The sequence below is a fragment of the Streptomyces sp. NPDC059957 genome (assembly GCF_042730015.1).
GTDB lineage: Bacteria > Actinomycetota > Actinomycetes > Streptomycetales > Streptomycetaceae > Streptomyces.
In genome coordinates this window covers 64,625-118,600 of sequence record NZ_JBHWMB010000001.1, presented here as the reverse complement: position 1 = coordinate 118,600, position 53,976 = coordinate 64,625, and the positions used below count along the sequence as shown (strand labels likewise).

At 72.1% G+C, this 53,976-nt stretch carries 56 protein-coding genes, 1 pseudogene and 1 riboswitch (1 of these 58 running past the window's edge); of the genes and pseudogenes, 35 read left to right on the top strand and 22 right to left on the bottom strand.

Annotated elements, in window-relative coordinates; translation table 11 throughout:
* Nucleotides 1-718 carry the 3' portion of a sensor histidine kinase gene (locus ACFWBW_RS00600; protein ID WP_385367220.1) on the top strand. 455 nt of this gene lie to the left of the window's left edge, so 718 of the gene's 1,173 nt are visible here — the last part of the coding sequence; its start codon lies beyond the left edge, outside the window; it ends in the stop codon at nt 716-718.
* On the top strand, nt 715-1,407 hold the full coding sequence (locus ACFWBW_RS00595) for a response regulator (RefSeq protein WP_385367218.1): 693 nt from the start codon (nt 715-717) through the stop codon (nt 1,405-1,407). Before ACFWBW_RS00600 ends, ACFWBW_RS00595 begins: the two co-directional genes overlap by 4 nt.
* 71 nt (nt 1,408-1,478) lie before the next feature.
* Here ACFWBW_RS00595 and ACFWBW_RS00590 read toward each other — a convergent pair whose 3' ends face one another.
* Nucleotides 1,479-1,883, bottom strand: a complete 405-nt coding sequence (locus tag ACFWBW_RS00590) for a hypothetical protein (protein WP_385367216.1) — start codon at nt 1,881-1,883, stop codon at nt 1,479-1,481.
* Nucleotides 1,884-2,054: 171 nt separating this feature from the next.
* Here ACFWBW_RS00590 and sigJ point away from each other — a divergent pair, with 171 nt between their 5' ends.
* On the top strand, nt 2,055-3,020 hold the full coding sequence (gene sigJ, locus ACFWBW_RS00585) for an RNA polymerase sigma factor SigJ (RefSeq protein ID WP_385367214.1): 966 nt from the start codon (nt 2,055-2,057) through the stop codon (nt 3,018-3,020).
* A gap of 164 nt (nt 3,021-3,184) precedes the next feature.
* Here sigJ and ACFWBW_RS00580 read toward each other — a convergent pair whose 3' ends face one another.
* Nucleotides 3,185-3,904 carry a DUF4232 domain-containing protein gene (locus tag ACFWBW_RS00580; RefSeq protein WP_385367212.1) on the bottom strand — a complete coding sequence of 240 codons (720 nt, stop codon included), beginning with the start codon at nt 3,902-3,904 and terminating at the stop codon, nt 3,185-3,187.
* 350 nt (nt 3,905-4,254) lie between these two features.
* Between ACFWBW_RS00580 and ACFWBW_RS00575 the strand changes: the two genes are divergently transcribed.
* Together ACFWBW_RS00575 and ACFWBW_RS00570 are read left to right on the top strand one after the other, a co-directional pair.
* Nucleotides 4,255-5,808 (top strand): helix-turn-helix domain-containing protein, encoded by a 1,554-nt coding sequence (locus ACFWBW_RS00575; protein ID WP_385367210.1) that lies wholly within the window; start codon nt 4,255-4,257, stop codon nt 5,806-5,808.
* Between the two features lie 769 nt (nt 5,809-6,577).
* Nucleotides 6,578-6,760, top strand: coding sequence for a hypothetical protein (locus tag ACFWBW_RS00570; protein ID WP_385367208.1), 183 nt, complete (start codon nt 6,578-6,580; stop codon nt 6,758-6,760).
* A 7-nt stretch (nt 6,761-6,767) separates the two neighbouring features.
* Here the strand turns inward: ACFWBW_RS00570 and ACFWBW_RS00565 are convergent, their stop codons facing one another.
* The gene (locus ACFWBW_RS00565) at nt 6,768-7,154 is read right to left on the bottom strand and encodes a hypothetical protein (protein WP_385367206.1); all 387 of its coding nucleotides are present in this window, start codon (nt 7,152-7,154) and stop codon (nt 6,768-6,770) included.
* A 24-nt stretch (nt 7,155-7,178) separates the two neighbouring features.
* Nucleotides 7,179-8,738, bottom strand: coding sequence for a carboxylesterase/lipase family protein (locus ACFWBW_RS00560; protein WP_385367204.1), 1,560 nt, complete (start codon nt 8,736-8,738; stop codon nt 7,179-7,181).
* A gap of 233 nt (nt 8,739-8,971) precedes the next feature.
* On the opposite strand from ACFWBW_RS00560, the gene ACFWBW_RS00555 reads away from it, so the two are divergent.
* The 7 genes from ACFWBW_RS00555 (at nt 8,972) to ACFWBW_RS00525 (ending at nt 14,793) form a co-directional block, all read left to right on the top strand.
* Nucleotides 8,972-9,157, top strand: coding sequence for a hypothetical protein (locus ACFWBW_RS00555; protein ID WP_385367203.1), 186 nt, complete (start codon nt 8,972-8,974; stop codon nt 9,155-9,157).
* A 358-nt stretch (nt 9,158-9,515) separates the two neighbouring features.
* Nucleotides 9,516-9,719, top strand: a complete 204-nt coding sequence (locus ACFWBW_RS00550) for a cold-shock protein (RefSeq protein WP_385367201.1) — start codon at nt 9,516-9,518, stop codon at nt 9,717-9,719.
* Nucleotides 9,720-10,022: 303 nt separating this feature from the next.
* On the top strand, nt 10,023-11,558 hold the full coding sequence (locus ACFWBW_RS00545) for a DEAD/DEAH box helicase (RefSeq protein WP_385367199.1): 1,536 nt from the start codon (nt 10,023-10,025) through the stop codon (nt 11,556-11,558).
* Between the two features lie 46 nt (nt 11,559-11,604).
* The gene (locus ACFWBW_RS00540) at nt 11,605-11,754 is read left to right on the top strand and encodes a hypothetical protein (protein ID WP_385367197.1); all 150 of its coding nucleotides are present in this window, start codon (nt 11,605-11,607) and stop codon (nt 11,752-11,754) included.
* A 58-nt stretch (nt 11,755-11,812) separates the two neighbouring features.
* Nucleotides 11,813-12,124 carry an SCO5918 family protein gene (locus ACFWBW_RS00535; RefSeq protein ID WP_385367195.1) on the top strand — a complete coding sequence of 104 codons (312 nt, stop codon included), beginning with the start codon at nt 11,813-11,815 and terminating at the stop codon, nt 12,122-12,124.
* A gap of 290 nt (nt 12,125-12,414) precedes the next feature.
* Nucleotides 12,415-13,569, top strand: a complete 1,155-nt coding sequence (locus ACFWBW_RS00530; RefSeq protein ID WP_385367193.1) for a N(5)-(carboxyethyl)ornithine synthase — start codon at nt 12,415-12,417, stop codon at nt 13,567-13,569.
* Between the two features lie 885 nt (nt 13,570-14,454).
* A complete protein-coding gene (locus tag ACFWBW_RS00525; protein WP_385367191.1) occupies nt 14,455-14,793 on the top strand; it encodes a MerR family transcriptional regulator in 339 nt (112 codons plus the stop codon).
* A gap of 158 nt (nt 14,794-14,951) precedes the next feature.
* Here ACFWBW_RS00525 and ACFWBW_RS00520 read toward each other — a convergent pair whose 3' ends face one another.
* Entirely contained in the window at nt 14,952-16,193 is a 1,242-nt protein-coding gene (locus ACFWBW_RS00520) for a PP2C family protein-serine/threonine phosphatase (protein WP_385367456.1), read from the bottom strand.
* 405 nt (nt 16,194-16,598) lie between these two features.
* On the opposite strand from ACFWBW_RS00520, the gene ACFWBW_RS00515 reads away from it, so the two are divergent.
* From ACFWBW_RS00515 to ACFWBW_RS00505, 3 genes are all read left to right on the top strand, one after another.
* Nucleotides 16,599-16,982 carry a PRC-barrel domain containing protein gene (locus ACFWBW_RS00515; protein WP_385367189.1) on the top strand — a complete coding sequence of 128 codons (384 nt, stop codon included), beginning with the start codon at nt 16,599-16,601 and terminating at the stop codon, nt 16,980-16,982.
* Nucleotides 16,983-17,113: 131 nt separating this feature from the next.
* Entirely contained in the window at nt 17,114-17,326 is a 213-nt protein-coding gene (locus tag ACFWBW_RS00510; RefSeq protein ID WP_385367187.1) for a hypothetical protein, read from the top strand.
* Nucleotides 17,327-17,582: 256 nt separating this feature from the next.
* A complete protein-coding gene (locus tag ACFWBW_RS00505) occupies nt 17,583-18,044 on the top strand; it encodes a hypothetical protein (RefSeq protein WP_385367185.1) in 462 nt (153 codons plus the stop codon).
* Nucleotides 18,045-18,162: 118 nt separating this feature from the next.
* Here ACFWBW_RS00505 and ACFWBW_RS00500 read toward each other — a convergent pair whose 3' ends face one another.
* Together ACFWBW_RS00500 and ACFWBW_RS00495 are read right to left on the bottom strand one after the other, a co-directional pair.
* Nucleotides 18,163-19,119, bottom strand: coding sequence for a sigma-70 family RNA polymerase sigma factor (locus ACFWBW_RS00500; RefSeq protein ID WP_385367183.1), 957 nt, complete (start codon nt 19,117-19,119; stop codon nt 18,163-18,165).
* 5 nt (nt 19,120-19,124) lie between these two features.
* Nucleotides 19,125-20,321 (bottom strand): NAD(P)/FAD-dependent oxidoreductase, encoded by a 1,197-nt coding sequence (locus ACFWBW_RS00495; protein ID WP_385367181.1) that lies wholly within the window; start codon nt 20,319-20,321, stop codon nt 19,125-19,127.
* Nucleotides 20,322-20,596: 275 nt separating this feature from the next.
* On the opposite strand from ACFWBW_RS00495, the gene ACFWBW_RS00490 reads away from it, so the two are divergent.
* On the top strand, nt 20,597-21,148 hold the full coding sequence (locus ACFWBW_RS00490; protein WP_385367179.1) for a hypothetical protein: 552 nt from the start codon (nt 20,597-20,599) through the stop codon (nt 21,146-21,148).
* Nucleotides 21,149-21,601: 453 nt separating this feature from the next.
* Here the strand turns inward: ACFWBW_RS00490 and ACFWBW_RS00485 are convergent, their stop codons facing one another.
* Nucleotides 21,602-22,174 (bottom strand): GNAT family N-acetyltransferase, encoded by a 573-nt coding sequence (locus tag ACFWBW_RS00485; RefSeq protein ID WP_385367177.1) that lies wholly within the window; start codon nt 22,172-22,174, stop codon nt 21,602-21,604.
* A 12-nt stretch (nt 22,175-22,186) separates the two neighbouring features.
* Nucleotides 22,187-22,813: a TetR/AcrR family transcriptional regulator gene (locus ACFWBW_RS00480; protein WP_385367175.1), complete on the bottom strand. Its 627-nt coding sequence runs from the start codon at nt 22,811-22,813 to the stop codon at nt 22,187-22,189.
* A gap of 217 nt (nt 22,814-23,030) precedes the next feature.
* Between ACFWBW_RS00480 and ACFWBW_RS00475 the strand changes: the two genes are divergently transcribed.
* Nucleotides 23,031-24,017, top strand: coding sequence for a GlxA family transcriptional regulator (locus ACFWBW_RS00475; RefSeq protein WP_385367455.1), 987 nt, complete (start codon nt 23,031-23,033; stop codon nt 24,015-24,017).
* 33 nt (nt 24,018-24,050) lie between these two features.
* On the opposite strand, the gene ACFWBW_RS00470 is transcribed toward ACFWBW_RS00475, so the two are convergent.
* Nucleotides 24,051-25,007 (bottom strand): alpha/beta fold hydrolase, encoded by a 957-nt coding sequence (locus tag ACFWBW_RS00470; protein ID WP_385367173.1) that lies wholly within the window; start codon nt 25,005-25,007, stop codon nt 24,051-24,053.
* Between the two features lie 132 nt (nt 25,008-25,139).
* Here ACFWBW_RS00470 and ACFWBW_RS00465 point away from each other — a divergent pair, with 132 nt between their 5' ends.
* On the top strand, nt 25,140-25,790 hold the full coding sequence (locus tag ACFWBW_RS00465) for a TetR/AcrR family transcriptional regulator (protein ID WP_385367171.1): 651 nt from the start codon (nt 25,140-25,142) through the stop codon (nt 25,788-25,790).
* Here ACFWBW_RS00465 and ACFWBW_RS00460 read toward each other — a convergent pair.
* From ACFWBW_RS00460 to ACFWBW_RS00440, 5 genes are all read right to left on the bottom strand, one after another.
* Nucleotides 25,732-27,264, bottom strand: coding sequence for an alpha/beta hydrolase (locus tag ACFWBW_RS00460; protein WP_385367169.1), 1,533 nt, complete (start codon nt 27,262-27,264; stop codon nt 25,732-25,734). The genes ACFWBW_RS00465 and ACFWBW_RS00460 overlap by 59 nt on opposite strands.
* Before the next feature lie 87 nt (nt 27,265-27,351).
* Nucleotides 27,352-27,585 carry a hypothetical protein gene (locus ACFWBW_RS00455; protein WP_385367167.1) on the bottom strand — a complete coding sequence of 78 codons (234 nt, stop codon included), beginning with the start codon at nt 27,583-27,585 and terminating at the stop codon, nt 27,352-27,354.
* 178 nt (nt 27,586-27,763) lie between these two features.
* Nucleotides 27,764-28,513, bottom strand: a complete 750-nt coding sequence (locus ACFWBW_RS00450; RefSeq protein ID WP_385367165.1) for a CbtA family protein — start codon at nt 28,511-28,513, stop codon at nt 27,764-27,766.
* A 30-nt stretch (nt 28,514-28,543) separates the two neighbouring features.
* Entirely contained in the window at nt 28,544-28,762 is a 219-nt protein-coding gene (locus ACFWBW_RS00445) for a CbtB-domain containing protein (RefSeq protein WP_385367164.1), read from the bottom strand.
* 38 nt (nt 28,763-28,800) lie between these two features.
* A riboswitch (cobalamin riboswitch) is annotated at nt 28,801-28,937 on the bottom strand.
* A gap of 127 nt (nt 28,938-29,064) precedes the next feature.
* Entirely contained in the window at nt 29,065-30,351 is a 1,287-nt protein-coding gene (locus tag ACFWBW_RS00440) for a phytase (protein WP_385367162.1), read from the bottom strand.
* Between the two features lie 121 nt (nt 30,352-30,472).
* Here ACFWBW_RS00440 and ACFWBW_RS00435 point away from each other — a divergent pair, with 121 nt between their 5' ends.
* Nucleotides 30,473-30,985, top strand: a complete 513-nt coding sequence (locus ACFWBW_RS00435) for a histidine phosphatase family protein (RefSeq protein WP_385367160.1) — start codon at nt 30,473-30,475, stop codon at nt 30,983-30,985.
* Between the two features lie 65 nt (nt 30,986-31,050).
* On the opposite strand, the gene pucL is transcribed toward ACFWBW_RS00435, so the two are convergent.
* The 3 genes from pucL to ACFWBW_RS00420 all read right to left on the bottom strand — a co-directional run bounded on the left by pucL (nt 31,051) and on the right by ACFWBW_RS00420 (nt 34,455).
* On the bottom strand, nt 31,051-31,968 hold the full coding sequence (gene pucL / locus ACFWBW_RS00430; protein ID WP_243330865.1) for a factor-independent urate hydroxylase: 918 nt from the start codon (nt 31,966-31,968) through the stop codon (nt 31,051-31,053).
* Nucleotides 31,969-32,223: 255 nt separating this feature from the next.
* A complete protein-coding gene (locus ACFWBW_RS00425; RefSeq protein WP_385367158.1) occupies nt 32,224-33,603 on the bottom strand; it encodes an aspartate aminotransferase family protein in 1,380 nt (459 codons plus the stop codon).
* Nucleotides 33,604-33,678: 75 nt separating this feature from the next.
* On the bottom strand, nt 33,679-34,455 hold the full coding sequence (locus ACFWBW_RS00420; RefSeq protein ID WP_385367156.1) for an SDR family NAD(P)-dependent oxidoreductase: 777 nt from the start codon (nt 34,453-34,455) through the stop codon (nt 33,679-33,681).
* 64 nt (nt 34,456-34,519) lie between these two features.
* Here ACFWBW_RS00420 and ACFWBW_RS00415 point away from each other — a divergent pair, with 64 nt between their 5' ends.
* From ACFWBW_RS00415 to ACFWBW_RS00390, 6 genes are all read left to right on the top strand, one after another.
* Nucleotides 34,520-34,777, top strand: a complete 258-nt coding sequence (locus ACFWBW_RS00415; protein ID WP_385367154.1) for a hypothetical protein — start codon at nt 34,520-34,522, stop codon at nt 34,775-34,777.
* Nucleotides 34,774-34,863: a K(+)-transporting ATPase subunit F gene (gene kdpF / locus ACFWBW_RS00410; protein ID WP_215024204.1), complete on the top strand. Its 90-nt coding sequence runs from the start codon at nt 34,774-34,776 to the stop codon at nt 34,861-34,863. Before ACFWBW_RS00415 ends, kdpF begins: the two co-directional genes overlap by 4 nt.
* Nucleotides 34,864-34,868: 5 nt before the next feature.
* Entirely contained in the window at nt 34,869-36,548 is a 1,680-nt protein-coding gene (gene kdpA / locus ACFWBW_RS00405) for a potassium-transporting ATPase subunit KdpA (protein ID WP_385367152.1), read from the top strand.
* Nucleotides 36,545-38,644, top strand: coding sequence for a potassium-transporting ATPase subunit KdpB (kdpB, locus tag ACFWBW_RS00400; protein WP_385367150.1), 2,100 nt, complete (start codon nt 36,545-36,547; stop codon nt 38,642-38,644). The genes kdpA and kdpB overlap by 4 nt, the downstream gene beginning before the upstream one ends.
* A gap of 53 nt (nt 38,645-38,697) precedes the next feature.
* The gene (kdpC, locus tag ACFWBW_RS00395; RefSeq protein WP_385367148.1) at nt 38,698-39,330 is read left to right on the top strand and encodes a potassium-transporting ATPase subunit KdpC; all 633 of its coding nucleotides are present in this window, start codon (nt 38,698-38,700) and stop codon (nt 39,328-39,330) included.
* Between the two features lie 138 nt (nt 39,331-39,468).
* Nucleotides 39,469-39,816: a hypothetical protein gene (locus ACFWBW_RS00390; RefSeq protein WP_385367146.1), complete on the top strand. Its 348-nt coding sequence runs from the start codon at nt 39,469-39,471 to the stop codon at nt 39,814-39,816.
* Between the two features lie 204 nt (nt 39,817-40,020).
* On the opposite strand, the gene ACFWBW_RS00385 is transcribed toward ACFWBW_RS00390, so the two are convergent.
* On the bottom strand, nt 40,021-40,404 hold the full coding sequence (locus ACFWBW_RS00385; protein ID WP_385367144.1) for a Ser-Thr-rich GPI-anchored membrane family protein: 384 nt from the start codon (nt 40,402-40,404) through the stop codon (nt 40,021-40,023).
* Between the two features lie 314 nt (nt 40,405-40,718).
* Here ACFWBW_RS00385 and ACFWBW_RS00380 point away from each other — a divergent pair, with 314 nt between their 5' ends.
* Nucleotides 40,719-41,270 (top strand): GNAT family N-acetyltransferase, encoded by a 552-nt coding sequence (locus ACFWBW_RS00380; protein ID WP_385367142.1) that lies wholly within the window; start codon nt 40,719-40,721, stop codon nt 41,268-41,270.
* A 36-nt stretch (nt 41,271-41,306) separates the two neighbouring features.
* On the opposite strand, the gene ACFWBW_RS00375 is transcribed toward ACFWBW_RS00380, so the two are convergent.
* On the bottom strand, nt 41,307-42,851 hold the full coding sequence (locus ACFWBW_RS00375) for a hypothetical protein (RefSeq protein ID WP_385367140.1): 1,545 nt from the start codon (nt 42,849-42,851) through the stop codon (nt 41,307-41,309).
* Between the two features lie 128 nt (nt 42,852-42,979).
* On the opposite strand from ACFWBW_RS00375, the gene ACFWBW_RS00370 reads away from it, so the two are divergent.
* The 5 genes from ACFWBW_RS00370 (at nt 42,980) to ACFWBW_RS00350 (ending at nt 47,116) form a co-directional block, all read left to right on the top strand.
* Nucleotides 42,980-44,227, top strand: a complete 1,248-nt coding sequence (locus tag ACFWBW_RS00370; protein ID WP_385367138.1) for a 3-oxoacyl-[acyl-carrier-protein] synthase III C-terminal domain-containing protein — start codon at nt 42,980-42,982, stop codon at nt 44,225-44,227.
* Between the two features lie 35 nt (nt 44,228-44,262).
* Complete coding sequence (locus ACFWBW_RS00365) at nt 44,263-45,150, top strand: hypothetical protein (RefSeq protein WP_385367136.1); 888 nt, start codon at nt 44,263-44,265, stop codon at nt 45,148-45,150.
* A gap of 474 nt (nt 45,151-45,624) precedes the next feature.
* On the top strand, nt 45,625-46,293 hold the full coding sequence (locus tag ACFWBW_RS00360; protein ID WP_385367134.1) for a hypothetical protein: 669 nt from the start codon (nt 45,625-45,627) through the stop codon (nt 46,291-46,293).
* 132 nt (nt 46,294-46,425) lie between these two features.
* Nucleotides 46,426-46,806 (top strand): hypothetical protein, encoded by a 381-nt coding sequence (locus ACFWBW_RS00355; protein ID WP_385367132.1) that lies wholly within the window; start codon nt 46,426-46,428, stop codon nt 46,804-46,806.
* 151 nt (nt 46,807-46,957) lie between these two features.
* The gene (locus tag ACFWBW_RS00350) at nt 46,958-47,116 is read left to right on the top strand and encodes a hypothetical protein (protein WP_385367130.1); all 159 of its coding nucleotides are present in this window, start codon (nt 46,958-46,960) and stop codon (nt 47,114-47,116) included.
* A gap of 279 nt (nt 47,117-47,395) precedes the next feature.
* Here ACFWBW_RS00350 and ACFWBW_RS00345 read toward each other — a convergent pair whose 3' ends face one another.
* A complete protein-coding gene (locus ACFWBW_RS00345; RefSeq protein WP_243330887.1) occupies nt 47,396-47,809 on the bottom strand; it encodes a hypothetical protein in 414 nt (137 codons plus the stop codon).
* A gap of 119 nt (nt 47,810-47,928) precedes the next feature.
* Nucleotides 47,929-48,054 (bottom strand): annotated as a pseudogene (locus tag ACFWBW_RS00340) (RidA family protein); the annotation flags it as partial.
* Between the two features lie 94 nt (nt 48,055-48,148).
* Here ACFWBW_RS00340 and ACFWBW_RS00335 point away from each other — a divergent pair.
* From ACFWBW_RS00335 to ACFWBW_RS00320, 4 genes are all read left to right on the top strand, one after another.
* Nucleotides 48,149-48,976, top strand: a complete 828-nt coding sequence (locus ACFWBW_RS00335) for a hypothetical protein (protein ID WP_385367128.1) — start codon at nt 48,149-48,151, stop codon at nt 48,974-48,976.
* A 216-nt stretch (nt 48,977-49,192) separates the two neighbouring features.
* Entirely contained in the window at nt 49,193-51,151 is a 1,959-nt protein-coding gene (locus tag ACFWBW_RS00330) for an FUSC family protein (protein WP_385367454.1), read from the top strand.
* A gap of 675 nt (nt 51,152-51,826) precedes the next feature.
* A complete protein-coding gene (locus ACFWBW_RS00325; RefSeq protein ID WP_385367126.1) occupies nt 51,827-52,594 on the top strand; it encodes a hypothetical protein in 768 nt (255 codons plus the stop codon).
* Nucleotides 52,595-52,610: 16 nt separating this feature from the next.
* Nucleotides 52,611-53,867, top strand: coding sequence for a sensor histidine kinase (locus tag ACFWBW_RS00320; RefSeq protein ID WP_385367124.1), 1,257 nt, complete (start codon nt 52,611-52,613; stop codon nt 53,865-53,867).
* Nucleotides 53,868-53,976: the final 109 nt, after the last annotated feature.

The following is a 53,976-nucleotide window of genomic DNA, read 5'->3' as shown; positions in this document are numbered from 1 at the left end:
CGGCGGCGGATGGGCTGCGGGCTTCGCTGTACGCGGCCGCCGGGTCCGGGTGGCAGACCGCGCCGCCCGCCGTACCGAACGTGCCATCGTCGAAGAACGGCTCAGGATCGCGCGAGAGTTGCACGACGTCGTGTCGCACAGCCTCAGCCTGATCGCCGTGAAGGCCGGCGTCGCCGGGCATGTCGCCGGACAACGGCCCGAGGAAGCCGTGGACGCGCTTCGCGTCATCGAGCAGACCAGCCGGGCCGCCATGACCGAGATGCGGCGCGCCCTCGGCGTGCTGCGCACCGAGGCGCCGCTGGGTCCGGCACCGGGCATCGAGGCCCTCCCCCAACTGGCGGACCAGGCCCGAAGGGCCGGCGTGGACGTCGACCTCACGGTCCGGGTCCCGGACGGAGGTCTGCCGGCGGGAGTCGCCCTGGCCGTTCACCGCATCGTCCAGGAGTCCCTCACCAACACGGTGAGGCACGCGGCCCCCGCACGCTGCCGGGTGACGGTCGAGGCGGACTCGCGCGAGGTGAGGATCGATGTCACCGACGACGGCGGAGGCACCGGCGGCCCGGCCGGGGCCCGTGGGTTGACCGGAGGGCACGGCCTGGTCGGCATGCGGGAGCGAGCGATGATGTTGGGCGGAACGTTCAGCGCGGCCTCGCGACCCGAAGGGGGCTTCGTGGTCTCCGCACGCCTGCCGCAGGACGGCACGAGGAGGAGCGAATGACCGGCGCAACCCGCGTACTCGTCGTCGACGACCAGGTGCTGCTGCGGGGCTCCTTCCGGATCCTCGTCGAGAACGAGCCCGGTCTCACCGCCGTCGGCGAAGCCGGCGACGGAGCGGAAGCCGTGGAAATGACGCGCCTGCACCGGCCCGATGTGGTCCTGATGGACGTCCGGATGCCCGTCATGGACGGCATCGAGGCGACCCGGCGGATCTGCGGCTCCCCGGAGACCGCCGGGGCGCGGGTGCTGATCCTGACCACCTTCGACCTCGACGAGTACGTCTACGCGGCCCTGCGGGCGGGCGCGGCAGGGTTCCTCCTCAAGGACGCCCCGCCTGCGGAGGTGCTGTCCGCGATCCGGGTCGTCGCCGCGGGCAACTCCCTGCTGGCCCCGTCAGTGACCCGCCGCCTGATCGAGGAGTTCAGCCGCCGCCCGGCACCGCACCCCGGCCGGGGCCAGGCCCCGATGACGGGGGTTACCGGTCGGGAACGCGAGGTATGGGAGTTGATCGCGCGTGGCCTGTCGAACGACGAGATCACGGCACGTCTACACCTGAGCATGGGCACGGTGAAAACCCATATCGGCCGTCTCCTGGCCAAGCTCTCCGCCCGGGACCGGGCCCAGCTGGTGATCGCGGCGTACGAGTCGGGGGTCGTATCGGCCTCCGACGCCGCCGTGAGGAGACCCTAGGCGGCCATTTTGCAGGTCAGAAGCCATATGGGTGCCTTGCGCGCGCCGAGCAGGCCTGGGGCGCGCGCAGGCTACGACCGGGTGCCGGTGCGCTCCGACAAGCGGGTGGACAGAACCTGGCCCAGCGCCAACACACTGAGGCCGAACATCAGGATGCCCAGGGGGACATGGAGGGCCGGCATGTGCGCGATGCCGAGCACCACCTGCACCGAAGCGAGTACGAGGAAGCCGGACGCGTACAGGATGGGGCGGGGTGACCCGCCGCCCGGCCGCCACGCCAGGATCGCGGCGAGCACGTACAGCATCGACGCGCCGTACATCACCCTCGATCCGGCGTCGTGCAGTACAAGGCCGTGGGACGAGGACAGCAGCATTCCGGCGGTGACCGCCTGGAAGAAGAGGGCCAACGTCTGCAGGGCTATCGCGACCTGCGGGAACGTGACTCTGCCCCGTACTGCCGTCGTCTGTGTGGCCATGACGCGGTCCCCTCTTCTGCCTCGCGGCGGTGGATCAGTAGTGTCTCGGTGGTCCGACGACACAGCTCCTCGAAATGTGAGGCGAGGCGCCGGCCTCACACTCCGGTGCGGTGTTTCGTCGAAGTGTCGAGAGCGGAATCGGACGAGAAGAACCAGGGAGCGGTCGCGACCATGAGCACCCCAACCGAGCCAGGGCATGAGCGGTCCGAGCCGGGTCTGAGCGCTGTCGTCGACGAGCGGCGACAGCTGATCAATCTCGCCTACCGGCTGCTCGGTTCACTGGCCGAGGCCGAGGACGCCGTGCAGGAGACCTACACCCGCTGGTACGCGATGTCGCGCCAACGGCAGGAGGCCATCGAGTCTCCCGGTGCCTGGCTGACGACGGTGGCCAGCCGCATCTGCCTGGACATGCTCGGCTCGGCTCGGGCCCGTCGCGAGCGCTACGTCGGCGCATGGATACCCGAGCCGCTGCCCGACCGTACGGAGTGGTTCAGCGGCCCGGCGGGCGGCGGCGGGACCGAGCCGGCCGACCCCGCCGACCGGGTCACCCTGGACGAGTCGGTGAACATGGCCTTCCTCGTCGTGCTGGAGTCGATGACGCCGGCCGAACGCGTGGCGTTCATCCTGCACGACGTCTTCCGGTACCCCTTCGCCGAGGTCGCCGAGATCGTCGGCCGGACGCCCGCGGCCTGCCGTCAGCTGGCGTCCTCGGCCCGTCGGCGTATTGGCGCCGCGCAGGCTCCGGCGGCTGCGACGACCGGGCAGGCCGGTCTGGTGCGGGGTTTCAAGGAGGCGTGGGAGGCCAAGGACATCAAGGCCCTCGTCGGCCTTCTCGACCCCAGCGCCACAATGACCGCCGACGGCGGCGGCCTGGTCGGCACCGTCCTGCGCCCGGTCGAGGGCAGTGAGCGCATCGCTCAGTACCTGATCCACATCTCCGACAAGGCCCCTGGGCTGACGCTCCTGGAGCGGACGGTCAACGGCCGACCCGGCCTGGTCGCCCAACAGGACGGCGTCACCGTCACCGTGGCGGCGTTCAGCCTCACCGGCGGCCGCATCACCCGCATCTGGGCGGTCCGCAACCCGGAGAAACTCCGTCCGTGGACCGAGAACGGACACGGCTACCCGGCGCCATGAACTCGCTTGCCGTTCCACGTCCGGCTCCCTGTCGGAGGCCGGAGCAGGCTCGGGTCAGGAGTTGCCCGGACCGCAGTCGACGGTGGCCGACCCGATCAAGTGGCCGGCGTACGTCGTGAGCCGGTCCGCGGAGGCCTTCCGGGGCCGCGGCCCCGGAGCTCCGTTCAGAAGGCGCTCAGCGCGTCGCGGGTGTTGGTGCGGTACAGGCCGACCTTCGGGTGGGCGACGCTGCCAGGCTTGGCCAGCCGGAGGCTGACGCCGTCCGCGTTCGGCATGTGCTCCTTGTCGGCCAGGATGCTGACCTCGTCGGCCACGGGGCCGTTGCCACCCGACGGGTTGAGGTCCACGGCCGCGTACGCGGTGGCACCGGGGTGCACCGGGTACGCCGGGGCGCCGCCCAGACCACCGGGGGCAGTGGCCTGGAGACCGAGCGCGACGCCCTTGGCGCTGAAGCCGACGGTGGGGAAGTAGTCCAGACCGCAGGAGGTGGAACCGTTGTTGGTCACGGTGATGACGCGGACGGTGGCCGGCGTGCCCGTCGGTGAAGTGACCTTGACGGTCAGGTTCCGCGCCGAGCAGGGGTGGGTGTAGGCGTAGGAGTCACCCGTGGTGCCCCCCTTGTCCTTGCCGCCCGAACCGGCCTTCGCCGGGGTGGCGGTGACCGTGCCGGTTCCGGTGGCCTTGCCGTCGGACGGGGCGGCGGAGGCGCCCTCCCCGGACGGCGTCACGGTCCCGGTCGAGACCGGCTTGTCCGCGCTCTTGGTCGCGGCGGGGTTCGTGGTCGGCCCGCCGGCGCTGTCCGAGCCGCCGCAGGCGGTCAGGGCCAGAGCGAGGCCGGCGGTGGCGGTGGCCAGGGCGGTGGTGCGGAGTCGGTAGGTGCGCATGGGGAACTCTCCGTGTCGGTGCGGTCGTCAGACGGAGGCTTCCGCTTCCCGTCTGACGAGACGTTGGGTGGGACTGGGCTGCTGTTCCGGTCGGCTGCTGTTCCGGTCGGCTGCTTTCGCAGGCGGCCGAGGGCGGGCGGTGGGGCGGGTGAGGCCCTCCCGTTGCGACCGCCGGATCCGACCGCCGATCCGATGGGCGGACCGACGGGCTGATGACGAAACTGTGGGGCCGGTTTCGTTCCAGTGGCGTCCGGACCGGGATAGTAGGAACCCTGGAACGCTCCCGACCCCTCTCACCTGGGCGATCGGGTGAGCCTGGAACGCGCTTCCGGGATGAGGGGGATGGTGGAATGGCCACGGAGACGGAGCGGTTCGCGGAGCTCATGCGCGGGTTCAAGGAGCGCTCGGGGCGCAGCTACGGCACGCTCGCGAAGCGTCTGCACTCCAGCAACTCGACGCTGCACCGCTATTGCAGCGGCGCGGCGGTGCCCACGGAATACGCCCCGGTGGAGCGGTTCGCCCGCGTCTGCGGTGCCTCGGCCGACGAACTGGTGGCACTGCACCAGCAGTGGCTGCTGGCGCTGGTGGAGCGGCGGCGGGGGGCGACGGAGGGGCAGGCCCCGGGGTCGGGGGCGGCGAACTCCGCGGCGCCGCGGGGCGGTGACGCCGCGCCGGAGGCGCCGTCCGCATCGGCGGTGGTGGTGGCTGGGGAGGCTTCGGAGGCCCGGCCGCAGGCGGAGACCGACCCCGCACCGGCCCCGGCGTCCGCGGCCGGTGCCGCCCCGGCGTCCGCGGCCGGGTCCGCCCCGGTGCCCGGACCTGCAGCTGCGGAGGCGCCCACCCCGGCGCCTGCCTCCGCCCCGGCCCCGGCACCGGCGGAGGACCCCGTCCCTGCACCGGCAACGGAGGCACCCGCACACGCCCCCGCCGCCCTTGTCCAGTCGGGCCCCGCCCGGGCCTCCGTACCGAGGGCCCGGCGTCCTCGGCTGCTGCTCGCCGTTGCGGCCGCCGTGGCCACCGCCGCGGTGGCGGGGACTGCCGCCGCCGTCTCCGCCATGGGAGATACGGGTCACGGGGACACGCGCCGCGGCGCCGCCCAGCAGTCCTCGCGCGACCGGGCGGCGGCGGGCCCGGCCTTGCCGTCCGGCGGGTCGCAGTCACCCACGCCCACAGCCGATTCCGCACCCCCGTCCAGCCCCGGACCGTCGTCCCCCTCGGCAACGTCCGCGTCCCCCTCGGCACCGTCCACCTCGCAGCCCACCGCCAAGGAGGGGGCCTCCCCCGCCGCCCCGTTCACGGTCAACGTCCTGCCCGACAACTGGGACAGCCCCTGCGACCAGTGGTTCGCCCTGGACAAGGAACCCGGCGCGGTCCCCCCGCCCCCCGCCGGGCAGGCGACCGAAGGGTGGGCCCGGGCCCTGCACGCCGTCCCGGCGGGGCACCTGCGCATGCAGCTGACCGTCCAGGGCACCGAGGGCAAGGCCGCCGTCCTGCACGCGCTGTACGTCCATGTCGTGAGCGGCCGCAAGGCTCCCGGCTGGAACGCGTACACCATGGGCTCCGGTTGCGGCGGTGCACTGGTGCCGGCGTCCTTCGCCGTGGACCTGGACGCCGCCTCCCCGAGGGCCAGGCCCGTACCTGGCAAGGAGGGCGAGCGGTCGACGGCCTCGACCGACTTCCCGTACAAGGTCTCCGCCACCGACCCCCAGGTGCTGAACATCGACGCCGCCACACTCGGTCAGGACGTCAGCTGGTACCTGGAGCTGGCCTGGAGCAGTGGAGACCGCAAGGGCACCACCCGCATCGACGACCACGGCCGCCCGTTCCGCACGGTCGCCCTGAACTCCGGCCACAGCTACTGGTACAACGAGAACAACAACGCCTGGCTGCCGGACACGGAATGAAGGACCCGTGCACCCGGCCCGATAGGCGGCCGCAGTCCGGCCACTCCACCCCGGACAGTCGGCATCGCCTCCCCCGACGTGCCCTGAGTGCAGGCAGGACCTGAAGTTCGGAGGGTTCGTACTCCTCAGGCGGGAAGACGACGACAAGCGGACGTGCCGCTCCCTGTGGAAGTGGCGGAACAAAAAGCACATGTGGTGGCACTGGGCCGATCGGCCGGACGAACCATTGGAGTCCTGCCCGTTGCCGCACCTGTTTCGCTGACATCCGGACCTGACATCAACACCCCTGGGTGGTGCCGCAGGACGCACCGATGCCCTTCGACTGGGCTCGCGACTGAGTAGGTTCCGGTCCGCCTGTGGGCCGCGGAAGGGCGGCCGACGGAGGCCACACGTGACGACAGGCGACCGCTCCACCAAACCGGGCAGGAAGCCAGGGCGACAGGAGTTGCGCGCAGCCGGCGCAGGCAGGTCACTCTTGGCCATCGGCGGAGCCTGACCGTCGGAGAGGTGCCCGTACGTTCACGTCGTCCCGACAACCGGCGCCCGGGGGCGCCCCAGGCGAAAGCCGAACTGGTGGGAGTAAGAGGCGGCTCACGGGGTGGCCGTACGGCGTGGCGTGCGATCGGCGTCCTGAATGGTCCCCACCAGACCCGGCTGTACCGTGCCAGACGCGTGCCGTGTAGGGCGGAGAGCAGCGGTCAACGGTGGGCGCCAGGGTGAGCCCCTGGGGCTCCGTGGCACCCGTTTTCGCTGATCAGGGGCAAGATGAATGGTCGTCGTCCTCGGTGACCCCGACTTCTACGGCCGGTTCGGATTCCGCCCGAGCACTGACCTCGGCATCGTCGGTGAGGAGCCGGCCTGGGAGCACCTGTTCCAGATCCGCACCCTGGCCGCCTACGACCCGTCCGTACAAGGCGAGTTCATCTACCCCGAGCCCTTCGGCAGCATCTGACGCCGGCTCACCGCCTGGGCATGCCTCCGTGCGGGCTGTTGACCACCAATGACACGGATCCTTCCGCGAGGTAGCCGAACTCGGCGTAGTACTCGATGTGGAGGTGGCCTCCGTCCTCGGCGGCGGCCATGCCGCGCAGTTCGTCCGCGAGCAGCGCCCTCGCTTCGGCGTCGCCGTCGATCACAAGGAGCTGTCGCTCGTGATCGATGTGGATGAGAACCCCGGGGCCGGCACCGGTCCGGACATCGACCCCTGCCAAAGCCCCTCGGTCCGGCACGGGCTCGAAGCGGAGGTTCCCCTTGCCCTCGGCCACCACACGGGCCAGGCGGTCCAGTTCGTCGGCCGATGCCCGGACGTCCACCACGTCGCACACGGGGTCGCACTCGAGTATCACCGTCAGTCCTCCTTCAGTCCTCCTTCAGCGCCGGATCCCATGATGCCTTTCACCCGCCGGGCAGGGGGCGGGGCCTACGGCCGTCCGGCGGACCTGGGGCAGCTCTTGCGCACCACTGGGTCCGGACAGTCTCCGTAGACGGCGGTCAGCGGCTGTTCTTCCAAAAGCCGCGTTGTGGTCGGCTGCGAAGTCGGCACGCTTCCAGGTCGTCGAGGACAGGGTCTGGACGTAGTCGTGGCCGGTGCGGAAGTCGGGCCAGTCGGTCGTGCCCGTGGCGGCGAAGTGGGTCCAGGTGCGGAGCATGCGGGTGCGGAAGCGGGCCTGGTCCGCGGGGACTTCCTCGAACAGCGGCGGGTGATCGAAGAGGTAGGGCACTTCCGTCATGTGCGCGGCGTGCTGCGCGAAGCTGGGGGTCGGGAAGCCCTCGAACCACGGGGTGCCGCGTTCGGAGAACTCGTACGTCCGGGTCGGGGTCCATCGGGACAGGAGCCGGGCCGTCTCCAGGGTGGGAGTGGACCAAGCAGAGTCGGTGAGGGCGGCGGCCAGCGCCTCGCCCGCCGAGCCGTACTTGCCGAGCGGGTAGAGGGCGAGGACGGCATCGGACGTGGAGCCGAACCGGGCGCGGATGGCCGGCTCGTACTCCTCGGGCTTCATCGGCGTGCCGGAGGCGAGTTCCCGGCCGAGCACCCTGCCGCGTTCCTCGTCGTGGTTGACACCGATGAGGACGGGGACCCGGTTGAACCTGCCGGTGCGCAGGGCTTCGGCCGGGGAGAGGGGCATCAGCTTGGTACCGGTGACGGGGCGCGGTTCGTTGTAGGGGCCGTAGGCGGCGAGGAGTTCGGAGACGGGCTTGTCGCGCAGGCAGTCGGCGGTGTTGGTCTCGCAGCCCAGGGTGGCGATGACGCGCCGGGCGTCGGCCTCGGCTTCGGGGCGGGTGCGGGATCCGCCGGTGGCGCAGGGGGCGCTCTGGACGACGGCGCGGTGGAAGAGGCCCGCGGAGGCGGGTGAGGCGAGGTGGCCGCAGACGCTGTAGCCGCCGCCGGACTGGCCCGCGATCGTGACGTTGTCCGGGTCTCCGCCGAACGCGGCGGCGTTGGCCTTCACCCAGCGCAGGGCGGCCTGCTGGTCTTCGATGCCGAGGCCGTCGGCGCCGGGCTGGGAGGGGTCGGTGAGGAAGCCCATCACGCCCAGGCGGTAGTTCATCGAGACGACCACCGCGCCCTGCCCGGCCAGGCTCGCGCCTCCGTACTGGTGGCCCGCGCCGTACATGAGGCTGCCGCCGTGGATCCATACGATCACCGGCCGCTTCCCGGCCCGCGTCCCCGCCTGCTTCGCGGTCGGGGTGGTGACGTTCAGGTAGAGGCAGTCCTCGTTGTCGTTCGGGATGCCGATCGGCATCCCCTCGGGCTGGGCGCAGGCCTGGCCGGGGGTCGTCGCGTCCCGTACTCCGGTCCAGCGCGCCGCGGGCTGCGGGGACTTCCAGCGCAGGCCTCCGACGGGGGGTGCGGCGTAGGGGATGCCCTGGAAGGTGCGGACCTCGCCGTCGGCGGTGCCGCGGACCTTGCCGTTCGTGGTGGTGACCACCGTCCGGTCGGCGGTGGTGGCGACGGGGGTGGCGTGGGCTGGGGCGCGCCATCGTCCCGGACGCCGACGGCTCCACCGAGCGCGATTTCGCGCGGATGTGGCAGAGCCTGATCGACGATTTCGCAGCCCACCCCGACCTGTGGCTCGCCTCGATGGAGCTGTTCATGCAGGCCCAGCGTTAGCCCGACCTGCGCACCGCCCTCGCCGGCGGCACGGCCCAGGGACGGCGGGGCATGGCCGCCATCCTGGAGGGCGTCCCCGAGGATCAGGTCCCCGACGACACCGTACGAAGCCTCGGCAGCGTCCAGCTGGCCCTGATGTCGGGCCTGATGATCCAGCACCTCAGCGACCCCGCGAGCGCTCCCACGGCGGACGAGATCCTCGCGGGGCTCCGCGCACTGGCGAAGCTCGCGAACTGAAGGTCACCTACGACGGTCTGCCCGCGTCGTGGCCGGCGAATACGCCCGCTCCCACAACACTGCACTCGGGGCGAATCAATATCTGTCCCGGCGGTCTGAGAATTTGACGGGCGCCGCGAGGAGAGTTTTTACCGAAACGCAGGGGTTGAATTTATTCGACCCCTGCGTTCCACTGCGACGTGCTACTGTCCATCTTGGTTGCAGTTTTGGTTCCCAAAAACTTAAGGCATCCCCAGTCGACCTCCGCGTCGCATGGTGGCGCTTCATATTTCCGGTCATTTTCCGGGCGGGGCATCATCGCGGCGACACGGTCTCCGCACAGTGCGGACGCCGGTGTACTGCCCCAAGGAGATATGACATGGCTGCTGGCACCGTGAAGTGGTTCAACGCGGCAAAGGGTTTCGGCTTCATCGAGCAGGACGGCGGCGGCGACGACGTCTTCGCCCACTTCTCGAACATCGCCGCCCAGGGCTTCCGCGAGCTGACCGAAGGCCAGAAGGTCACCTTTGAGATCGCGCCGGGCCCGAAGGGTCCGACGGCGGAGAACATCGTTCCCGCCTGACGCCGACTCGCGTTTCGCAGCTGGGGCCCGCATCCCTCGGGGTGCGGGCCCCAGCTGCACATCTCCCGCGGTGCGTCCACCCGCGGGACCAAGCACGGGATGCCTCCCCGGAGCCGCACCCGAGCCCATTTCTCCAGTTTCGCGTCCGCATGACGCCACACTCATTGCAGTGCCCGTACCCGCGCGCATCTATCGCCGGCCGGACCTGCCTCCGCATTCCATTCGGTCCGTTCTCGCAATTCTCTGCGCTGCTCATCCGCTGCGGGAATTCCTTGATACGTGCCGTATCAAGGAAGGTTTCGAATGAACCCCACACGTAAGAACGAGCGATCGTCCCGTACCCGCAGCCGCACCGGCGGCCCTGCTTTCGGCAACGGCAACGGCGCCGGCGCCGGTTCGGAGCGGAGCAGCCGATTCGGCTCCTCCGGTGCCCCGGCTCGGAGCCGTTCCGCAGGTCCGAGCCGCTCGGGCGGCTCAGGCCGCCGGCCCGCCGCGGTGCAGGGCGAGTTCGCGCCGCCGAAGACCATCACGCCCGCGTTGGCCGCCGTCGAGGCCTTCGCCGATCTCGACATGCCGACCGAGCTGCTGGCCGCCCTCGGAGCGCAGGGCGTGAGCGTGCCCTTCCCGATCCAGGGCGCCACCCTGCCCAACACCCTCGCGGGCCGTGACGTCCTCGGCCGTGGCCGCACCGGCTCCGGAAAGACCCTGGCCTTCGGCCTCGCCCTGCTGGCCCGCACCGCCGGGCAGCGGGCCGAACCCCACCAGCCGCTCGCGCTGATCCTCGTACCCACCCGCGAACTGGCCCAGCAGGTGACCGACGCGCTCACCCCGTACGCCCGCTCGGTCAAGCTCCGCCTGGCCACCGTCGTCGGCGGCATGCCCATCGGGCGCCAGGCGGGCGCCCTGCGCGGCGGCGCCGAAGTCGTGGTGGCCACCCCCGGGCGTCTGAAGGACCTCATCGACCGCGGCGACTGCCGGCTGAACCAGGTCGCGATCACCGTCCTGGACGAGGCCGACCAGATGGCCGACATGGGCTTCATGCCCCAGGTCACCGCGCTCCTCGACCAGGTGCGTCCCGAGGGCCAGCGGATGCTGTTCTCCGCGACCCTGGACCGCAACGTCGACCTGCTGGTCCGTCGCTACCTGACCGACCCCGTCGTGCACTCCGTCGACCCCTCGCAGGGCGCGGTGACCACGATGGAGCACCACGTCCTGCACGTCCACGGCGCCGACAAGCAGCGGACGACGACGGAGATCGCCGCCCGCGACGGCCGCGTGATCATGTTCCTCGACACCAAGCACGCCGTGGACCGCCTCACCCAGGACCTCCTCGACAGCGGGGTCCGCGCCGCGGCCCTGCACGGCGGCAAGTCCCAGCCGCAACGGACCCGGACCCTGGCCCAGTTCAAGACCGGACACGTCACCGTCCTGGTCGCCACGAACGTCGCCGCCCGTGGCATCCACGTCGACAACCTCGACCTCGTCGTCAACGTGGATCCGCCGACCGACCCCAAGGACTACCTCCACCGCGGTGGCCGCACCGCCCGCGCCGGTGAGTCCGGCAGCGTCGTCACCCTGGTCACCCCCAACCAGCGCCGCGACATGACCCGCCTCATGCAGGCCGCCGGGATCGTCCCGCAGACCACCCAGGTCCGCTCCGGCGACGAGGCCCTCAACCGGATCACCGGTGCCCAGGCCCCCTCCGGAATCCCCGTCACCATCACCGCGCCGGTCGTCGAACGCGCCAAGCGCGCTGCGGCCTCCCGCGGCAGGCGCCGGCCCGTTTCTGCCGCACGGCGCTCGAGCGTGCGGCAGTCCTCCTTCGATGCGGCGGCCTGAGAACCACGTGATCAGAAGACTGACCCATCTCTGCAAGAGGCACGTCGTGACGCTGATCCGGATGCAGCCCCGCTCCGCCAGAGCCAACCCCGCCTACGGCCTGTGCACCGGGCCGGTCACCCGGGCCCAACTCACCGCGATGCCCGTGGCCGCCGAACAGGGCAGTGCTCCGGGAGTCCTCGCTCTCGCCCGCTGACCCGCCTCACCATCACCACGACAGAACCGTCCCCCGCTCCTTCTTCCTGTGAGGCAACATGCGCTGTGTCATCGCCCGCTTCCCGTTCGAGCTGACCAAGAGCGGCGTCCTGGAATCGATGAAGGACATCAAGCCCGAGGAGGTCGTCGGCGACTCCGTGATCATCGGCCGCCGCGTCTACCCCGTGAAGCAGGTCGGCCAGGTCATCACCCGCCAGGACAGGCGTGACTTCAGCGTCGGTGAAGTCCTGCGGGCCATGACCCAGCTCGGCTTCACCTGCCGCGGACTCCCCCGGGCCGCCGCGCCCGCGCGCGCCCTCAGTCCGCTCCAGCACGCATCGGCGATGCTCGGCGCACCTCTGGCGGTCTGACCGGCTCGTCCCCACTCGACCCGACTCGACGGGTGCGAGCCGGCACCCGGACGGCGAGGAGGGCCCGACCGGCACACGCCGGTCGGGCCCTCCCTCGTACACAGCGGCTTCTTACGTGACCACCCGGCCGGTGGCGCCGATTTCCTCATTCTCGACCGCATGAAAATCTATCGCGGCCGGAGCAGACATTGGGTGGTGGCGTGGTGACGGCTTCTGTCGTAGCCCAGGCTGCCGCCGAGATCCCCCTGCGCTCCGGCCCGCATGGGACAGACCACAACCAAAGGGGCATCTTGCAGCAGCTCAAGCTCGGAATCATGTCGCAGACCCGTAAAGAGAACGAACACCGCCTGCCGATCCACCCGGCGCACTTCGAACGCATCGATGCCGACCTTCAGCCCAGCATCTACCTGCAGACCGGTTACGGCGATCACTTCGGCGTTTCGGACGGTCAGCTCGCTCCGTGGGTCGCAGGTTTCCGCTCACGCGAGGAGCTGATCACGGAATGCGACGTGATCCTGCTGGCCAAACCGCTGCACGAAGACCTGGAGGAACTGCGGGACGGGCAGGTGCTGTGGGGGTGGCCGCACTGCGTGCAGGACGAGAAGGTCACGCAGGCCGCCATCGACCGCAGGCTCACGGTGATCGCCTTCGAGGCGATGAACCACTGGACCCGGGACGGGGGATTCAGCCTCCACGTCTTCCACAAGAACAACGAGCTGGCCGGCTACTCGTCGGTGCTGCACGCCATGCAGCTGACCGGGGCGACCGGTGACTACGGGCGCCGGCGGCGTGCGGTGGTGATCGGCTTCGGCGCCACCGCCCGCGGCGCGGTAACCGCGCTCAGCGCACTGGGCGTTCACGATGTGGATGTGCTGACCGCCCGCGGCATCGCCGCCGTCAGTTCACCGATCCACTCGGCACGGATCGTGCACTTCGACCACGACGTGGCCGACGACACCCTCGACCCGCGGCGCAGCATCGTGGTCACCGAGGACGGGCCGGAGCCGCTGGCCGACTTCCTCGCCGGACACGACATCATCGTCAACTGCGTGCTCCAGGACACCGCGGCGCCGCTGATGTTCCTGATAAAGGAGGACCTGCCGAAGCTCGCGCCCGGCACCCTCGTCATCGACGTCTCATGCGACGAGGGCATGGGTTTCGCCTGGGCCCGGGCCACCACCTTCGACGCGCCGATGTTCACCGTCGGCGACCAGGTCCACTACTACGCCGTGGATCACAGCCCCTCCTACCTGTGGGATGCCGCCACCTGGGAGAACAGCGAGGCTCTGATTCCGTTCCTGCGGTCGGTCCTCGAAGGGCCGGCCGGCTGGGACGGTGACCCGACCATTCGCCGAGCGATCGAGATCCGCGGCGGCACCGTCCAGAACCCGGCGGTCCTGGCCTTTCAGCAGCGCGCGGCACAGTACCCGCACGCGCTGCTCTGAGCCGATGCCGCCTGGCCGGCCGCACGGCCGGCCCCCGGGTCCGGCCCCGGCCCCGAGGCCTCGCGTACGGGAGCGGCCGGTACCGATTACCTCTTCGCCGGCCGAACGAAAATCTATCGCGGCTGGGGTAGACATTGGGTTGCGGCGTGGCTATGGTTTCTCTCGTAACCCAGAAAGACAGCAGGGCCTGGCAGAGACGAACTGCCGGGCAGTGGTACCCGCGGTACGAGTCATCGCAGTTCAGCAGGGCGGTGCGGGCGTGGAGTGTCGAAGCCAGAGCGGTTGCAGGACGGCGACGGGACTGACGACCGGACCGGGCGGCCCGCAGTGATCAGGGGCCGCCGAGAGAAGTACCGCGGTTGACGCAGTGGCAGTACCCGTGAATGCAGTGCGCAGTACCCAGCAGTGAAGTCAGTGAGAGCAGCACCTCGGTGAAGGCGTCGGCTGCGGGCGCGCGCACCGGGAAGTTCGGCAGTGGGGTTCCAAGCCAGAGCAGACGCACGATGGGCGACGGGGCTGGCTGCCGAAGAAGAGTGGCGCTGCCGCAGGCCACCGAGCAGTACGCACCACCAGTAGTACGCACCACCAAGCAGTACCAGCAGTACGCAGTAGCAAGCAGTTGATCACCGAGGGAAGAACGGAGGAGCCGAGCACCATCAGGATCGCCCGGGTAGAAACCTGAGCCCGGGTACCGCAGGACATCGATAGTGAGGTGGTCTCCGGTCAAGCAACCGCGATCCCCGCACTCCCGGCAGCATCTCGGCCGGGTCGGCGGAATCACAGGGTCGGCGCAGTATCAGGGCCGACAGATGGTGTAGTAGTTCCTTCGGGGCCCTGGTGCCATAGGCGCCAGGGCCCCTCCACGCGTTCCACGAGAGAGGTTCAATGACAGCAGACGACTCGTTCGGCCGTCTCGACGACGACGACTACCCCGCCTACACCATGGGCCGGGCCGCGGACATGCTCGGCACCACGCAGGGATTCCTCCGGGCACTGGGCGAAGCCCGCCTCATCACGCCGCTCCGCTCCGCCGGCGGACACCGCCGCTACTCCCGCTACCAGCTGCGCATCGCTGCCCGAGCCCGCGAACTCGTCGACCAGGGAACCCCCATCGAGTCGGCCTGCCGCATCGTCATCCTCGAGGACCAGCTCGAAGAAGCCCAGCGCATCAATGCCGAGTACCGCCGCGCCGCAGAAGCGTCCACACCCTCGGACTCTGCCTGAGGCGAACGCGTCCGTCCGGGACGGTGGCCCCGCGACTGGAACACCCCGAGCCGGAAATCCGCCTCAGTGGCGCCTTTGCCCGCACCGCTGAGGCGGTGGCGCTCACGCCCCCGCAGCACCTCGGATCCTCGTAGGTCCCCGTTCCTCGTAGGTCCCCGTCACGGCGGCGGCTCCGGGCTCCGGACGGAGGACCGCTCCGGATCCGACGCCTCTGCGAGGTCCGCCCCGGCATCAGCGCTGCGTGTGACCTGGTGGGTGCCGTGCCAGTCCAGGCACATCACCGTCGCGTCGTCCTGGAGGCCTCCGTCGTGGGCGCGCAGGACCTCGGCGACCAGGGCGCGGGAGGCCTCTCGGGGATGGAGGTCGGCGGTGTGCACGATCAGGGAGGGCAGGTCCACCTCGACCGCGCGGCGTTCGAGCATGCCGTCGGTGAGCATCACGAGCCGGTCGCCCCGCCGCAGGTCCAGCCGCTGCACCCGGTAGGAGGTGCGCGGCTTGACGCCGAAGGGGAGATCCACCGCGGGTACCAGCTCCTCGACCTCTCCCTGTCTCAGGCGCAGCGGCCAGGGGTGCCCCGCGTTGACGAACTCGGTGGTCCCGTCGAGCAGGCTGACGCGCAACAGCTGCCCGGTGACGAAGCCCTGCCTGCCGTTGTCAGTGATGGCCCGGTTGGCCTCGAAGGCCTGTTCTTCGAGGTCGGCGCCGGCCCGTCGAGCCCTGCGGAGGGCGCCCACGGCCAGGGTGGCGAGGAGCGCGGCTTCGACGTCGTGCCCCATGGCGTCGGTGACGGAGAGCTGCATGGTGTCGCGGTCGACGACGTAGTCGAAGGTGTCACCGCCGACGTGCGTCGCCGGTTCCAGTGCTCCGGCGACCGTGAACTGGGCTGCTTCGCACGCCAGCGAGGTGGGCAGGAGCCGGTGCTGGATCTCGGCGGCCAGGTTCAGGGGTCGGGTACGGCGGCCCCATTGGTACACGTCGGTGAAGGAGCGGTTCGCGATGACGATGTAGGCGAGGGCGTGAGCGGTCGCGCCGATCTGCCGCATCGCGTCTTCGTCCGGGTGATCCGGCAGGAACAGTTCGAGCAGTCCGATGGCGTCGCCGCGGTTGGTCACGGGCGCCACGACCCTGATCAGTCGATCGCCCTCTCGCCGGAACGCCTGGCGCTGGGTACGCAGCACGTCCGCGTAGAGGGTGCCGGGCAACGCGACGCGCTCAGGTGGCTCGCCGGACTCGACGGTGTCGGCCGCCCCCAGCCGCACCACCGACGATCCGGTGAAGTCGACGATCAGGAAGGAGACGGCGACGGCGTTCAGGCGGTCCCTGAGCATGCGGGCGACGACGTCCAACGACTCGACGGGGGAAGCGGATTCCGCTGCCGCGAGCGTGCCCGCCATGTCCATCTCCGCCGGCTGCCCACCATCGGCGTACCGCTGGTGTTCGCCCGGATCCCACTCCTCGGATGACGGCATGGCCGATCCTCTCCTCCTCCGGCCCGATGAGACGCCGGCCTCTCCGCGAGAGCTGCATCCGCCGCTCCTACTGGAGCACCCGGCACGGGTTCGCGGAACGTGACTGGGCCGACCGCCCTCAACCCTGCCCGAGGACCCGCACACCGGGTGCCCGGTACCGGCCTTGCGGGCCTTGCTGCCCGACTGCTTCACCCGAACGGCGGGCACAGGCCTCTACTCGGGGTACGCCGCCGCAGTCGCGCGGTTACGCGGCGGGCGCCGGGGCATGCGGAGGGGACCGTACGAGCCGGTGATGCCGATGGGCCGGCATCTCAACCGAGGACGAGGAGACGGGCCGTGAGCGGTGTGTGGATGTACGCGCAAGAGAGCGGCTACCCGGCGCAGCAGTCGCTGGTGGGTTTCACCGTGGAGGCCACGGACGGGGTGATCGGCCACGTGGACCGCCAGCAGGACCAGCCGGGCAGGCAGCACCTGGTGGTCGACACCGGCGTGTGGCTGTTCGGCAAGAGCGTGCTGATCCCGGCCGGCGCCGTCACCGCCATCGACACGGACGCGCAGACGGTGAAGGTCTCGGGCACGCAGGAGGAGATCAAGGCCGCCCCGCGGTTCACCACCGACAGCGAGACGGCGGACGACGGCTACCTGTCCGCAGTCGGCAACTACTACGTCGCCCTTCGGCGCGGTCCGTGCGCAGCGATCCAGCATGAGGCGTGCTCCTGACAGCAGGGGCGCCGAGGGCGGGTGTCACCCGTAAGCCACACCACGTAGGCGAGATGGTGCAGTTTGTCACCATACGTGTCAGCGTGATCCGCGAGGAATGTCAACCCCACGGATCTGGAGGATTCCCCGTCATGGGCGATTCACAGGACAGGCACCAGGAGCCGGGCAAGGGCCGCGAGGCGCAGGAGCATCACCGCTCCGGGGACCCCGCACGTCCCCAGCCGGGCAAGGCTTCCCGCGAGCAGGGAGAGAAGCACGGCGGGAAGCGGAACCCGAAGGAGACCTCGCGCCGCCCCGAGGACGACCTGTTGCGCGAGGAAGACCTGCACGACGAGAACCTCTGACCAGGGCACCGCAGGCCGGGCGCCGGCGCCGATGCCGGCGCCCCGTCCGCCGGCCCGCCGTACCGCACACGGTGCGCGCGGACGGGCGCACGCTGCACGCGGCCTGCAGCGGGGCCTTCTGATCTACTGCCCTGCGTAAGGAGGGCCCCACGATGCCCATGACACTGCCGATACCGATCGAGTACCGCCTGCCGGAAGGCCGGCTCCCGGCTGCGCCCCCGGACGGCGTCGACGTCCCCGGGGCGGGGGAATAGCCGTGGGCCTCCTGGACGACTACTTCGGCACCCGGCGTCCCGACGAGGGTGTCGCACCGCGTACGCCCCTGGAGGTCCGGTCGGCGCTACTGGCGCTCAGCGGGCCGGGCGTCCCCTTCGCCGTACGCAACGGGACCCCGAAGGAGGGCGACCTGGTGGCCGAGTGCCGGCTCCCGGAGCTGCGCGTGCGGCTCTGGACCCGAATGCGCCTGGACGCGGCGAAGCACGAGGTGCGGGCCATCGACGAGCAGTGGGAGGTCTCGCTGAGCGAGCACCTCCTCGGGCAGCGCTCCCGCGGGCCGGCGAACGCGGTGTACCAGGTGTGGGGGAAGGAGACGGGTCCCGACGGGCGCGAACGCAGGGTCGAGACGCTCCGCTTCGAGGCCCGGGAGATGAAGGACCCCCTGCGCCAGGTGGTCCTCGACGCCGGCTGGACCTGGCGCGGAGTGCTGTTCCGGCTCTGACCGGCCATTGCCGGTCAGCCGAGCCGGCCAGGATCGGAGAAGCCCCTGCGGGCCGGTGCGGCGGGTTTCCTCCTCGAGGACGCCCCGCCCGCGGAGGTCCTGGCGGCCGTCCAGGTCGTCACCACTCGGCGATCAGCGGCGTCTCGGGTGCGTGCCGGCGCCAGGCTTCGGTGAGGCGGCCGAGGCGGGCGGGGGCGGCGATGCCGCGTACGGTTGCGATCTTGTCTTCGGTGACCTCGAACGCAACCGCGCCCATGACCTGATCGCCGAGGACGAAGAGGACGGCGGGGGCGCCGTTGACGAGCGCGTAGTGCAGGGCGAGCGCGCCGCCGGCGAGCCGCCGTTTCGCGGGTGTGGGCCTGAAGCCTCCCCGCATGATGGTGGCGACGCGTCGCGGAGTGTCGTACCGCAGCAGCTTCTCGGCCAGGCCGGCGCCGTCGGAGATCGCGATCACGTCGTCGGTGAGCAGGGCCACCAGCCGTTCGGTACGGCCCGAGGTGGCGGCGGCCAGGAACTCCTCGACGATCCTGCGGGCGGACGCCGGGTCGACCTCGCCGGCGCCGCGGCGGCGATCGGCGGTGACGCGGGTCCGGGCGCGGTGCAGGTGCTGCTGGCTCGCGGACTCGGAGATGTCGAGGATCTCGGCGATCTCCGCGTGGCCGTACGAGAACGCCTCGCGCAGGATGTAGACGGCCCGTTCGACGGGTGACAGGCGCTCCATGACGGTCAGCACGGCCAGGGAGACCGATTCGCGCTGCTCGAAGGTGTCGGCCGGGCCGAGCATCGGGTCGCCGTCGAGGAGCAGTTCGGGGAACCAGGCCCCGGCGGTGCGTTCGCGGCGGGCCTGCGCCGAGCGGAGCCGGTCGAGGCACAGGTTGGTGACGACCTTGGTCAGCCAGGCCTCGGGCACCTCGATCTGCCGCCGGTCGGCGGCCTGCCAGTGCAAGAAGGCGTCCTGTACGGCGTCTTGGGCGTCGGCGGCGGAGCCCAGCAGGCGGTAGGCCAGTGAGGCCAGCCGGTTCCGGCTGGCCTCGAACCGGCTGGTGTCGAAGCGGTCGACGCCCACGCTGTCCATGTGGATCACCCTAGGCGGCCCGCTCGTGCGGGGGCGTCCGGCACGGCGGCCAGGCGGCGTTGACGCTTGGGCACGCAGAAGGTCGGGTGCGAGGTGCTCCACAGCGACACCTTGAGGATGCCCGCCTTGATCCGTGCGGCCTTCCGCCCGCCCACGTACTTCGGCTTGGCCCGGGCCTCCTGGTCGACGAACTGCAGGATCCCGTCGCGGCGCCCGAGGCTGATGTGGTTGCCCGGGTAGTCCAGCTTGACGTGGCCGGTCCTGCCGCCGGTCAGGGTGCCCACGATGGCCTTCATGGCCTGCATGCCGGTGAAGCCGGCCGAAGCGCAGGACATGGGCAGCGGCAGGCCGTTGGCGCCCAGGGTGTGGACGCTGTCCCCGGCCGCGTAGACGTCGGGGTGCGAGAGCGAGCGCATGGTGGCGTCGACGAGGATCCGGCCGCTCTCGGTGACCGCCAGCCCGGCGGCGGCGGCGAGGGGGTGCACCGCGAACCCGGCCGTCCACACGGTCGCGTCGGAGGGCAGGGCGGTGCCGTCGGCGCACAGGACCCGGGTCGCTTCCACGGCTTCGACGGCGGTGTGTTCCAGGACGGTGATGCCCAGCCGGTCGCAGGCCCGGCGCAGGTGGCCGCGGGCTCCGGCGGAGAGGGCGGCGCCCAGCTCGCCGCGGGCGATCAGGGTGAGCGACAGGCCGGGCCGGGATTCGGCGATCTCGGTGGCGGTCTCGATGCCGGTCAGCCCGTCACCGACGACCACCACGCTCCCGCCCTCCCGCAGGCCGTCCAGGCGCTCGCGCAGGCGCAGCGCCGAGGGCCGGGTGGCGACGTCGAAGGCGTGGTCGGCCGCGCCGGGGACACCGCGGTCGTCGCCGTGGCTTCCGAGCGCGTAGAGGAGGGTGTCGTAGCCGAGCTCGTCGGCGCCGCCGTCGGCGTCGGCCACGGCGACGACCCTGCGCTCGGGGTCGAGGGCGGTGACCCGGGCCAGGCGCAGCCGGATGCCGGTGCCCGCGAAGACCTCGGCGAGCGGGCGGGTCCCGATGTCCTGGCCGGCTGCGACCTGGTGCAGCCGCAGCCGCTCGACGAAGTCCGGCACGGCGTTGACCACGGTGATCTCGGTGTCCGCCGGGGACAGCCGGCGGGCCAGGTTCCCGGCCACGTAGGCCCCGGCGTAGCCGGCACCGAGGACGAGGATGCGGTGCTTCATGGGGTGCTCCTGTCGGTTCACTGGGCTGTCGGTGACTTGAGCGGGACAGCGCCCCGATTCCTGACAGGAGTCGAGCGTGACGTGGGTCACATGGGGGTGGATGCGCCGGGGATCCGGGCCGCGGGGCTCGCCCGGCAGCCCTCGTGGCGCCACCGACCGCACGGATGGCGCCACAAAGACCTCGCTATGGCGCCACCGATGTGCCATCATGGCACCACGGCGGCGCGGTCCGCGGTCCGCAGGTTCCACGGAGTCACCATCGGAGGGGTTGGATCATGGAGACAGTGCAGAACCGGACGCAGGCGGCAGCCGGGGCCTTCACCGCCTTCTCCCGCTTCGTGCTCTGTGGCGGAGGGGTGGGGGTCGCCTCCAGCTTCGCCGTCGCGGCCCTAGGCTCCTGGGTTCCCTGGATCCTGGCCAACGCCCTGATCACCGTGGTCTCCACGCTCCTCGCCACCGAGCTGCACGCCCGCTTCACCTTCGGCGCGGGCGGGCGGGCGACGTGGCGCCAGCATGCGCAGTCGGCCGGATCCGCGGCGGCCGCGTACGCGGTGACCTGCGCGGCGATGCTCGTCCTGAGGCAGCTCGACGCCTCGCCCGGCGCCCTGCGGGAACAGGTCGTCTACCTGTCCGCCTCCGCGCTCGCCGGTGCCGCGCGGTTCGCGGTGCTGCGCCTCGTCGTCTTCGCGCAGCACCGCTCGCAGACCGCGTCCGCCGTACGCACCAGCGCCCGCCCCGTGCCCGCGACCGCGACCGCGACCGCGACCGCCCCCGTTGCACGCGCCGCGGCCCCGGCCGGCCCCGCGGACCTCTGCCGCGCGGCCTGACCCCGATCCCGCCGGGCGATCGCGTGCGCCGGCTGATCCTGGTCGCCGGCTGGGCCCACACCGAGGGGGACGAGTACCTGCGCAACCTCTTCACCCTGTGGCAGCAGCTCGGCGCCTCGGACCCGGCCGCCTTCGGCCGCGCGGTCACCATGGCCGGCTTCAGCCGGGGCTTCCTCAACGCGATCGGCCGCGAGCAGGTGGAGCTGCTGCTGATCCCGAACATGCCGCCCACCCCCGGCACCCTGCGCCACGCTAGTCATCGGCGCCACCCTGGACTTCACCGTCCCGGTGGAGAACAGCCGCGCCCAGCACGTACGCGGAGATCGAGGCCGGGCACGTCGCGTTCTTCGAGAAGGAGGACGAGTTCGTCGAGCTGGTCGACCGGTTCACCCTCGGTGCCGGTGCCGGTGCCGGTGCCGGTGCCGGTGCCGGTGCGTAGGCGCAGGACCGCGGTCAGCGCAGGTCGAGCCGCATCAGGACCCGGGGATGACCGGCCAGCACCGAGGTGGTGTCGGCGGCGTGGGTGAAGCCGGCGCGTTCGAAGTTCTTCCTGATCCCGGCGTACGCCATCGTCAGGTCGACCCTGGCGTCGCCGCTGTCGAGCGGGTAGGCCTCGATCGCCGGCGCGCCGTGGGACCGGGCGAAGTCGACCGCACCGGCGATGAGGGCGTGCGAGACCCCCTTCTTCCGGTGGCCGGGGCGTACGCGGATGCACCACAGCGACCAGACCGGCAGGTCGTCGACGTACGGGATCTTCCGGCTGCGCGCGAAGGAGGTGTCCGAGCGCGGTGCCACGGCGGCCCAGCCGACCGGCTCGTCGCCGTCGTAGGCGAGCACTCCCAGAGGGGTCCCGGTCCGGCACAGTTCGGCGACGTGCTCACCGCGGGCCGGTCCCCGGAGCTCGTTGTTGAGCTTGGACGGGATCCGGTAGCTCAGGCACCAGCAGACGTTGGCCTCGGGCGACTTGGGACCGATCAGGGTGCGGACGTCCTCGAAGACCGAAGCCGGGCGGATTTCGATGGCCATGGGGCCACGATGTCACGCCGGGGTCGCTCCCGTGAGGGTGTCGACCAGGGCCTGGGCGAGGACGGTCGCGGCGCCGATCCGCGTGTCCTCCCGCTCGTCGCCGGTGACCTTGCCGATCACCGCGTCCCGTACCGACCGGGAGATGTCCAGGCCCCCGTACAGCTCGGGGAAGGACAGCGCCATCAGACACACGCCGACGTTGGCGGAGAGGATCGACTGCCCGGCCAGCGCCGGGGCCGTCCGCAGCCGGCCGGCGTCGCGGCAGCGCTCCACGGCGGCCAGGAGCAGGGCCTGCGCCTCCCCGATCGCCTGCGGCTTGGCCGCTCCCGCCGGGGTGAACATCAGCCGGTAGAGGTGGGGGTTGCCGAGCGCGAACGCCACGTGGCTGTCCCAGGCCGTACGCAGGTCCGCCACCGGGTCGTCGGTCCGCGGATTGCGGCGCTTGTTGGCGAGGAACCGCTCGAAGCCGATGTCGGCCACCGCGGTGAGCAGCCCCTCCTTGTCGCCGAACTGGCGGTAGATCTCGGGCATGCCGACCTTGGCCCGGTCGCAGATGGCACGGGTGGAGATCGCCGGTGCGTCCTTGGTGGCGAGCAGCTCCGCGGTGGCTTCCAGAATGCGCTCTCGGGCCGTTGACATGGCGTCGATGGTAGCAGCGCTAACAGTTCCGACCTGGGGGGTGGCGGTGCGCAGGCCGGGCAGCACGGGGATTCGTAATCATTGCTTACTAACCGTGTTAGCGTTGCACACATCTGCCTGTGAGCGGCGCTGGAGAAGGACCCACGGAGGCGTCATGGAGACCATGGAGACCTATGGACATGGACACCGGCTGGACCCGGACCCTGATTCCGCGCCCCTGGAGCCCGTCGCGCGACTGATCGTGATCGTGCTCTTCGAGGGCGTCGACCTGCTGGACGTCACCGGGCCGCCCGAGGTGTTCTCCCTGGTTCCGCGGGAGACGGACGACGCGGCCGGCTACCGGGTCGCCCTGGCCGCCCGGACGCTCGACCCCGTCACCACCTCGGCCGGGGTGCGCATCCTGCCGGACCTGACCTTCGCCGAGGCGGCCGCGCGGAGCATCGACACGCTCCTGGTGCCCGGCGCCGTCGAGCTGGACGCCGAGCGCCGCGTCCGCGCCCTCACCGACCCGGAGGTGGTCGACTGGGTACGGACGCTCGCCGCGCGCACGCGCCGGGTCGCGTCCGTCTGCGTGGGGGCGCACCTGCTGGCCGCGGCCGGGCTGCTCGACGGCAAGCGGGCCACCACGCACTGGTCCACCGCGGAGCAGCTCGCCGCCGACCACCCGGCGGTCGAGGTGGACGCCGACCCGGTCTTCATCCGGGAGGGCGAGGTGTGGACCGGCGCCGGCATCAGCGCCTGCCTGGACCTCGCCCTCGCCCTGGTGGCCGAGGACTTCGGCGAGAGCGTCGCCCTGCGCGTGGCCCGGCAGCTGGTGATGTACGTGAAGCGGCCGAGCGGGCAGAGCCAGTTCAGCGTGCCCCTGGAGCCCGTCTCCGCGACGCGGCGCGGCGAGGACCTGCGGCACTACATCCGGCGGCACCTGGGCGGCCGGCTGAGCCTGGCCGACATCGCCGCGTACGCGCACGTCAGCGAGCGGCAGTTGGCCCGGATCTTCAAGTCCGAGCTGGGCATGACCCCGGCCGCCTACATCGAGGCGGCCCGCGTGGAGCTGGCGCGGGGCCGGCTCGAAGCCACCGATGCCACGCTCGAACGGATCGCCTCCACCTGCGGGTTCGGCACCGCGGACACCCTCGTACGGGCGTTCCGCCGCACGCTCGGCACCACGCCGACGGAGTACCGGCTCCGCTTCCGGACCGGCTGAGCGGCCCGGTGGAGTTACGCGGCCCGATGGCGGTTACGCGGCCCCGCGCGCGGCCGGGTCGAGGGAGTCGACGTCCTCGAAGAAGCTGAGCATCCGGGCGTTGACCAGCTCGGGGTGGTCGATCTGCGGGCCGTGCCCGGTCGCGGAGACGATCTCGGCGCGCGCTCCGGGAATCAGCCGCGGCACCCGCTCCAGCTGGCGCTTCGGGTGCACGAGCAGGCTCCGCTTGCCCATGATCAGGTAGAACGGCGTGCGGATCGCGCCCAGTTCCGCGTCGAGAAGTGGCAGCGGGGCCGGGCGGCGGATCCGGAAGGCGCGGACGCTCGCCTGGATCCACGCCCGCAGTTCGGGGACGACCAGGACCGGCTGCTCCAGCCACTTGGCCAGGGCGGGGCGCAGGGACTTGGGAGCGTAGGTCGCGAAGAGGCTGGCGAAGATCCACACGAAGAAGCGCAGCCCCACCTTCTCCAGGCCGCCCGGGTCCAGGGCGGTGACCGAGGCGAGGCGGCCGGGGTGCAGGTGCACCTGATTGATGACGAGCCAGCCGCCATAGGAGGAGCCGACCAGGTGGACGTGGTCCAGGCCCAGCGCGTCGAGGGCCTCGTCCATCCACTGGGCCGCCCGCTCGGGCTGCCACATCACCTCTCGCTGGACGCTGCGGCCCGGGTCGCCGGGGGTGTCGAGGGCGTAGACGGGCCGGTCGGCGCTGAGGGCGACGGTGTTGGGGTACCACTGGGCCGAGCAGCCGCCCGAACCGTGGATCAGGACGATCGGCGTACGGGACTCCGCCGCCGGGTTCGTGGGGCCGTACCGGTAGACGTGCGTGGTCCCGAAGCTCGTCTCCACGTCCGTCTCGAAGCGGGCGGGCGCCCCCTTCGCGTAGAGGGCGTCACAGGCCGCGAAGTAGCGGTCGCGCAGCTCGTCGCTCACGTAGTGGCCGATGTCGCGGCGTACACGGGGCTTGTTCTCAGGCGTAGGGGTCTCGGGCACGGGGGCACCTCCTGGAGGACCGGGGATCCGTTCTTCGTGATACGACCGTACCATGATGTTGATACGGCGGTACCATGAAAACGAGCCGCAGGCTCATCACCCACGGGCACCGACGGGCGGAGACACCAGAACATGCCGAAACGCGTGGACCACGAGGAACGGCGCACCCAGATCGCCGAGGCACTCATCCGCGTCGCCGGACGGCGCGGGCTGCACGCGGTCGGCATGCGCGACGTGGCGGCCGAGGCCGGGGTCTCCCTGCGCCTGGTCCAGTACTACTTCCAGACCAAGGAGAAGCTGCTCTTCTACGGTCTCCAGCACCTGACCGACCGCTTCACCTCCCGGGTCGGTGCCCGCCTCGCCGCCGCCGGCCCCGATCCCGGCCCGCGCGCGACGATCGAGGCGCTGCTGCTGGCCTCCCTGCCGACCGACGAGGAGAGCCGCACCTTCCACCTCCTTTACAGCTCCTACTCGATCCTGTCCGTGACCGACGAGGCGCTGGCCGCCCAGCCCTTCATCGACAACCCCGACGCCGCCGAGAACGCGGTGGCCGGGCTGATCGGCCAGGCCCAGGAATCGGGCCTGGCCGACCCGGAGGTCGACGCGCGCATCGAGGCGATCAGCCTGCTCGCCATGGCGGCGACCATGGGCACCAGCATCCTGGTGGGCCAGCGGGGCCCCGAGTCGGCCGTCGCGGTGCTGCGCCACCACCTGGACCGGATCTTCAGGCCGGGCACGCGGAGTCCCGGACCGGACGCTCCCCCGTCGTCAGGTACGCGGTGATCGTGCGGTCGGCGCAGGCGTTGCCGTTGCCGAGGTAGACCCCGTGGCCGCCGTGGTCGACGGTGAGCAGCCGGGCGCGCGAGCCGAGGGCGCCCCGCATCTTCAGGGAGGCGGCGTACGGGGTCGCCGGGTCGCGCAGGTTCTGGACCATCAGGATGTTCGAGGGACCCCGGTCGGTGATGCGGGTGGGGCGCTCGGCGGGGGCGTCCTTCCAGAAGGCGCACGGGGTGACGTTCGCCGGCATGCCGGCCGTCAGGGGGTGCGCGACCCGGTCCGCGGCCACCGCCCGCTCGTAGCCGGAGACGTCCTTCGGCCAGGCCACGTCGTTGCAGATGACCCCCACCATCAACGCCGCGTCCGAATCGGGCAGCACCCCGGCGAGCTCCTGGGGCAGCTCCGGGACCGCCTTGGGGTCCTGGGCCGCACGGACCAGGCGGGCGAAGCCGGGGAACTGGGCGTCGCCGTACAGGGCGACCTGCATGGCCTGGCGCAGCATCGTGCCGGTCAGCGGCAGGCCGGGGACGTTCGAGGGCCTCGGGGAACGGTCCAGTTCCTCGGCCAGCGCCAGGAACAACGGGCGTACGTCGTCCGGGTGTTCGGCGAGTCGCAGCCCCTCCCCGGCCCGCGCCGGGTCCGCCGCCCAGGCCGCGAAGTCGGGGAAGCGGTCCTCCGCGCCCTGCGCCATGTTCGCGAGCCAGCCCCGCGCGACCCGCTTCGGGTCGGGGTCCCCGCTGCTGTCCAGGACCAGGCGGTCGGTGCGGTGCGGGAACTTCTGCGCGTACACCGCCGTCACGTAGGTTCCGTAGGAGACGGCCCAGACCGAGAGCTTGCGCTCGCCGAGGGCCTCCCGGAAGCGGTCCATGTCGCGCGCCTGGTTGGCGGTGGTGAAGCTGCGCAGCTCCGCACCGCCGTTCGCGGCGCAGGCCTCGGCGACCCGGCGGGAGCGCTCCGCGTTCGCCGCGATCCCCCCGTCGGCGCCGGGCCAGGAGCGCAGGGTCGTCAGCCGCCGGTCGGCCGCGTCCAGTCCGCACGCGGCGGTGACGCTGCCGCCGACACCGCGCGGGTCGAGCGCGACGATGTCGTAGGCGCCGGCCAACTGCCCTGCCAGCGCCGCCCCCTTCTGCGAGAGCCGCTGCACACCCGAGCTGCCCGGGCCGCCGGGCACCACGACCAGCGTCCCGCGCCGGGCGGCGGGGCGGGGACTGGGCAGCCGGGACACGGCGAGCTCGACCTGCGGGCCGGCCGGGTCGGCGTAGTCGAGGGGGACGGACAGCTTCGCGCACTGCTGGCCGTCGAGGTGGCCCTTGTGCGTGCACGCCGCCCAGGCGAGGGCGGGCACGGTGCCACGGGCCGTGGTGGTGGCCGTGGTGGTGGTGGTGGTGGCCGTGGCGCCGGTGGCGGTGCCGGTCAGCGTGGCCGCCACGGCCGTGGCGCAGAGGGTGACGAGTACGGTCTTGCTGCGGTAAGTGGTCATGAAACGAGGATGGTTGAGCGTCGGCCGCCCCCACATCCGGCAGCCGGGACGGTCTTCCGGGGGGCTAGCCCCCCGGACGGCTCCCCGTCAGACCACCACGACCGCGACCGCCGCCGCACCCATGAGCACGGCGGCGGAGTGGATGGCCGCATGGCCGTAGTCACCCGACCAGAGGTGGCGGGCCAGGCCGCCGATGGCGGTCAGGCCCGCGATGATGCCGGCCTGCGCGAGCAGGGTGACGGTGGTGAACGGGGTCAGCAGCAGGAGCACCGCGTTGAGCCAGAACGGGGCGGCGCCCGTCCAGCCCCGCCACTCCCGCATCTCCCGCCACTGCTGCCGGTTCGGGAAATGAGGCAGGTGACGCAGGTGAGCCAGGTGCAGCGGGTGCGGCCGGTGCGGCGCCTCCCGGCGGCCTTTGGGTCTTCGGTGGTCCCGGAGCTCTCGGGTCGCCGTCGTCACCGCGCCGCCACCAGCCTCTCAGTCACTTGCACGCAAGACGTCAACTCGCAGGCTGTACAGCCTCCTTGGGTGTCACGGCGGGGGCAAGGGCCCGTTCGGCAAGAAATCCGAAAGCCAGGCCGAAAGTGGTCCACATCGCGGCCTGAATGGCGAGCGAGGCGAGCCGGAACTGCCAGACGAGCGCCGCCGGGAAGCCCGTCGGCACCTCGTTGATGCCGGGCAGGAACGCGTAGGCGATGCCGATGGCCACCACGAAGGCGAGCGAGGCGGCGACCGAGGCGTTCCAGTTGCCCAGGCGCGGCGCCAGGCGCCGGCCCAGGATCAGCGCGGCCGCCGCGAGCAGCAGGCCGAGCGCGAGCATCAGGACGTAGAGGGTGGTCCGCTGGACCGTGGTCTCGGGGTCCCCGACGGCCGGCGGGTTGGCCGGGTACTTGAAGAACGGCACCAGGGTGACGGTGACGAACAGACCGCCGGAGACGAGCAGCGCCGTGGCCCGGGGGCCGAAGCGGCCGATCCGGCCCAGGGCATAGCAGTAGACGAGCGCGGCGATGCCGCCGAGCGCGATCCCGTAGAGCAGCGTTCCGGTGCCCAGCCCGGCCGTGGCCTGGAGGGCCCGGCTGACCGGGGCCGCCTCGCCGTGGTGGTCGTGGGCTCCGGCTTCCTCGATGGCGATCGCCGCGTCGACCTGGGATTCACCGAGGAAGTACGCGACGAGGAACGCGGCCACTCCGGCGAGCAGGCCGGCGAGCATGCCCCTGATGAGGAGCACGCGGGGGGAAATGGGGTTCATGAAGTTTTCGGTCCCTTGCGGATCGGTGGATCAGTGGCAGGGGAAGCCGAGGAGGTGGCGACCGTCGTGCATCCACTCGTGGACGGTGTCGCCTTCGAAGATCGCGGTGGCGCCCTGCTCGGCGCCGACGAGGTAGAGCAGGACCAGCATCAGGACGCCGGCGAACAGCGCCCAAGGGGCCAGGGTGGAGAGGGAGATGGGTGCGACGGCCAGGGGGGTGGCAGTCGTGGGCACGGCGGAGTCGGCCATGGCAGGAACCTCCAGAGGGAACACGCGTCCCGGTCAGTGGTGCTTGCGACGACGGTGGCGGGTCTGACTTTCCTCCCCCTCCGGGAGGATTCACAGTGGCGCGACCGTGCCGGATTCTCAACCGGACTTCCGTCATACCGTCGTCTTGTCGTCCGCCACCGTACCGCTCTTTATGGCGGCCTTACAGGGGCGTCTCAGAAGGGCTCCGTCTCACCGTCGTCCCGCCGGTCGACGGCAACGGCCGATGCCATCGACCGACGTCGTCGGTCGATGGCATCGATCCACGGCGTCAGTTGAGGGCGTCAGCCGATGGCGTCGACCACCTCGCCCAGGTCGACGAACTTGAACCCGGTCGCCTCGCGGTCGCCGTCACCGGGGGTTTCCCGGCCGTCCTGGACGACGAGCAGGCCGCGGGGGTAGCGCGTGCCGAGGGGGGCGTTGAGGGCCGCGGCGCCGTCGCAGACCTCGGAGCCGTCGAGGGCGGCGGAGGCCGCGGTGATCCGGAAGGCGCCCTCGAACTCGTTGCGGTCCTCGCGCTCGCGGTCGTAGGCGACGAAGGTGTCGTCGCCCTGGCTGGAGGCGAGCAGATAACCGTCGCCGTCGGCCTCGGTGACCAGGGTCAGGCCCTCGACGTCGGCCTTCAGGCGCTTGCCGCCGTAGCCGGGATCGGCGCCGGGCGCGCACTCCTCGGTCTCCTCGTCGTAGGTGCCGGGGACGCCGTACTCGCGCACCTTGTCGATCAGCTTCGGCGTGCCGGTGAGGCCCGCGTCGATGCGCCAGATGCCGACGTCCTCCTGCCCCGCGTACAGGGTGCCGTCCGCGGGGTCGACGACCATGCCCTCGACCTGCGCCAGCTCGCCCGGCTCGGCGCAGGGCGTCCAGGAGGCGCCGTTCGGCAGGCGGAAGGAGGACGGCAGGTCGAGCGTGCGCACCTGGCGGTAGTCGACGGTGCCGGCGGGGGTGGCGACCAGCTCCAGCAGGGCGATCCGGGTGCGGTTGCGCTGGCTGACCGCCGCGTAGGACCGGCCGGTCTTCCGGTCCGTCCAGGTGGCCAGGCCGTACGCGGTCTTCTGCTCGTTGATCTCGGCCTGGTCGGCGGAGAAGACCGGGCGCGCCGCCGGGTCGGTGACGTCGGTGAGCGGGCCGCCGGGGCGGTTGCGGTCGATCCGGTAGATCCGCAGGCGGTCGTTGCCCCGGTCGCTGACCACCGCGACGTCGGCGCGCCCGCCGCCCAGACGCAGGCCGTTGACCAGGTCGACGTTGTTGAAACGGCCGGGAGCGTCGTCGGCGCCCGGACCGGCCGGGGCGGCGATCGACTGCACTTGGCGCGCCTCCAGGTCGTAGACGCGCAGACCGCCCTGCTTGGCGGTCGCGATCACCAGGCTGCGGCCCGGGTCGGCGGCGTTGCGCCAGATCGACGGGTCGTCCGCGTTGGCGTCGCCGCCGGGCTCGTCGTCGTACAGCGGCGCGGTCTCGGCCTTGGGGCGGATGCTGCCGATCGAGGAGGCCTGTGCCGGGAGCGCGACGGACGCGGCGAGTGCGGTGCAGAGCACGAGTACGGAGGCGCGGGCGGCCGAACGTATGGTCAATGTTCTTCCTTCATGAGGGTTTTGCCCTGAGAGAAAGACGCTCGCCCGGGCGATTGTCATGTCCGCGCCGGACAGATGGCCGATGGTTGAACGCGGTGCGAAACCCCGGGAGAATCGGACGGTGCACCCCACCACCGTACGCGTCCGCCTCGTGACACCCCCGCTGGACGAGGCGGGGCGCCTGCACCGCTTCCCGTACGGGGATCCGTGCCCGGGGCACGAGGGGCTGCGCGGCCAGGACCACGGGGCCTGGGCCGGACGGACCATGGACGAAGTGGCCGGGGAGGCCCCCGAGGGGCTGCGGCGCTGGATGACCGACGCCTCGTACGCGCCGCCGGGCGGCGGGGAGTCCGTGGAGGCGCTGATCGCGCGGGTCGGCGCACACCTGGGCACGCTGGCGCCGGGCACGCACCGGGCGGTCGTCGGGCAGGGCGTCGTACGGGCGGCCGCGGTGTGGGCCCTGGAGCTGCCCGCGGCGGCCTTCTGGCGGTTCGACGTACGCCCGGAGTCGGTGACGGCCCTGACGGGGCGCTCCGGACGCTGGAACCTGCTCGTGGGACAGCCGGAGGAGCAGCCCGAGCACCCCATGCAGCCCGTGCAGCCCGTGCAGCCCGTGCAGCCCGAACAGTCCTAGGACGCGGAACGGCCCGGACCCCGCGGCGCGGTCCGGGCCGAATTACCTGCGGAGCTGAGCGGGCGCTACGCCACGATCCAGTCGCTCGTCGCGATCACCGGCTGCACGCCGTCGCGGTGCACGGTGCCCTCGATGAGGCCGTACATGCGGTCGGCCGCGAAGTAGACCTCGTTGTCGTTCTTGAGGCCGAAGGGCTCCAGGTCGACGAGGAAGTGGTGCTTGTTGGGGAGGTTGAGGCGCACCTCGTTGACCTTGGGGCAGTTGTCGAGCACGCGCTCGGCCATCTGGTTCAGGGTCTGCTGCAGGGAGTACGAGTAGGTCTCCGCGAAGGCTTCCAGCATGTTCTTGCGGACCTTCTTGTACGACTGGTCCCAGTCGTACTCGGCGTCGTCGGCGGCGAGCGCCGAGTGCGCCCAGCGCGCGGTGACCTTGGTCGCCAGGATGCGGTCGTACGCCTCCTGCAGCGTCGTGTACTTGTCCTTGATGAAGCCGTGGAACTCGGAGTTGGTCGAGTTCATCACGGTCAGGTCCTTCAGACCCGAGATCACCTGGAGACCGGTGGTCTCGCTGTACGTGATCTGCGCGGTGCGCACCTCGGTGCCCTTGAGGGCGAACGAGTGCTGCTCCTTGCGCGTCGGGACCGGGATCCGCTCCCAGGCGTACTCCTCGACGCGGATCTGCGCCTCGCGGATCGGGGCCTGGGAGGAGACGAAGTGCTTGGCGAGCAGGATGCCGAAGGCCTCGGGGGAGGCGACGCCGTGCTCCTTGGAGAAGGCGTACACCGTGTTCTTGGTGGTGTCCGTGGGCAGGCAGTTGGCGTTGTCACCGGTGAGGTGGACGTCGCGGAACTCGCCGCGCAGCGCGACGGAGACGTTGAGGTCGCGGATCTCGTGCCAGGAACCGTCGCTGCCCTTGCGGGTGACCTTGACGATGCGGTTCTCGGCCTTGCCGTACTGGTTCTGGGCGAGGATGTGCTTGCTCATGCGCTGTCTTCCTTCGGGTACTCGGGAACACGGAGTCCGGTCGTCTGGATCCCGTACGCCCGGCGTCCGGCGGACGCGCAGCCCGCCCCCCGCCGTTCGGTCACGCCGATTCCCCGCGTGGACCGCCCCGGGACTGACGTGCATCCCGGTCCGTAGGTGCCTGTTGATTCCAGCACGTTCACATGCCGTTCGTAAGAGAGCGGATCCTCCGAGAACAGGCACCCACGGTTTGGGCGACCTTATGAGCGGCGCAGGTCAGACGGTGTGCGCGTCGGCCACCGTCAGGGCCTCGTCGATGATCCGCAGGCCCTTGTCCACATCCTCGGCGGACACGTTGCAGGGCGGCGCGACGTGGATGCGGTTCCCGGCGAGCAGCGGCCACAGGCCGCCCTTCTTCAGGGCCGCCCCGAACTCGGCCATCGGCGCGTTGTCGGCGCCGGCGGCGTTGTACGGGACCAGCGGCTCGCGCGTCTCCTTGTTCCGTACGAGCTCCAGGGCCCAGAAGGTGCCGAGCCCGCGGACCTCCCCGACGGACGGGTGGCGTGCGGCAATGGCGGCGAGGCCGGGCCCGAGCAGCTCCGCGCCGGTGCGGGCGGACTGCTCGACGATGCCCTCCTCCTCCATGACGTTGATCGTCGCGACGGCGGCGGCGCAGGCCAGCACGTGCCCGGAGTACGTCAGCCCGCCCGGGTAGGGCCGGCGGGCGAACGTCTCGGCGATGGCGGCCGAGATGGCGACCCCGCCGAGGGGGACGTATCCGCTGGTCACGCCCTTGGCGAAGCAGATCAGGTCGGGGACGACGTCCCAGTGTTCGGAGGCGAACCACTTACCGGTGCGGCCGAAGCCGACCATGATCTCGTCGAGGATGAAGACGATGCCGAAGCGGTCGCAGAGCGCGCGGACCCCGGCCAGGTAGCCGTCGGGGTGCACGAGGACGCCGGGGGCGCCGCCGACGGTCTCCAGGATGATCGCGGCGATGGACTGCGGTCCCTCGAAGACGATGGTGTCTTCCAGGTGGCGCAGCGCGCGCTCGCACTCCTCGGCGGGGGTGGCCGCGTAGAAGGGCGAGCGGTAGGCGAAGGGGCCCCAGAAGTGCACGACGCCGGCGGTGGCGCTGTCGTTGCCGAAGCGGCGCGCGTCCCCGGTGAGGTTGATCGCGGTGGAGGTGGCCCCGTGGTACGAGCGGTACGCGGAGAGCACCTTGGTCCGGCCGGTGTGCACCCGCGCCATGCGGACGGCGTTCTCCACGGCCTCGGCACCCGCGTTGGTGAAGAAGATCTTGTCGAGGTCGCCCGGGGTGCGCTCGGCGATCAGCCGGGCCGCCTCGGAGCGCACGTCGACGGCGAAGCCGGGCGCGACGGTGCAGAGCTTGCCGGCCTGCTCGGCGATGGCCGCGGCCACCTTCGGGTGCTGGTAGCCGATGTTCGTGTAGACGAGGGCGCTGGAGAAGTCGAGGAAGCGGTTGCCGTCGTAGTCCCAGAAGTAGGAACCCTCGGCACCGGCCACGGCGAGCGGGTCGATGAGCTCTTGGGCCGACCAGGAGTGGAAGACGTGACTGCGGTCGTCGGCCTTCACGGTGGCCTTTGCGGTGGTTGCCTGTGTGGCGGCGTCGCGTGCGTCGGCTTCTGCGTTCATATTCCGAGGGTAGTTGTCCACGATGTGGAATCCGGTGGGGATGGCCGGGAGCGGGCCGGGAGCCGGCCGGGTGCGTCAGACGATGTGCCGGCCGCCGTCGACGGTGAGCACGTCGCCGGTCGTGTAGGCGGCGTCGACCAGGTAGAGCGCGGCCTCGGCCACGTCCTCGGGGGTGCCCACGCGGCGCAGCGGGGTGTTCTCCGTGATCCACTCCCGCGAGCTCTCCCACACCTGGTCCTCGCCCTCGTACCAGGGGGTGTCGATCAGGCCGGGCGCGATCGCGTTCACCCGGACGGCGGGTCCGAGCTGGGAGGCCAGCAGCCGGGTCATGTGGTTGACCGCGGACTTGCTGACGGCGTAGGGGATGGAGCTGCCGAGCGCGCGGGTCGCGGAGACCGAGGAGATGTTGATGATCGAGCCCGCGCCGGAGCCGTTCTCCCCTGACGCCCGGAGGTGGGGGGTGGCCGCGGTGATCATCTGCCAGGTGCCGATGACGTTGACCTCGAAGATCTCGCGCCAGGCGTCCGCGTCGGCCGCGTCCAGGTCGCCCAGCGGGATGAACCGGGTGACGCCCGCGTTGTTGACCAGGATGTCGAGCCGCCCGTACGTGTCGATCGCCGTCCGGACGATCCGCCGCGCGTCGTCGGCGTCCGCGACGTCGCCCCGGACGTAGACCGCGTCGGGCAGTTCGGCGGCGAGCGCCTTGCCCGCGTCCTCGCTGCGCGCCGAGTTCAGGACCACGCGGATGCCGGCCGCGGCCAGCCTGCGGGCGATGCCGGCGCCGATGCCGGAGGAGGACCCGGTGATCAGGGCGACACGGCTCTCGACACGGCTCTCGGACATCTCGGACATGGCATTCCTCCTGGCAGGGCCGGCTTTCCGCGTGCGGACGCCCGGAGCATAACGTGAATACCACATGCCGGAAAAGAATTTCCAGGATACGGAATCCGACCTATCGGCGTTAGGGACCCGTCAAGGCGGCGCCAACGGGCGTATGGGCCCCGTCAAGGAAGCCTGTGAGAGGCCGAAAAGGCGTTCCACTCGGAGGTGTCCGAAAAACGCCCGTCCTCGAACCCTCCGGGAGCTCACGATGGCCGATCTGGCCTTCGTCGTCACCACGATCGCGGTCTTCGCGCTGGTGGTCCTCGTCGCCAAGGGGGTGGCCAAGCTGTGAACGCCGAAAACGTTGTCGGCCTGCTGGTCGCCGTCGCGCTGCTGGGTTACCTCGTCGTCGCCCTCGTCTTCCCGGAGAGGTTCTAGCGCCGATGAGTCCCGTCCTCGCCGGGGTGCTCCAGCTGCTCGCGCTCTTCGCGGCCCTGGCCCTCGCCTATCGCCCCCTGGGCGATCACATGGCCCGCGTCTACTCCTCGAAGAAGCACTACGCCCCCGAGAAGTGGATCTACAAGGCGGTCGGCGCCAACCCCGACGCCGAGATGCGCTGGCCGGCGTACCTGCGCTCGGTCCTCGCCTTCTCCGCGGTGAGCGTCCTCTTCCTCTACCTGCTCCAGCGCCTGCAGGGCCATTTGCCCGGCTCCCTCGGCTTCGTCTCCATCAAGCCGGACCAGGCCTTCAACACCGCCGCCTCCTTCGTGTCGAACACGAACTGGCAGTCGTACTCCGGTGAGCAGGCCATGGGCCCGCTCATGCAGACCGGCGGCCTCGCGGTGCAGAACTTCCTCTCCGCCGCCGTGGGCATGGCCGTGGCGGTCGCCCTCGTACGGGGCTTCGCGCGCTCCCGCACCGGCGAGCTCGGCAACTTCTGGTCCGACCTGGTCCGCGGCACCGTCCGCATCCTGCTCCCCCTGTCGGTGATCGCCGCGGTCGTCCTGGTGGCCTGCGGGGTCATCCAGAACTTCTCCGGCATCCACGAGGTGGGGCAGTTCGTAAATGGGCACAGCCTGGGAGCGAAGCAGCAGTGGAACGGCGGGGCCGTCGCCTCGCAGGAGGCCATCAAGGAGCTGGGCACCAACGGCGGCGGCTACTTCAACGCCAACTCCGCCCACCCCTTCGAGAACCCGACCCCCTTCTCGAACCTCTTCGAGATCTTCCTGATCCTGCTCATCCCCTTCGCACTGACCCGCACCTTCGGGAAGATGATCGGCTCGGTCCGCCAGGGCTACGCGATCCTCGCCACGATGGTCACCATCTGGCTCGGTTTCACCGCCCTGATGATGTGGACGGAATTCGGCCACCACGGCCCGGCGCTCCAGGCCGCGGGCGGTGCGATGGAGGGCAAGGAGGCCCGCTTCGGGATCGGTGCGTCCGCGATCTTCTCGGTCGCCACGACGCTGACCTCGACCGGCGCCGTCAACTCCTTCCACTCCTCCTACACCGGTCTCGGCGGCGGGATCCAGCTGCTGGGCATGCAGCTCGGCGAGATCGCGCCCGGCGGCGTCGGCTCCGGGCTCTACGGCATGCTGATCATGGCGATCATCGCGGTGTTCATCGCCGGCCTGATGGTCGGCCGCACCCCCGAGTACCTGGGCAAGAAGATCGGCACCCGCCAGATCAAGTTCGCCGCCTGCTACATCCTCATCACCCCGGCCGTGGTGCTCGGCTTCACGGCCCTGGCGATGGCCCTGCCCACCCCCGGACACTCCATGTCCAACGGCGGCGCGCACGGCTTCTCCGAGATCCTCTACGCCTACACCTCGGCCGGCAACAACAACGGCTCGGCCTTCGCGGGCCTGAACGCCAACACCCAGTGGTTCAACACGACCACCGGACTGGCGATGCTCCTCGGCCGCTTCCTGCCGATGGTCTTCGTCCTGGCCCTGGCCGGCTCGCTCGCCGAACAGCAGCCGGTCCCGGCGACGGCGGGCACCCTGCGCACCGAGAAGCCGCTGTTCACCTTCCTGCTCGTCGGCACGATCGTCATCGTCACGGGCCTCACCTACTTCCCGGCCCTGGCGCTGGGCCCGCTCGCCGAAGGGCTCGCCTCATGAGCACCGTCACCCCCACCCGCGCCCCGCACGGGGACCTGCCCAGCGGTCACAAGCCCGAGAAGGCCAGGATCGGCGGCGGCGTCTTCGACCCGAAGCAGCTGCTCAAGTCCTTCCCGGACGCGGTGAAGAAGCTCGACCCCCGGGTGATGGTCAAGTCACCGGTCATGTTCGTGGTGCTGATCGGCTCCGTACTGACCACCGCGCTGGCGATCTCCGACCCGGGCAACCTCTTCGGCTGGGCGATCACCGTCTGGCTGTGGCTGACCACCATCTTCGCCAACCTCGCCGAAGCGGTGGCCGAGGGCCGCGGGAAGGCCCAGGCCGACACCCTGCGCAAGGCCAAGACCGACACCGTCGCCCGCCGCCTGAACGGCGCCGTCGAGGAGCAGGTCCCGGGCACGGATCTCCGTATCGGCGACCTCGTGGTCTGTGAAGCCGGGGACGTCATCCCCGGCGACGGCGACGTGGTCGAAGGCGTCGCGTCCGTGGACGAGTCCGCCATCACCGGCGAATCCGCCCCGGTCATCCGCGAGTCCGGTGGCGACCGCTCCGCCGTCACCGGCGGCACCAAGGTGCTCTCCGACCGGATCGTCATCAAGATCACGACGAAGCCCGGCGAGACCTTCATCGACCGCATGATCAACCTGGTCGAGGGCGCCTCCCGGCAGAAGACACCGAACGAGATCGCGCTCAACATCCTCCTGGCGTCCCTCACCATCGTCTTCCTGCTCGCCGTCGTCACCCTCCAGCCGTTCGCGATGTACGCGCACGCCAAGCAGTCGATGATCGTGCTGACCGCGCTGCTGGTCTGCCTCATCCCCACCACCATCGGCGCCCTGCTCTCCGCCATCGGCATCGCGGGCATGGACCGCCTGGTCCAGCGCAACGTCCTGGCCATGTCGGGGCGCGCGGTGGAAGCCGCCGGCGACGTCTCGACCCTGCTCCTCGACAAGACCGGCACCATCACCCTCGGCAACCGCCAGGCCTCCGAGTTCGTCCCCGTCACCGGCGCCATCGCCGCCGAACTGGCCGACGCCGCCCAGCTCTCCTCGCTGGCCGACGAGACCCCCGAGGGCCGCTCCATCGTGGTCCTCGCGAAGGAGAAGTACGGCCTGCGCGAACGCCACCAGGGAGAACTGGTGGGCGCCGAATGGATCCCCTTCACCGCGCAGACCCGCATGTCGGGCGTGGACGTGGACGGCCGCAAGGTCCGTAAGGGAGCGGCCGGTTCGATCATCGCCTGGGTCGGCGAACAGGGCGGTACGGTCGCCCCGGACGCGCGGGCCAAGGTCGACGAGATCTCCGGCGCCGGCGGCACCCCGCTGCTCGTCGCGCTGGAGGACGAGAAGGGCGCCCGGGTCCTCGGTGTCATCCACCTCAAGGACGTCGTCAAGGAGGGCATGCGCGAACGCTTCGACGAGCTGCGGCGCATGGGCATCAAGACCATCATGATCACCGGCGACAACCCGCTGACCGCCAAGGCCATCGCCGAGGAGGCGGGCGTCGACGACTTCCTCGCCGAGGCCACCCCCGAGGACAAGATGGCCCTCATCAAGCGCGAGCAGGCCGGCGGCAAGCTCGTCGCCATGACGGGCGACGGTACGAACGACGCCCCGGCCCTCGCCCAGGCGGACGTCGGCGTCGCGATGAACACCGGCACCTCGGCCGCCAAGGAGGCCGGGAACATGGTGGACCTGGACTCCAACCCCACCAAGCTCATCGAAATCGTGGAGATCGGCAAGCAGTTGCTGATCACCCGCGGCGCGCTGACCACCTTCTCCATCGCCAACGACGTCGCCAAGTACTTCGCGATCATCCCGGCCATGTTCGCGGCGGTCTACCCGGGCCTGGACAAGCTCAACGTCATGGGCCTGCACTCCCCCGACTCCGCGATCCTCTCCGCCGTCATCTTCAACGCGCTGGTGATCATCGCCCTGGTCCCGCTCGCCCTGAAGGGCGTCCAGTACCGGCCCACCAGCGCCGACAAGATGCTCCGCCGAAACCTCACGCTCTACGGACTCGGCGGCCTGGTCGCCCCGTTCATCGGCATCAAGCTCATCGACATGGTCGTCTCCCTCATCCCCGGCCTGCGCTGAACCGGGGCTCCGCCGAACTCGGAGCCCTGCTTACCTAGGAACGTGCTGATCCCATGAACAACTCCGTAGGCAACACCGCCCGCCTCCTCGGCGCCGGCCTGCGCGCCCTCCTCGTGCTCACCGTGCTGTGCGGGGTCCTCTACCCGCTCGCCGTCACCGGCATCGCCCAGGCCGCCTTCGGCCACAAGGCCAACGGCTCCGAGGTCGAGGACGCGAGCGGCAAGGTCGTCGGCTCCTCCCTGATCGGCCAGTCGTACGGGGACGACCCGCGCTGGTTCCAGGGCCGCCCGGCGGCGGGACTCGGCAAGAACACCGTCAACCAGCAGTACGAGCTGCTGGTCTCCGGCGCCACCAACAAGGCGGCAGACAGCCCGGAGCTGCTGAGGTCGGTGCAGGAGGCCAGGTCCAGGGTCCTGCTCGACAACACCGTCCCGGGCTATGCCCCGCGGCTCTCCGACATCCCGGCGGACGCGGTGACCTCCTCCGGCTCCGGCCTCGACCCGGACATCTCCCCGGCCTACGCCGAGCTCCAGACGGCCCGCGTCGCCCAGCGCAACGGCCTGCCCGTGGCGGAGGTCTCGAAGCTGGTCAAGGCCCACACCGAGGGCCGCACCCTCGGCTTCATGGGCGAACCGCGCGTCAACGTCCTGGAACTGAACACGGCCCTGCGGGACCTCAAGCGGTGAAGGTGCACCGGCCCGCTCTGATGATGGCCGGAACGACTCCATGCAGTTGATTCAACTCCCGTGTGGAGCAAGGCAGTACGGCTACTGTTTCGCCGCGGCCACCGCCTGGCGGCCATCTTCACCACCGGGAGAGTCCACATGTCCTTCATACGCAAGGCCGCCGTCGTCGCCGGTTCCATGGTCGCCGCGACCGCCACCATGGTGATGCCGGCGAACGCCGCCGGCCCCGGCCAGTACGTCGTGCTCACCCCCGCCGCCGCGGCGGCCGCGGGCTGCAGCACCCAGGTCTCCAGCAACCAGCACTTCGCCCAGACCAAGTGTTACGACTACGGCTACAAGTACTACGCCGTCCTCGTCCGGGTCTGTGACGGGCGGGCCTGCGCGGACCGCCAGGGTCCGTGGAAGAAGATGGGCAGCGGCGAGTGGTCGACGTACTCGGACAGCGCGACCTGGATCGTCCAGGGCGGCGAGGTCTTCGGAAACTAGGGCCTGTCGTCAAATTCCCGTCGTCGCCCGAAGGGCGGCCTCGCGGCGTCTGGTGCGTGCTCTCGGCGTGCCGGGCGGAAGCCCGCGTACTGGACGTACTCGGGCTTTCGCCCGGTGCGGCGAGAGCGCGTGCCAGGCGCCGCGAGGCAGACGGGAATTTGACGACAGGCCCTAGGGCCTGTCTGATCCGACGGGTTCACCGGCTCAGGCCGTGACGGTGACCGGCCGGCTGTAGGCGTCGAGCGTGCCCGTGGTCGAGGTGACCAGGACGAGGTAGCGGCCCGGGGCGAGGTCGGGGACGGTCACGGTGGCGCCGGTGTGGTGGGTCGCGATGCCGGTCGCGAGGACGGCTTCCGTGCGGGACCGGGTGCCGTCCATGGTGACGAGCTCGATGTCCACCACGTCGCCGGCCGGGCCCACCACGTACCAGGCGACGGCCTGCCTGCTGCCGCGGGGCCAGACCACGTCCGCGCCGGGGGTGTGCACCAGGAGGTTCTCCGACTCCAGGAGCACCGCGACCTCGGGGCGGTTCAGGCCCCGCAGGACGCGCCGGGCGAGGGCCTTCAGGGAGGGGAGGGCGGCTGACATGGTGCTCCTTCGCGGGGTGCGGGGGTGCCGGGTGCGTCCGGTTCGGGGGCTTTACTCCCCCTTGAAGAATGACCGGCAGGACCCTGATCCCGCCTCGTCCTTTCGGCCGGTCCCGGGTCGGTCCGGGCTCGGTCCGGGCTCGGTCCGGCGGGGGCCGGGCTCGGTCCGGCGGGGGCCGGGCTCGGTCCGGCGGGGGCCGGGTACACCGACGGCAACGCCCTCGACCGGCCCGGGGCCCAAGCACCGGCCGGACGGCCCCGGCGGGCCCGGAAATCCCGGTGCCGGGTACAGGACCGTGCTGGCACACTCCCCGAATGAACGCCACCACCGCGGGTGAAACCCGTCTTCGCGTACGCGAGATGACCGAGCCCGACATCGACGCCGTCGCCGCCGTGCGCGTAAGCGGCTGGCGGCACGCCTACGCCGGGCTGATGCCGCAGTCGTACCTGGACGGCCTCAGCGTCGCCGCGTACGCGGCGCAGCGGCGGGCCTCCTTCGCCGACCCGGCCAATCCCGTGACCAACCTGGTGGCCGAGGGCCCGGACGGCGCGGTCCTCGGCTGGGCCGCCTTCGGCCCGGCGATGGAGACGGATCCCGCGGGCACGGAGCCGGACGAGGGCGAGCTGTACGCCCTGTACGCGCGGCCCGACGTCATCGGCACCGGCGTCGGCCGCGCCCTGCTGGCCGAGGTGCTGCGCCGGGCGCCCCACCCCGCGGTACGGCTGTGGGTGCTGGAAGGCAACGCCCGGGCACGCCGCTTCTACGAGCGCGCCGGGTTCCGGCCCGACGGCGGAGTCCTCGTCGACGAGACGGACGGCTTCCCGGTGCGCGAGGTGCGCTACCGCCGGACCGCCGCCTCGGACTGAGCGAACCGTCCGTCCCGCGCCCCGCCACGCCCGCGCTCACGGCAGCCGCTCCGCCAGCGCCCGGGCCATCGCGACGGTCGGGACCGCTTCCCGCGTCCGCCGGTACGGGGTCAGGTCGCGCAGCAGCCGGCCGAGAGCCTCCCGTACCGCACGCGACTGCACCGCCGGGGCCGCCGTGAGGAACGCCCGCCAGTGCTCGCAGGCCCGGGTGAGGTGCCCGAGGCGCAGCAGGGTTTCGGCGAGAGCGGCGTGCGTGAGCGCGGTGGCCCGGTGCTGGCCGGCCGCTCGGCCGCGCAGGGACCGCTCCAGGGCGTCGGCCGCGGCCGGGAACTCGCCGAGGGCGAGGTGGGTGCGGGCCCGGGCGAAGTCGAGATCGGCCCGGTCGTACGAGTCGAACGGCCCGTCGGGCGGCTTCACCGCATGCTGCCCGTGCAACCGGTCGGCGGCGGCCAGATCCGCTGCGGCGGCAGCCCGTTGACCGGCCTGGGCGTGCGCGGCCGCGCGCTGGACCAGGAGGAACGCCAGCGTGCCGGGCTCCCCGTCGGCGGGCGCGGTCTCCACCGCCGTCCGGGCGAGCCGTACCGCGTGCGCGGGCTGCCCGAGCCGGCCGGCGTGCGCGCTCATCGCGCGCAGGGTGATGGCGTACATCCGCCGGTCCTCCGCCTGCCGGGCCAGCCCGAGGGCGATGCCGTGGTACTCCTGCGCGAGCCCGTGATACCCGGAGTCCACCGTCATCTCAGCCAGCAGGTGGGCGAGTTGGGCGTACCCGCACCACACGTCCGCCGTCCCGCAGCCGTGGCCCGACACCTCCCGGCCGAGCAAGGCGGGCCCCGGGCCGTCCGTGTGGCGGGCCGCGAAGGCGCCCGCGTCCTGGGCCAGCCAGGCGGCCAGGGCCGCACGGGTATGGACGCCGCCGTGGGTGAGGTAGAGGCCCGAGAAGCTCCCGGCAAGGGCCCTCAACTGCTCTGCATGCGCTGCGAGATGCCGCCGCGCCGCGAGCTCGGCGATGCCGGTGCCCCTGCCCGTATCTCTGCCCGCGACTCTGCCCGCATCTCCGCCTGCACCTCTGTCCGCGCGCGCGCCCTCGCCGCGGCCGCCCTCGGCCGGATCCGGATCCGGGTCCGGGTCCGGGTCCCACACCGGGGCCGGGACCGGCGCCGGCTGATACGGGCTGCGCAGGAGCGCCGCCCTGCCGTGCGGGTCCACGTCCGCCCTGGCCTGCAGCGCGAGCCGGAGCAGCCCCTCGCCCCCGGCGGCTTCGGCCGCCACCGCCGGCGCCCCCGGGCCGGGCCGTACGCCGGGCCGTACGCCGGGCCCCGCGGAGCCCGCTCCGAGGCCCGCCTCCGCCACCGTGACCAGCCGCCCGCACCGCTCCGTCAGCGCCGCCGCTATCAGCTCGGGCACGGGCGGGCGCGGCCGGGTGCCCGACAGCCAGTGCGCGACGGCGGTCCGGTCGTAGCGCAGGCCCAGCCCGTGCAGGGTCCCCAGCGCGTTGACGGCCCGCGACAGCTCCGCCCCGCTCCACGCCGCCTCGGCGAGCAGGTCACCCAGCCGGGCATTGGCCACCCGCCGCCCGCTCACCGGGTCCGCCCGCGGCGGGAGTCCGAATTCAACGCTTTCACCCCTGCACCCCCCGCATTCCCTTCTCCCGGTCCGCTCCCTGGTGTTCGCTGGAGCCGTCCCCATCGGATTCCACGGACCGGAGAAGCATGTCTGCCTCGGAAACGGCCAATCCCCCTGCCCCCGCCGCGTACGCGTACCCGTTCCCCTATCGGATTTCCGGTGTCGGAGCCCAGATCGGCGAGGTCATATCCGTCGAGGAATGGGCCCGGCTCGCGCACATCCCGCACCGCAAACGGGCCGGCCGGGAAATCAGCGGCGCCGATATCGAGCGCATCCTCGGCGTCACCTCCAAGAGCTGGGACCGGGAGCGCTTCGCCTCGCTCGACACCGTCGTCGACGTCGCCCGCGCGGCCCTGCGCTCCGCCCTCGCCGAGCCCGAGGACATCGACGCCGTGTTTGTCGCCACGTGCACCCCGTACGAGATCATGCTCGACCAGGACGCCTTCAACCTGCTGCGCCGCCTGCGGATCCCGGACAGCGTGCCGCCCTTCCAGCTCGGCGCCGGCTGCGGCGGGCTCTCCCGCGTCGCCGCGCACCTGGCCAGGTCGGGGGCCCGCCGGGCGCTGGTGATCTCGTACAACGCCGCGAGCCCCATCGGAATCGACGAGAACGGCATCATTTCCCAGTACAGCGGCGCGGACGGGGAGCATCCCTTCGCCCACACCCTGTGGTGTTCGGGGGCACTGTTCTCCGACGCGGCGACCGCGCTCGTATTCGAGCGGGACGAGGACTTCGAGGGCGGGCTCGGTTTCTATTCGCGCGATTCCCTCGATTTCGGGGGCGAGCCCGGATTCAGCGATCCGCTCATCCATTACCCCGGCGGCGGCGCCGCCCACCCTCCGGGCTTTCCCGGATCCGCCGAGCTCTCCGCGTTCGGACTCAACGGACCGGAACTGGCCCGCTATTACTCGCGCGGCATGATGCTGAACCAGGAGACCATGGACGCCCACCGCCCCGGTTTCGTGGACGAGGTCCGGCGGATCTACACGCACCAGGCCGGACCGGCCCTGGTCGAGAACTACCACCAGCTCGCCGGCCTGGACACCCACAAGGCCCCCGCGCACGCCCGCGAGCTCGGGAACCTCGTCACCTCCGCCACCCCGGTGCTCTTCTACACCGACGTGATCAACGGCCTGGTCGGAGCGGGCGACACCGTCTGCTTCTCCGTCATCGGCGCCGGCCCCGAGCGCGGGGCCTTCCTCACACGGGTCGCCATTCCGGGCGAGGTCACCGTCACCGCACCGCTGCCACCCCTCCCGGCCGCCGCCGAGACCGCCGGGGCGACCGAGCCCGCCCTGGCGCCCGGAGCACCCGGAAGCACCGCCACCGCGTAGCCGCACGCGCCCACCTCCTTCGAAACGAGTCCGCCGTGCACATCGCCCTCGCCGGGGCCGCCGGCCCCACCGGCATCCGGCTCGCCGCCGAGCTGCTCGGCCGCGGCCACCACCTGACCCTGCTCACCGCCACCGACGTACGGCAGAGCAGGCTCCTGCTGGCCCGTCAGCTCGCGCTGATCGGCCTGTATCCCGAGTACGTGGACCTCCTCGCGGCCCGGCTCGACGCGCGCCGGGGCGCCGAGGTCCTGGCCGGCGCCGCACCCGCGCCTCCGGTTCCCCGGGCCCGGACCGGCCGCTTCGACGCCGTCTGGTGCGTGGAGCAGCCCGCCGCCACCGCAGCCGCGCTGCTGCCGCTCGCCTCCGGAGGGGAGGGGCGTACGGCGTTCCACCTGGTCACCGTCGGAGACGCGGGTCCGGCCGGGCGTACGGTCGCCGCCGCGGCCGTACGGGACGGGTTCCCGGCCGGGGTGCACTGCCTGGCCCCGACCGTCAGCGACCTGGCCGACCACCCCGAGCTGCCCCGGCCGGCCTTCACCCGGCTCGCGGTCGCCGAGTCCGTACGGCCGGCTCCGGCGCGGGCTCCGGAGCCGGGGGCCCCGGCGGCGGTCGGCCTGCTGCCACTGGCCCCCGCCGCCCGCGCCCTGGCGGAGGCCGCCGAGGAACCGGGCTGGTCGGGGCTGCGCCACATCGGCTGGGTGCACGCGCACCCCGTCGAGGCCTCGGAGCTGACCCGGGCGGTCGGCCCGGAGCTGGCCCCGGGGCTGCTCCGGCGCCTGTCGGAGCTCCAGCCCGCGGCCGCCACGACCGAGCTGGACGGCCCGCCGCTCTGCGCCCGATACCTCACCCGGGCTGCGGCGCCCGTCCTGCCTCCCGTACGGCGGCCCGCCCGGCAGCCGGCCCGGAAGCCAGAGCGGGTGTGAGCGCTGCGGGGGTGGCGGGGGCCGCGGCCGGGCGGTCCGAAGCGGACCCGATCGAAACGGACCGGATCGGAGCCGGCCGGATCGGAGCGTTCGGAAGGCAAGGAGACCCCATGGCCAGGGCATATGCGTACGGATCATTCATGATCCAAGGACAAGCCGCCCGGACCACCCTCGCAACTCAGGCCGGCGGACCGGCACATCGGTCCGCTTGACAGGTTTTCGCATGTGGCAGAACGTGCCGCCGATCCGACACGCCCAAGGTCCGTCCTTGACGTTCTCACCCGTTCGGGCGCACACCCCCCGCGCCCGGTCCGGCCCCGACCCACCGCCCGCCATCTGCGAAGACGCGTCCGGAGGGGCGGTCACACGTCAATGACCTGCCGTCAGTTATCCGTGTTCCGCGCCCTGCCGGGGGCGCGGAAGGGTCCACTGCTATCGGGACCGGCCGCCCGCGCCGGACCAGGAGGGATTCCCATGCCCCGCGCCAAGTGGGTGATCGGCGTACTGACGGTGGCTCTGCTGTGCACCGGCCTCGGGGTGTTGCGCACCACCGAAGGCGGCCGGCCGACCGCCCCGACCGCGGGCGACGCCCTGCCCTCGCGGATCCTGGGGCTGTCCGGCCCGCGCCGGCTGGCCCGGCAGCTGGAGCACTCCGGCGGACACACCACCGGCAAGGGCTCCCGGCGCCCCGGGCGGTCGGCGGTCACGGCCCTTCCGGCCTCGCTGCCGCTGCGCCTGCTCGTCCCGGCCCTCGGAACGGACGTACCGCTGACGGGCGGTACCCCGCCGGGCGGGAGGGACGCGGGGCCGGGAGACCCGTACGCGCAGGACCTCGAACCCGGCGCCGCCGACGCCAAGCCCCCCGTCCCGGACAGCGCCGTGTGGGACTCCGCGGGCCCGGCCCCTGGCGCGGCCGGCACCGCCGTGGTCTCCGCGGACCTCCCCCGGCTCGGCGAACTCCGGCGCGGGCAGACGATCGAGGTCGCGCGCGCCGACCAGCGTACGGCCGTGTTCACCGTGACCCGGCTCTCCCCCGGGGTCCCCGGGCTGAGCGAGCCCTCCGGCCGGGCCCAACTCCGTCTCGTCAGCGGCGAGACGGCCGTCCTGGCCCGCCTCACCGGCCACCGGCGCACGGTGCGCTGACCGGCGGCGACCCCCGAAACAGACACCCCCTGCGGCCACCTGACGGGCCGTGGGGGGTGTCTTCGTCCCCCGGTCGAGGGACGCTGACGCCCCGGCGGAGAGTCTGCCCGCGTGTCGGGGCACACCCTCCGCATGAGCGGGACACGGCGTGCGCCGACGGCACCGGACAGGGCCCTGATGACGGCCCTGACGGTGCTCTGCGCCGTGCTGTTGTGCCTGTTCGGCTTCGGCGGATCCGGCCCGTCCGGCACGACGGCCGAAGGCCCCCGCCCCGCCCCCGCCGCCCCGGCCGAACCCACCGAGGCACCGGCCGATCCGGCCGGCGATCCGGAAGTACGTGTGGCGGTACGGGTGCCCGCGCGCGGGGTCCCCGGCGTACGGGGACTGCAGCGGCCGGTGTTTCACGTGAAACCTCCCCGGTCCGGCCCCACGAGGCCGGTCCCTCCCCCGACGGGGGCGATCGCATCGGCGGCCTCCCTGCGGGCGGTACGGAGTGTGGTCCTGCGCTGCTGACCGGACCGAGAGGCCGAGCAGCAGCACCGCGCGCCCGGCACGGGCGGCTCACCGGACACACCCGGCTCACCCGGCTCACTCCGGCTCACCCGGCACCCGAGTGCCCTTGGCGCGCGTCCCCCCACACCCCCGAACACCGTGAGGTTCCGCCATGCCCTTCGACCCGTACCTCGCCCTGAACGCCATGCTCCGCGCCGAGGCCGCCCGCTTCTCCCCGCCGGCCCCGCCCGCACGCCAGCAGGAACCCGAGCCCGCCAAGACCGCCCAGAGCAGCGCCGAGGCCCCGGCCGGAGACGACACGGCCGCGTAGGGCGTCGCGCAGGGGCATCACGACATGAGGAGGCACCGGTTCCCGCGCTCTCGGCAACGGAGAGTGGTCACGTGAGGTTCGACCACGGAGCACGGGAACCGGCGCCTCAGTCAGTCTCGGCCACGCACCCACCCCACCACCTCGGCCTTTTGTCCGCATGTGCCCGGCCGAAAGTACCGCTCGGGCCGAGTTGTCCCCAGTGAGGTACGCCGGAGCCCCGGCCCCCCCCCACGGCGGGTGGCCGGGGCTTCTTCGTCCGCGGGCGGCCCGGGACGGGGCCTACGAGGCGTTGCGCGTGTGGTACCGGTAGAAGGCCGCCGCGCCGACGCCCGCACCGACGAGCAGGCCCAGGCCCGAGCTCTTCAGGATGGACTCGCCGGCCAGGCTGTAGAGGTAGCCGAAGGAGATGCCCGCGAAGATCCCGTACGCCGCCGCATGCGGCTCCTGGGCCAGCCTCGGGCCGATCCGGGCCAGGGCGACCAGGCAGGCGGCGAAGATCGCGCCGCACAGGATCCCGTAGAAGACGTTGCCCGCGTCGACGGGCCCCATCTGACGTTTCATGAAGGCGGCGTAGACGCCGTAGACCAGTCCCATGAGCAGCGGTCGCGCGAGGGCCGACCTGCTCGTGTGGGCCGCCGTACCGGACGCCGGCTGCCGGTGCCCCCGGGGGGCGGTGGGTGCCGCATGTGCCATGACGGGCTCCTCTCTCCCATCATCCAGGGCACACCCGCAACCCGGGACCGGCAACCGGAGCAGTCGGCGGCCATGCCCGGACCGCCACCGCGTCGATCTCAAAGAGCATGTCCGGCAGGGCCGGCCGGGTCGGAGCCGTACTGGCCGGCTATGAAGACCTGCTCCCCGGGTGCGGAGACGACGTGGCTGTAGCCGTAGCCGGTGGGGTCGTGGAGTTCTGCCGGATTGGTGATGCTGCGCGTCATTGCGAGCTCCTGGGAGACACGACCGACCGGCCCGCACCACCCGGGCGCAGCAACCCGGCTCGCGCCGCGCGCCCGGCCCCCTTTCCCTGGTGACGTGCGGACCTTCCTCTCGGCGGTACTCATCGCGCTCGTGGCCCTGCTGGTGCCCGCGAGCGCCGTCGCGTACTGGGCCGATCACGAACTCGGCAGCGCCGACCGCTACACCGCGGCCATGTCCCCGCTCGCCTCGGATCCCGCCGTGCAGAACCTCGTCGTCACCCAGGCCGGCCGGGCCCTCTCCGGGCAGCTCGACGCCGGCCCCTTCCAGGAGGGGGTCGACGCCCTGCTCGGCGAGGCCCTGCGCTCCTTCGTCGGCACACCGGCCTACCAAACCGCCTGGGACGCCGCGAACCGTGCCGCCCACGGGGCCTTCTTCCAGGCACTGACCACCGGCGACGGCAACGCCGTGACCGTCGACCTCGCGCCCGTGATCGCCCGGGTCAAGGGCGATCTCGTCGAGAACGGGGTGCCGTTCGCCGACCGCATCCCCGAGACCCACCTCTCGGTGAAGGTCATGGAGTACGACAACCTCGGCGCGCTCCGGAAGGGCTTCCGCATGCTGCAGATCGCCGGTGTCTGGCTCCCCGTGCTCACCGTGGTGCTGGCCGCCACGGCCATCGCCGTCGCCGTCCGGCGCCGCCGGGCCGTCCTGGCCACCGGGCTGGGGCTGGCCGTCGGCGCCGTCCTGCTGTGGGCGGCCGTGGTGCTGTGCCGCCGCCTCACCCTGGACGACCTGCCCGCAGACATCGACCGGGCGGCTGCCGAAGCGGTGTACGACGCGCTCACCGCGTTCCTGCGGACCACCGCCTGGGTGCTGCTGGCCATCGGGCTGGCCGCCGCGCTGGCCGCCTGGCTGACGGGCCGGCTGCGCCGCACCCCATAAGCTCGGAACGCACGGATTGGCACGCAAATCCGTAGAAGAATCCATAGAGCAGCGTAGAAGAACCGATTCACGAGCGGCGGCACGGAAGCGGGAATGAGCACCGAACGCACCGAAGACATACCGTCCGGGCGGACCGGACGGGCCGGGCGGACCGGACGGGCCGGGCGGACCGACCGGACCGGACGGGCCGGGCAGGCGGCCGGACGGTTCGGCCCGATGGCCCCGCCCGCCTGGCTGCTGAAGGGACTGCGGCCGAGCTCCGCGCCGATCCCCTGGGCCGCCGCGCTGCGCGCGGCCGTCGCCCTGGCCGTGCCACTGGCCGTCGGCTTCGCCGTCGGCGAGCCCGAGTACGGCGCGCTCGTCTCGATGGGGGCCCTGTCCGGGGTCATCGGCGACACGGCGGACGCCTACCGGATGCGGATCCTGAACATCGCCGTGCCCCAGCTCTTCGGGGCCGTGGGCGTCGCGCTGGGCACCCTGGTCTTCGGGCACGGCTGGGTCGCCGTCGGCGTCCTCACCCTGATCGCCCTGGTATCCGGGATGATCTCCTCCATCGGCACGGTGGCCTCCGTCTCCGGGCTGCTTCTCCTGCTGAACGCCGTCGTCGGCGCCGGCCTGCCGATGCCCAGTCCCTGGTGGACGGCCCCCCTGCTGCTGAGCGCCGGCGGACTGTTCGTCCTGCTGCTGACCCTGCTGGGCTGGCCGCTGCGCGGCCGGCAGCCGGAGCGGGCCGCCGTCGCCGCCGCCTACCGGGCCCTGGCCGACACCCTGGAGGCCGCGGGCGGACCGGGCCCCGCGTACGAGGCGCGCCGCCAGCAGGTCACCCAGTCCCTGAACCACGCCTACGACCTGGTGCTGGGCCGCCGGACCCGGGTGCACGGCCACAGCCCCTCGCTCGTGCGGATGCTGGCCCAGCTGAACGTGCTGATCCCGCTCGTCGAGGCCGCGCCCGCCGCGCACCTGCGCCGCAGACCCCTCTCCCCCGCGATCCCGGCGGCCGTACGGGACCTGGCGACGGCCGTCGAGGAGGGCCGCACGGACACCCCCGTACTGGACCTGCCCCCGCCGGACGGCCAGTCCGAGCGGGCCATCGACGCGGCCCTGCGGCACGCCGCGACGATCGTGCCGCTGGCCGAGCCGGACCTGCACAACGTCGACGACCGCCTCGGCCGGCCCGCCGCACTGCGGGTCCGGGCCCGACGGGTGGTCCGCGACATGATGCTCTCCGAGGCCTCCTGGCGGTACGGGCTGCGGCTCGCGCTGTGCATCGGGCTGGCGCAGTCCCTCGTATCGGTGGTGGAGATCGAGCGCTCCTACTGGGTCGCCCTGACGGTCACCTTCGTCCTCAAGCCCGATTTCGGCTCGGTGTTCTCCCGGGCCGTACTGCGCGCCGTGGGCACCGCGGGCGGACTCGTCGTCGCGGCCGCGGTGCTCTCGGAGGTGCCGCGGGGGTGGTGGGACGTACCCGTCATGGTGGTCCTGGCAGCCCTCATCCCCGTCTTCTCGGTCAAGGGCTACGCCTTCCAGACCGCGGCGATCACCCCGGTCATCCTGCTCCTCTCCGACCTGCTCAACCACCAGGGCTTCGACCTGGTCCGGCCCCGGCTGCTCGACAGCCTGATCGGCTGCGCCATCACCCTGATCGCCGGGTACATGCTCTGGCCCGAGAGCTGGCACACCCGGATCGGCGACCGGCTCGCCGACGCGGTGGACGACGCCGCCCGGTACGTGGAGCGCGCCTTCGGCAGCCACCCCGACACCGAAGCCGGACTCCGGGCGGCCCGCACCGCCCGGCTCGAGGCCCGCCGCCGCATCTACCGAGACCTGTCGGGCGTGCGCAGCGAGTTCCAGCGGGCACTGACCGAGCCCCCGCCGACCGGTGCACGGGCCGCCGCGTGGTGGCCCCTGGTGGTCGCCGTCGAGCGGATCGTCGACGCGACGACGGCCGCCCGCGTCCGCGTCAACCACGGCGCACACCCCCCGGGCCCCCAGGAGGTCAAGGCGATCGCCAAAGACCTCCGAGCCCTGGCCCAAGGCGTCCGCCGGGTCGACACCCCCACCCTGCTCCGCCCCGCCCCACCCCCCGAGGTCGACGAATCCTCCGTCCTCTCCCCGGTCCACCAGGAACTGGCAGCAGCCAGAGCCATCGCAACCCCCACCCACGACGAGCACTAGGGCCCGCCGCCACTCGCCCCCCGACGGGCCCACATCCGTCCCCACGGGCCCAAACCCGTCCCCGCCGTCCCACACCCACCCCCACGGGCCCGCATGCAGTCCCACCGGCCCACACGCAGTCCCACCGGCCCACACCCACCCCCGCCGGCCCACATCCAGGCCCACATCCGGCCCCGCCCGCCCACACCCACCCCCACGGGTCCACACCCATCCCCGCCGGCCCACATCCAGGCCCACATCCGGCCCCGCCCGCCCACACCCACCCCCACGGGTCCACACCCATCCCCGCCGGCCCACATCCGGCCCCACGGGCGCACACCCACCCCCACGGGCCCGCATCCGCCCTGCCGGCCCACATCCAGCGCCACCGGCGAAAATCCAGCCCCTCCGGCGTTTGAGGAGCGGGGGTCCGGGGGCTGGCCCCCGGCAGCGGCGCCGCACACACCCACCGGGCCGAGCCCAAACCCAGCCCCGCCGGCGCTCGATGCGCAGGGGCCCGGCGGCGGAGCCCCGGCAGCCGCGCCGCACACACCCACCGGGCCGGGCCCAGATCCAGCCCCGCCGGCGTTTGAGGCGCGGGGGTCCGGGGGCGGAGCCCCTGGCAGTGGCGCCGCCGCGTCCCCCCAATGGCTCCGCCCCCGGGCCCGCCCCGCCACCACGGGGGAGCATCGGGACATGAGCCTCCGCCGGCGCAGCCGGGCGACCCTCCTCACGGCTGCCACGGCCACCCTGGCGGCCATGACCGGCTGCGCAGACGTGGAGGGCCTCCAGGACGACGGCGACCTCGGCACGGTCCACGCCCCCCGCACCCTGTGGAAGGACATCCGCCCCGACCCCCCGGCCCCCGGCCAGCAGCCCGGCGCGGCCGCCGCCGTCCCCGGGCTCGCCAAGGTCCCCGAGCTGTCCATGCGGGGCGTGAACGCCGTGGACGTCGTACGGGCCGACATCACCGCCGCCACCGCCGCGGACGCCGGCACCGGCCGGCTCGTCGACCCCCGGGCGATCCAGCGCATCGCGCTCTGCACACAGGCTGTGGACGGCGGCCCCGACTGCCCCGTACGCCCCGCGGTCCTGGCCGACGTGACGGGCAACGGCACACCGGAGCTGATCACCGCCCTGGACATCGACGGCCGGCTCAGCGAACTGCGCGTCTACACCGTCCAGGACGACGGGACCATCGCCCGCATCCTGTCCCGGCGCGCGGTCCTGGAGGGCGTGGAGGTCGCCGCCGAGCACCTGGCGGTCCGCGAGCCGACCTCGAACCCGAAGAAGGTCTCCATCTCCGACTACGTGTGGGACCCGGACGCCGGGATCATGAACCTCGACCAGCTCACCCTCGACGAGTGCCCGAACCAGGACAACGCCTCCCCCTGCCCGGCCCCCGGCACGGCCAAGGCGACCCCCACGGCCACGGCAACTCCCACGGCCACGGCCACGGGCTGAGGAGGCCGGCACCCCGATGCTCCGGACGAGCAGCCTGCGCTGGAAGATCGCCATGACCACCACGGCGGTGTGCTGCGCCGTCGCGGCCGTGCTCGGCATCCTCGTGCACAACGTGGTCGCCCGCCAGCTCGTCGGCGAGGTCCGCAAGGACGTGGATCGGGAGCTGGACTACGCCCTGGCCCAGTACGAGTACGGCACCGCGCGCGGCGAAGGGAACAGCGCCCTCGACCCGCCCGGCCTCCCGGCCCCGCTGCGCGAGCTGGTCGCGCGCGGGCTGACGGGCAGCATGACCGGCACCCAGGACGGCAAACCCGTCATGTGGGCGGCCGGCCCCGCCGACGGCAAACCCCTCGCCGTCTGGGTCCCCTACGAGAGCACCCGCACCCGGCTCCGGGAGACCGACGCCGCCATCCTGGTCTCCGCCGTCCTCGCCGCCGGGGTGGTGGCCCTCGCCGGTCTCTTCCTCGCCAACCGCATCAGCCGCCGGCTCGCCACCACCGCCGCCGTGGCCCGCCGGATCAGCGCCGGGGACCTCGACGCACGCGTCGGATTCCCGGCCGGCGTCGAGGGACCGCGCCCGCGCTCCCGCGACGAGGTGCGCGACGTGGCGCAGGCCCTCGACTCGATGGCAGCCTCGCTCCAGGCGCGGCTGGAGGCGGAGAAGCGGTTCACGGCGGACGTCGCGCACGAGCTGCGGACCCCGCTCACGGGGTCCCTGGCCGCGGCCGCGCTGCTGCCCGAGGGCCGACCCAAGGAGATGATCAACGACCGGCTGAAGGCCCTGCACCTGCTCACCGAGGACCTGCTGGAGATCTCCCGGCTGGACTCGGGCGTCGAACGGGCCGACCTGGCCCGGGTGGAGCTCGGCCGCGCGGTGGAGCGGGCGGCGGCGAGCACCCGGCTGCCCGTCGCGGTACGGATCGAGCGGGACGCGGTGGTGCTCACCGACCGGCGCCGCCTCGACCGGATCCTGGCCAACCTGCTGGTCAACGCCCACAAGCACGGGCAGCCGCCGGTCGAAGTGACCGTCACCGGCCCGCTGGTGACCGTACGGGACCACGGGCCCGGCTATCCGGCCGAGCTGATCGAGCAGGGCCCGCGGCGCTTCCGCACCGGGGATCCGGGGCGCGGACGGGGCCACGGGCTCGGCCTGACCATCGCCGCCGGGCAGGCGGAGGTGCTGGAGATCGAGCTGAGCTTCTCCAACGCCCCCGACGGGGGCGCGGTGACCACGCTCCTGCTGCCCGTCGGGCGCCTGCCGGAAGGAAGTTGAGCGGGGGCGGGGGGGGGTGGGCGCGGGAAGACACCCCCCCCCCCCACGAACCAACCCCCCCCACCCCCAACGCCGACAACCTAGAAACAAACCCTTTCTCTCCTCTTTC

What these genes read in the sequence shown, in the direction of transcription:
- ACFWBW_RS00420 (WP_385367156.1), bottom strand. Translation starts at nt 34,455, where the DNA reads ATGTCCGAGATGTCCGAGAGCCGTGTCGAGAGCCGTGTCGCCCTGATC.
- ACFWBW_RS00345 (WP_243330887.1), bottom strand. Translation starts at nt 47,809, where the DNA reads ATGGCACATGCGGCACCCACCGCCCCCCGGGGGCACCGGCAGCCGGCG.
- ACFWBW_RS00385 (WP_385367144.1), bottom strand. Translation starts at nt 40,404, where the DNA reads ATGTCAGCCGCCCTCCCCTCCCTGAAGGCCCTCGCCCGGCGCGTCCTG.
- ACFWBW_RS00425 (WP_385367158.1), bottom strand. Translation starts at nt 33,603, where the DNA reads ATGAACGCAGAAGCCGACGCACGCGACGCCGCCACACAGGCAACCACC.
- ACFWBW_RS00590 (WP_385367216.1), bottom strand. Translation starts at nt 1,883, where the DNA reads ATGGCCACACAGACGACGGCAGTACGGGGCAGAGTCACGTTCCCGCAG.
- ACFWBW_RS00550 (WP_385367201.1), top strand. Translation starts at nt 9,516, where the DNA reads ATGGCTGCTGGCACCGTGAAGTGGTTCAACGCGGCAAAGGGTTTCGGC.
- ACFWBW_RS00545 (WP_385367199.1), top strand. Translation starts at nt 10,023, where the DNA reads ATGAACCCCACACGTAAGAACGAGCGATCGTCCCGTACCCGCAGCCGC.
- ACFWBW_RS00450 (WP_385367165.1), bottom strand. Translation starts at nt 28,513, where the DNA reads ATGAACCCCATTTCCCCCCGCGTGCTCCTCATCAGGGGCATGCTCGCC.
- ACFWBW_RS00325 (WP_385367126.1), top strand. Translation starts at nt 51,827, where the DNA reads ATGAGCCTCCGCCGGCGCAGCCGGGCGACCCTCCTCACGGCTGCCACG.
- ACFWBW_RS00415 (WP_385367154.1), top strand. Translation starts at nt 34,520, where the DNA reads ATGCCGGAAAAGAATTTCCAGGATACGGAATCCGACCTATCGGCGTTA.
- kdpB (WP_385367150.1), top strand. Translation starts at nt 36,545, where the DNA reads ATGAGCACCGTCACCCCCACCCGCGCCCCGCACGGGGACCTGCCCAGC.
- ACFWBW_RS00360 (WP_385367134.1), top strand. Translation starts at nt 45,625, where the DNA reads ATGCCCCGCGCCAAGTGGGTGATCGGCGTACTGACGGTGGCTCTGCTG.
- ACFWBW_RS00460 (WP_385367169.1), bottom strand. Translation starts at nt 27,264, where the DNA reads ATGACCACTTACCGCAGCAAGACCGTACTCGTCACCCTCTGCGCCACG.
- ACFWBW_RS00510 (WP_385367187.1), top strand. Translation starts at nt 17,114, where the DNA reads ATGGGCGATTCACAGGACAGGCACCAGGAGCCGGGCAAGGGCCGCGAG.
- ACFWBW_RS00480 (WP_385367175.1), bottom strand. Translation starts at nt 22,813, where the DNA reads ATGTCAACGGCCCGAGAGCGCATTCTGGAAGCCACCGCGGAGCTGCTC.
- ACFWBW_RS00580 (WP_385367212.1), bottom strand. Translation starts at nt 3,904, where the DNA reads ATGCGCACCTACCGACTCCGCACCACCGCCCTGGCCACCGCCACCGCC.
- sigJ (WP_385367214.1), top strand. Translation starts at nt 2,055, where the DNA reads ATGAGCACCCCAACCGAGCCAGGGCATGAGCGGTCCGAGCCGGGTCTG.
- kdpA (WP_385367152.1), top strand. Translation starts at nt 34,869, where the DNA reads ATGAGTCCCGTCCTCGCCGGGGTGCTCCAGCTGCTCGCGCTCTTCGCG.
- ACFWBW_RS00520 (WP_385367456.1), bottom strand. Translation starts at nt 16,193, where the DNA reads ATGGACATGGCGGGCACGCTCGCGGCAGCGGAATCCGCTTCCCCCGTC.
- ACFWBW_RS00525 (WP_385367191.1), top strand. Translation starts at nt 14,455, where the DNA reads ATGACAGCAGACGACTCGTTCGGCCGTCTCGACGACGACGACTACCCC.
- ACFWBW_RS00490 (WP_385367179.1), top strand. Translation starts at nt 20,597, where the DNA reads ATGGAGACAGTGCAGAACCGGACGCAGGCGGCAGCCGGGGCCTTCACC.
- ACFWBW_RS00455 (WP_385367167.1), bottom strand. Translation starts at nt 27,585, where the DNA reads ATGCGGGAGTGGCGGGGCTGGACGGGCGCCGCCCCGTTCTGGCTCAAC.
- ACFWBW_RS00500 (WP_385367183.1), bottom strand. Translation starts at nt 19,119, where the DNA reads ATGGACAGCGTGGGCGTCGACCGCTTCGACACCAGCCGGTTCGAGGCC.
- ACFWBW_RS00465 (WP_385367171.1), top strand. Translation starts at nt 25,140, where the DNA reads ATGCCGAAACGCGTGGACCACGAGGAACGGCGCACCCAGATCGCCGAG.
- ACFWBW_RS00355 (WP_385367132.1), top strand. Translation starts at nt 46,426, where the DNA reads ATGAGCGGGACACGGCGTGCGCCGACGGCACCGGACAGGGCCCTGATG.
- ACFWBW_RS00380 (WP_385367142.1), top strand. Translation starts at nt 40,719, where the DNA reads ATGAACGCCACCACCGCGGGTGAAACCCGTCTTCGCGTACGCGAGATG.
- ACFWBW_RS00390 (WP_385367146.1), top strand. Translation starts at nt 39,469, where the DNA reads ATGTCCTTCATACGCAAGGCCGCCGTCGTCGCCGGTTCCATGGTCGCC.
- ACFWBW_RS00350 (WP_385367130.1), top strand. Translation starts at nt 46,958, where the DNA reads ATGCCCTTCGACCCGTACCTCGCCCTGAACGCCATGCTCCGCGCCGAG.
- pucL (WP_243330865.1), bottom strand. Translation starts at nt 31,968, where the DNA reads ATGAGCAAGCACATCCTCGCCCAGAACCAGTACGGCAAGGCCGAGAAC.
- ACFWBW_RS00445 (WP_385367164.1), bottom strand. Translation starts at nt 28,762, where the DNA reads ATGGCCGACTCCGCCGTGCCCACGACTGCCACCCCCCTGGCCGTCGCA.
- ACFWBW_RS00370 (WP_385367138.1), top strand. Translation starts at nt 42,980, where the DNA reads ATGTCTGCCTCGGAAACGGCCAATCCCCCTGCCCCCGCCGCGTACGCG.
- ACFWBW_RS00320 (WP_385367124.1), top strand. Translation starts at nt 52,611, where the DNA reads ATGCTCCGGACGAGCAGCCTGCGCTGGAAGATCGCCATGACCACCACG.
- ACFWBW_RS00595 (WP_385367218.1), top strand. Translation starts at nt 715, where the DNA reads ATGACCGGCGCAACCCGCGTACTCGTCGTCGACGACCAGGTGCTGCTG.
- ACFWBW_RS00570 (WP_385367208.1), top strand. Translation starts at nt 6,578, where the DNA reads ATGGTCGTCGTCCTCGGTGACCCCGACTTCTACGGCCGGTTCGGATTC.
- ACFWBW_RS00495 (WP_385367181.1), bottom strand. Translation starts at nt 20,321, where the DNA reads ATGAAGCACCGCATCCTCGTCCTCGGTGCCGGCTACGCCGGGGCCTAC.
- kdpC (WP_385367148.1), top strand. Translation starts at nt 38,698, where the DNA reads ATGAACAACTCCGTAGGCAACACCGCCCGCCTCCTCGGCGCCGGCCTG.
- ACFWBW_RS00330 (WP_385367454.1), top strand. Translation starts at nt 49,193, where the DNA reads ATGGCCCCGCCCGCCTGGCTGCTGAAGGGACTGCGGCCGAGCTCCGCG.
- ACFWBW_RS00575 (WP_385367210.1), top strand. Translation starts at nt 4,255, where the DNA reads ATGGCCACGGAGACGGAGCGGTTCGCGGAGCTCATGCGCGGGTTCAAG.
- ACFWBW_RS00485 (WP_385367177.1), bottom strand. Translation starts at nt 22,174, where the DNA reads ATGGCCATCGAAATCCGCCCGGCTTCGGTCTTCGAGGACGTCCGCACC.
- ACFWBW_RS00535 (WP_385367195.1), top strand. Translation starts at nt 11,813, where the DNA reads ATGCGCTGTGTCATCGCCCGCTTCCCGTTCGAGCTGACCAAGAGCGGC.
- ACFWBW_RS00555 (WP_385367203.1), top strand. Translation starts at nt 8,972, where the DNA reads ATGGCCGCCATCCTGGAGGGCGTCCCCGAGGATCAGGTCCCCGACGAC.